The organism is Pyxidicoccus fallax (assembly GCF_012933655.1).
Taxonomy (GTDB): Bacteria; Myxococcota; Myxococcia; order Myxococcales; family Myxococcaceae; genus Myxococcus; species Myxococcus fallax.
In genome coordinates this window covers 1-56,784 of the sequence record NZ_JABBJJ010000020.1, presented here as the reverse complement: position 1 = coordinate 56,784, position 56,784 = coordinate 1, and the positions used below count along the sequence as shown (strand labels likewise).

The window sequence follows — 56,784 nt, the reverse complement described above, 5'->3', positions numbered from 1 at the left end:
TCCGCCGCGTTGAAGGCTTGAAGCCAGGCTTCCAGGACCTGTCGGGGTGTCATAGGGCCAGTCACGCCAGCAGGGACGCGGCCCCACCGTCAAGCCTGACCGGGCAGGTACTGCTCCTCGTCCGCGCGCGCCGTGGCCGCCAGCGCATGGACGCGCGGGTCCTGGCTGCCGTTCACCACCTCGTGGCCCGGGCGCATCGGAGAGCGCTCACCGGGGGCTCCCGGGGGCGGCTGGAAGCGCTCCACCTGCGTCATGAACCACGTCATCAGGTTCGGCGCGAGGCCCTGCACCCGCGCTCCGAGCCACGACAGGGGCGTGATGGTCCGCTCCCGGTCGCCGTGCTCGGCGGCGTCGACGACGACGCGCGCCACGCGGTCGGCGGTGGTCGTCGCCAGCCGCGAGGTGAGGATGCGGGTGAACCAGATGAACTCGCCCTCCCTGGCCCCGTTGAAGTGGACGTGCATCGGCGCGCCGTTGCGCAGTGGCGGTGGCGTGAGGGTGCTGACGTGCACGCCGTCCCGGGCCAGCTCGATGGCGAGCGTCTCCGACCAGCCCGTCACCGCGTACTTGCCCAGGGTGTACGCCGCCTGGTGCGCCACGGGGAGCTTCCCGGAGATGGACGTGATGTTCACGATGCGCCCGAAGCGGCGGGTGCGCATGTGCGGCAGCACGGCCATCGTCGGGTGGAACTGCAGCCAGAAGATGCCTCGCAGCGCCTTCTCCACCGTCTCCGCCTCGAGCTGGGCCGCCGGCCCCACGAAGCACTGGCCCGCGTTGTTCACGAGCACGTCGATGGTGCCGAAGCGCGCGAGCACCTGGTCGACGAACCCGCGGACCTGCTCGGGGTTGCTCGTGTCGCAGGCCGCGCCGAACACGTCGCCGCCCTCGCGCCGGAGCGCCTCCACGGCCTGGGCGACCTTGTCACCATCACGGCCGCAGATGGCCAGCCGGCTGCCTCGCTGGAGGAACGCGCGCGCGATGGCGAAGCCCAGGCCGCGTGCGCCGCCGGTAATCAGCACCACGCGCCCGCGCAGGTCGATGCGCCGAGCCCGTCGCGTCGCGGCCGACAGCGCCAGCCCCGCGCCCGCCAATAGTCCCAACGCACCCGCAGCCTTCGAAGTCGCCCGCCCGGCCATGTGCGCTTCCTCCGTGAGTCCGTGACTCGCGGGGGCCATGCCCATGACGTATGCCCGGGCCGGACGCTCCCCGCGCCTTCGGGAAGCTAGGTATCCGGGGTGGACTCCGCCGCGAGACACATGGCTCGCGGTGGGGACGCCTGCTCCCCCGGCGGGGGGCCACGGGCCCGCCATCCACACGATGGCGAGCCCGGATCAAGGGGGTGGGAGTCCCTGTGCGCGCTCAGAGGGGCGAGCAGGTGCCGCCGGGGCCGCACACGAGGGCAAGGTCGCAGTCCGCGTCCTGCGTGCAGCGCGTGCCCTCGGGGCAGTCCCGGCCGAAGCCGCCAGACATCGCCGTCACCCGGAAGGTGGGGTTCGCCACGTTCTCGTCGAGGGTCTGGTTGCCCATGCTGCCCTGGTGGTCATTCTCCAGGTTCACCGTGGCGTTGGTCCGGGTGGCGGTGATGTCCAGGGAGGCCGTGCCGTTGATGGCCTCGCGAATGGCCGTGGCGACCTCGTTGGCGGTCAGTCCCGAGGTGTAGGGGACAGGCACGCGCCCCTGCTGCGTGGTGCCGTTCCGATCGAACTCGAAGATGACCGGCGGGTTGATTCCATCCCGGAGGGTGAAGGTTTCAGCATCGCGGAGGTCCGTTGCCGGCACGGCGGTGATGCTGCCGCGCGCGGCGGCGAGCTGGGACACGGTGCACGTCGCATCGCAGGCGCCGCACGCGTTGGCGTTGGCGTCGTCGCAGGCCTCGGGGCCGTTCCTCACGCCGTCGCCGCACCAGGCGCCCGTCCGGGAGATGAGCCCATCGCACTGTGCGTTGCACAGGGTGCAGCGCTGCTGACCATAGGGGCACTCCGTCTCGCTCACGTTGTTGCCGTCGTCGCAGACCTCGGGGCCACTGAGCACGCCGTCACCACAGTAGGGCCCCGTCAGCTCGAGGACCGCGGTGCACGTGGCGTTGCAGGTCGTGCAGGAACTCGTGCCGTACGAGCAGGACTGCTCGTTGGTGGTGTTGCCGTCGTCGCAGGTCTCGGGGCCATTGCGCACGCCGTCGCCACAGTGGGGGCCGCTCCGGGTGAGCACCTGGGTGCAGGTCGCATCGCAGACCCGGCAGGAGGTCTGCCCGTAGGGGCACGTGTCCTCGGTGGTGGAGTTGCCGTCATCGCAGACCTCGACGCCACTGACCACGTTGTCGCCGCAGTACAGGCCCGTGAGCTCCAGGACGTGCCGGCAGGTCGCATCGCAGGCCCGGCAGGAGGGCTGACCATACGGGCAGGACTGCTCATTGACGGTGTTGCCATCATCGCAGGCCTCGCCGACGGAGCCGTCCACCACGTTGTTGCCGCACGTCTCGTTGGAGCGGCAGTCCGCGGAGCACCCGTCGCCCGCCGTCGTGTTGCCGTCATCGCAGACCTCGTGGGCCGCGACTTCCACCACGCCGTTTCCGCACAGCTCGTTGGAGCGGCAGTCCGCGGCGCAGCCGTCGCCCGCCGTCGTGTTGCTGTCGTCGCACAGCTCGCCCGCCGCCCTGTCCACGATGCCGTTGCCGCATGTCTCGTTGGATTGGCAGTCCGCGGAGCACCCGTCGCCCGCCGTTGTGTTGCCGTCGTCGCAGACCTCGCCGGCGGCGGTGTCCACCACGCCATTGCCACACGTTTCGTTGGAGCGGCAGTCCGCGGCGCAGCCATCGCCCGCCGTCGTGTTGCCGTCGTCGCAGGCCTCGTTGGCGGCGGTGTCCACGATGCCGTTGCCGCACGTCTCCAGGGAGAGGCAGTCCGAGGAGCAGCCATCGGCCGATTGAGTATTGCCGTCATCGCAGACCTCGCCCACCGAGGTGTCCACGATGCCATTGCCGCACAGCTCGCTGGAGCGGCAGTTGGCGGAGCAGCCGTCCTCTTCCACCGTGTTGCCGTCATCGCAGCGCTCTCCGGCCGCGAGGTCCACGATGCCGTTGCCGCACGTCTCGTTGGAGAGGCAGTCGGCGGAGCAGCCGTCACCGGAGCGGGTGTTCCGGTCGTCGCACACCTCGCCGGAGGCGGTGTCCACGAAGCCGTTGCCACACGTCTCGCTGGAGCGGCAGTTGGCGGAGCAGCCGTCTCCATTCACCGTGTTGCCGTCGTCACAGACCTCGCCGGCCGAGGCGTCCACCTTGCCGTTGCCGCAGGCCTCCGTGGACGCGCAGTCCCGGCTGCACCCGTCTCCGTCGAGCACGTTGCCGTCGTCGCAGGCCTCACCGGCCTGGAGGGTGCCGTCGCCACAGTTCGTGACGATGCAGACCGGCTGCTTCGCGGCGCAGCGGCTACCCTCCGGACACACCACGCCGCCGGGACAGGTCTCACCTCCGGGGTCGGAGGAGTCACCACAGGACAGGAGCAGGAGCGGAAGGACCAGCGCGGCCAGCACGAGGCGGCTCGGGCGCGGGTTGGAACGGTTGTATGTCAAAGGTGGTCCCCTCTGTGTTCACCCGCACGCGCCCCAACTCCACACGGCGGGTGACACGACGGGTACCACCCCGCACGGTGTTTTGGGAATGGGGGCCGGGAGGACTCACCGGCGCGTCACGTCCCACCAGCCGAACCACATGGTCCGCTGTTCCGTGAGGTGGACCCAGCCGGGGGCGTGGGCGTAGGCCCGGGGCAACAGGACCGCGTTCGTCACCGCGCGGGCGGTCTCCTCGAAGGAGTAGAGGTGCAGCGCCACCGCCGGGCCCGCCGTCTGGACTTCGCGGGTCGCCGCTTCATGGCCTTCGAGTCCGGGGCGCCGCTCCAGCACGGTGAAGAGCAGCCGGCCTCCCGGCTCCAGCGCGGCGGCGAGGTGGCCGAGCATGCCCGGCAGGTCCTCGCAGAAGTCCAGGCAGCCGATGGCCAGCGCGACGTGGAAGCGACCCCACTCCTGGGGAATCGGCTGGTGATAGCTGTGCAGGTGCCACGCGCCCTCGGGGCGGGCGCGGCGGGCGAGCTCCAGCATCTCCGGGGACAGGTCCGTGCCCACCACGTGGACGGAGGCGTCCAGGCCGCGCGTGTGCAGGCCCGGCCCGCAGCCCACGTCCAGCACGCGGCACCCGGGTGTCACCGCCTCCGCGAGGAAGCGCTCCACGCGGTCCTCGTACCGGTGCAGCACGGGGAAGAGCGCCTCGTAGGCCGGGGCAATCTCCCCATACACCTGCCTCACTCCGTCTTCCTGCGCGTCCCGGGACATGATGCCCGGAGCCTAGACACGACAGGGGCCCGCGTGGAGAAGAACCCACGCGAGCCTCAATCGTCATCCGCGCGATGCACTTCGCTCAGGTCTCCACCTGACGGAACACCGCCAGCGAGCGACCAATCAGCTCGAACTTCCCGTTCGCCGGTGCTGGCTCCGCGGCCCGGTTGTCATCGGCCGTGTACAGCCCCAGTTCCCACCGCTGGCCCGGCGCCGCCGCGGGCAGCTTGTAGCTCACCGGCTCGTGGTGCGCGTTGAGCAGGATGAGCAGCGCGTCGCCGTAGATGCGCTGGCCGCGCTCGTCCGGCGTGGGGATGGCGTCACCGCCCAGCAGGAACGCCAGTGAGCGCGTGAAGGGCTTCTGCCAGTCCTCCGCCTTCATCTCCGTCCCGTCCGGACGGAACCACGTCAGGTCCTTGTGCTCCGAGTCCCACAGGTGCGCGCCCTTGAAGAAGCGGCGGCGCTGCAGCACCGGCTGCCCGTGCCGGAAGTGGATGAGCCGGCGCGTGAACTCCAGGAGCTTCTGGCGCCGCTCGTCCAGGTTCCAGTCCACGTAGGACAAGTCATTGTCCTGGCAGTACGCGTTGTTGTTGCCCCCCTGCGTCCGGCCCATCTCGTCGCCGGAGACAATCATCGGCACGCCGGTGGACAGGAAGAGCGACGCCAGGAGGTTGCGCTTCTGCCGCTCGCGCAGGGCGACGACGTCCGCCTTGTCCGTCTCGCCCTCCACGCCGCAGTTCCACGACTGGTTGTCATCCGCGCCGTCGCGGTTGTGCTCGCCGTTGGCCTCGTTGTGCTTGTGGCTGTACGTGACGAGGTCGTGCAGCGTGAAGCCGTCGTGCGCGGTGACGAAGTTGATGCTCGCCTGCGGCTTGCGCCGCGCCTCCGCGTACAGGTCCGCGTTGCCCGTCAGCCGGTAGCCCATCTCCGACGCGAGGTTCTCATCGCCCTTCCAGTAGCGGCGCAGCGCGTCCCGGTACTTGCCGTTCCACTCGCGCCACGGGGCCGGGAAGCCGCCCACCTGGTACCCGCCGAGCCCCACGTCCCACGGCTCCGCGATGAGCTTCACCCGGCTGAGCACCGGGTCCTGGTGGATGATTTGGAACATCGCCGCGTTCCGGTCGAAGCCGCCCTCGCCCGTGCGCCCCAGCACCGTGGCCAGGTCGAAGCGGAACCCGTCCACGTGCATCTCGTTCACCCAGTAGCGCAGGCTGTCCACGATGAGCCGCGCCGCGGCCGGGTTGGACGCGTTGACGCTGTTGCCGCACCCGGTGAAGTCCAGGTAGTGCCGCTTCTCCGGCATGAGCCAGTAATAGCTCGCGTTGTCGACACCCTTGAGCGACAGCGTGGGCCCCAGGTGGTTGCCCTCGCAGGTGTGGTTGTAGACGACGTCGAGGATGACCTCGATGCCGGCCGCGTGCAGGTCCCTCACCATGGCCTTGAACTCGGCCACGGCGGCGCCCGGATTCTTGCGGCTGGCGTAGTACTGCTCCGGAGCGAAGTAGCAGAGCGTGTTGTAGCCCCAGAAGTTGGACAGCTTCTTGTCGTTGAGGAACGAGTCGTCCGCGAAGGCGTGCACCGGCAGCAGCTCCACCGAGGTGACGCCCAGCTTCTGCAGGTGCTCGATGACGGCGGGGGTGCCGAGGCCCGCGTAGGTGCCGCGCAGGTGCTCGGGCACGCCGGGGTGGCGCATGGTGAGGCCGCGCACGTGGGCCTCGTAGATGACCGTCTTGCGCCAGGGGATGTCCGGCCGCCGGTCATTGCCCCAGTCGAAGAAGTCGCTCACCACCACGCTCTTGGGTACGCCCGCGGCGCTGTCCCGCTCGTCCTTCGCCAGGTCCTGCTGGGGGTTGCCCAGCGGGTAGCCGAAGACGGGCTGGCGCCAGTCCACGTCGCCGTACAGCGCCTTGGCGTACGGGTCGATGAGGAGCTTGTGGGGGTTGCAACGATGTCCCTGGGCCGGGTTATAGGGGCCGTGCACGCGCAGGCCATACAGCGTGCCCGGCTCCAGGCCCGGCACGTAGCCGTGGAAGACGTTGTCCGTCACCTCCGGCAGGTCGAAGCGTTCGATTTCCTTCGACGGGTTGGCGGGGTCATACAGACAGACCTCCACGCGGGTGCCCACCGAGGAGAAGACGGCGAAGTTGACTCCGGTGCCGTCGAACGTCGCGCCACGCGGCCAGGGCTTGCCCGGCCAGACCTCCCTACTCATACAGGCTCTCGATTCCTCTTGAGGAGAATGCCCGCTGAATGTGGGAGTGCCTCTCCGGGCCTGCAAGCGTCAGGCGGCGGCAGCGTGATCCAGTGAGCGCCAGGTTCCCAGCGCCCAGTCCTGCTCGTCCGGGTCGTCGAAGCTGACCACGCAGAGGGCCCGGCGCCTGCCGGAGCTGCACAGGGCCGTCAGCCGGCACTCGCCCGGCTCCATGTGCAGCGAAGCGCGGCCGCTCACCCGCTCGCCGTGGTGCTCCAGCTCCAGCGCGCGGCGCTCGGCGGTGGTGGGCGCGAGACTCTCCTCGGCGCCGTCCTCCAGGGGGACGAAGCGCACGCTGCGCCGGTGGTCCCTCGCCACCCACGTGCCGTCCTGCAGGTGCGTCTCGGCGAGCGAGCCGGGGATGCGAATCTCCCAGCCCTCCGGCAGCACCACCTGCACGGCGCCACGCCGGTAGCCCATGGACGGGCCTCCCGCGGCCCCGGCGGCCCGGCGGTGGACCTCCTCCGCCAGCGTGCCACCGATACCCAGGTAACCGAGTACCTCCTGCCACTCGCGCCAGGGGTAGGGCAGCGTCGGGTCCTCGCGCCACGCCTGCTCCAGCAGGCGGGCCACGTCGCGCAGCCGCTGGCGCTCCTCGTCCAACAGGGGCGGGCGCCACACCACGTCCGTCCACAGGCGGCACAGCGCGCGGTTCAGCCGCGTGCGCGCGTGGATGCCCGGCTTCCACCAGGGGAACACGTCGATGCCCCGGCGGGGGTCCTCGTACACGTTGCGCAGCCAGCGCTCGTCGCGAGGGCCCAGCGGCGTCAGCAGCGCGCCCGGATGCTCGAAGGTGTGGCCGAAGCGCATGGACAGTCCGAAGCCGGACTCGCCCAGGCGGCGCATGCGCAGCACCTGGGCCACGGACTCCTGGAGCGACGCCAGCATGTAGACCTCCACCGGGCCCGCGTCGCCCGTGTGGAAGTAGCCCGTCGGGTCGCCCACGCCCGCCGTCTCGTCGGCGTCCGCCCACGTCACGCCGAGCGCCTCGCCCAGCTGCTTCAGCGTGTCACACAGGAAGACGTGGTAGCCGGGGCCCACCGCGGACGTCTCCGCGGAGACCACCAGCCGGCTGCCGCTCGCGGCGAGCAGGGAGATTTCACTCGCGGCGGGGTGCAGGCGCAGGCGGAGCATGGGGGCGCCCATCGGGCCGGTGCCGCGCTGGATGCCCTCCAGCATCTCCTCGGTGTTCTCGTGGAACCAGGCCTCCACCCGACGCAGCCACGACAGGGCGTCCTCGGGTGGGGAGAAGAGGGCTTCTCCCGCTCCATGCCGGCCGGCCAGCAGCAGCTTCACACTCATCGGTCCCCACCCCGCTTCACGCTCGGTTCCCTTTCGTCGATAGCGTGTCTCACCTCGAAGGTGCCACCCACGCACAGTGCCTGCCCGCCCGGCCTCCACGTCGCCCGGGAATGCGGGCGGGAAGGGGGGCGCCTGCCTGCCTGGCCGCCCGCCGCGACTGTGTCGGATTGGCTCATGTCACGGACGCGTCACGGGGTGGAGGCGGTCGGCTGGAAGCCGCGCGTGATGCGCTGGAAGTGCTCCAGGTACGTGGCCCGCTCGGCGAGGGGCGTGAAGCCCTGCAGGAGGAAGTAGCGGTCCACGTCCACCAGCACCGCCTGGTACAGGGCGAACTCCTTGCCGGTGGTGGGGTGCTTCGCGCGGCCCACGGCCTCGTGGCCCTTCAGGTCGCCCACGGTCAGCGGAGCGCTGGACTCGACGGTGACCTCCTCTCCGCCGGGGGGTTGCCGCAGCCGTTCGAGGTTGAAGGCCTCCAGGTCCTCTCCCACGCTCGCGGTCGTCAGCGAGGGGAGGACGATGAAGAAGGGGGCGACCTCGGGCGCCTTCGGCGGCGCTCCATCGGGCGTGTAGGCGATGGCGTTCTGCAGGCGCTGGGCCTCCTTCAGCCCCGGCGTCTCCTTCAGCGTGAAGAGGACGAGCCCCGGGGCGGGTTCGGCGGAAGGCTCCCACCGGGCGGAGCGCAGGGCGCTCTCGAGCGCCTTGCCGAGCGCCTTCGGCGCGTCCTCGGGCCAGCTCGCGTTGAGCACGACCGTGTTGGACGCGTCCCCGAGCACGAGCACGGACTTGAGGAAGGTGCCCTTCGGGCCGGTCTTGCGCAGGTGGAGGAGCAGCCCCGTGCGTCGACCCACCTTCGCCGGCTTGCGGGACAGCACCTTCATGTCCTGCTTCGCCATGTTCTCCGCGGTGAAGCCCTGGACGGCGACGGCGTAGGGGCCCGGATACTCCGTCACCATGAGGGAGGCGCCGGACGCCTCCTGCTCGAAGCCGTTGAAGCGGGTGGCCTCGGTGAAGCCCTCGGGCGGCTTCAGGGTGACGCGCGTGCCCTTCACCTGGACGGGCGCCGAGGCCTTCTTCCTCGCCGCGGTCTTCGCCCCGGGTTGCGCCGCGAGCACGGCGGCGGGGGAGACCACGAGCGAGGCGGCCAGGAGCAGCCGCGCGAGCGAGCGCCGCAAGGGGAGGTTCATGTCTCAACGCTGCCAAGTCCCGGGCGGCCACTCAAGCAGGCCCCCGGATGACGGGTGACCGGGGCCCGGAGGGCAACCACGTTGGAGGGAAGGAGGCAGCCATGAGCAAGAAAGACGTGTTGCACATTCCTCCCGAGGCCTACCCCACGCCGGACCGTGACGCGGGGCCGGAGAACGATGACGGGGCGCCTCACGAGGTGACTCCCATCATCAATCCGGACGGCGGTCCGGGGCACACGCCCGGAGGCGGCACCGGGACACGCATCATCGAGCCCGTGACGACCGGCACCGAGCGCTATCCCGGCGTCAGCGTGACCTGAGCGAGGTGACTTCCGCTCTCCACCGGGTGGTGGGGAGCGGAAGCCTGTCACGACGCCCCGCGCTCAGAGGCAGCAGTTGCGGTTCGGCGGACACCACTGTCCGTTGCAGGTCCAGAGGCAGATGCCCTCGTCGAAGTTGCACTGCTGGCCGGAGATACGACAGGTGGGCTGCTCGTAGCTGCAGGGATAGACGACCTCCTGCTCCGTGGTGCCCATCGCCGGCTCGCCGCTCTCGGGCGCGTTGCTGGGGCCACAGCCGGACATCGCACCCGCCGCCAGCGCCACCGTGAGAGCCGCGCGACGCATCCAGGAACTCAGCATGTCGGAACCTCCAGGTTGGGGGAGCCTGGAGCGTAGCGACCCGCGCGAGGCGGAGGATAGCGCCCACGGTGCGGCGGAGTGCGTCCGCCGCCACGTATGTCCAATTCGATGAAAGGAATTGCGCGGCAGTGGAGCGCGCTGTCTGTCTCAGCCGCCCCGGCCCTTGCGGATGGGGAGGAAGACGGGCTTCCACATGTGCTGCTCCAGGTGGTCCTCCAGGTCCTCGGGGAGCGACGCCTCGCTGACGCCGTCCTTCACGGCCTGGCGGATGACGGCGAGCGCCACCTGCTTGCTGGCGGTGCGGATGCGGTCCATGCGCGGGTAGAGGCCACCCTGCGCCAGCCGCTGCACGTCCACGTACTCGCTGAGCGCCAGTGACGCGGCGGTGAGCATGCCGTCCGTCACCTTGCGCGCGCGGCAGGTGAGCACGCCCAGCCCCAGGCCCGGGAAGATGAACGCGTTGTTGCCCTGGCCCACCGGGTACAGCGAGCCGGCCCACTCCACGTCCGGGAAGGGGCTGCCCGTGGCCACCAGCGCCTTGCCGTCCGTCCAGCGGTACACGTCCTCCGGTACGGCCTCGCTGTTGGCGGTGGGGTTCGACAGCGCGAACACCAGGGGGTACGGCGTGTTGCGCGCCACCGCTCGCACCACGTCCTCGCCGAACGCGCCGCGCTGGCCGGACAGCCCCAGCAGTGCCGTCACCTTCGCCTCGCGCACCGTCTCCAGCAGCGAGGGGATGGCGCCCTGCGGCTTCCAGCCCGCCACGCGCGCCGGGTCCTGCGCCAGCTCGCGCTTGTACGGCTCCAGGCCCTTGCGGTCCTTGAGGATGAGGCCCTTGGAGTCGATGAGGAAGATGCGCTCGCGCGCCGCCTCCAGGCTCATGCCCTGCAGCTGGAGGCCGCGGACAATCTGCCGCGCCACGCCCACGCCGCCGGCGCCCGCGCCGTGGATGACGAAGGTCTGCTGCGTCAGCGGCAGCTGGCTGCGCCGGGTGGCCGCCAGCAGGCCCGCGAGCACCACCGCGCCCGTGCCCTGGATGTCGTCGTTGAGCGACGGCACCACGTCCCGGTAGCGCTCCAGCACGTCGAAGGCCTTCTGCTTGCTGAAGTCCTCCCATTGTAGGAGCACGCGCGGGAAGCGGCGCGCCAGCGCGGTGACGAAGCGGTGGATGAAGTCGTCATATGCCTGCCCCTCCAGGCGCTTCATCCGCACGCCGAGGTAGAGCGGGTCGTCCAGCAGGTCCTGCCGGTGGGTGCCCACGTCCAGCTCCACCGGCAGCGTCACCGCGGGGTCGATGCCCGCCGCCGCCGTGTACAGCGACAGCTTGCCGATGCAGATGGCCAGGCCGCCGAAGCCCTGGTCGCCGATGCCGAGGATGCCCTCGTTGTCCGTGGCGACGATGAGCTGCACGTCCGGGAAGGGCGTGCTCTCCAGCAGCGAGTCGATACGGTCGATGTTCTCCGGGTTCACCACCAGCCCGCGCGGGTAGCGGTAGATGCGGCTGAACTGCTCCACCGCCTGCGCCACCGTGGGGGTGTAGATGATGGGCATCATCTCCTCGATGTGCGTGTCGAGGAGCGCGTAGAAGAGGACCTCGCTGCGGTCCTGGAGCGCGCGCAGGAAGACGTGCTTCTCCAGGTCGGTGCGGAAGCCCTTGAAGTTGGCGTACGAGCGCGCAACCTGCTCCTCCAGTGAGGAGACGTGGGTGGGCAACAGGCCCATCAGCCCGAAGGCCTCGCGCTCCTCCCAGGTGAAGGACGTGCCCTTGTTGAGCAGCGGCAGGCGGGTGAGCAGCAGCCCCGGCAGGGACGTCTCCAGGTAGGGGCGGCCTTCGGCGTCGAGCTTCTTCTCGTACTGTTTCATGAGGGGGCAGGCGGGCGAGCGTCGTGGAAGGAGGTATGCATTCGGGGTGGTCATCCCGCCACGGGATTTCAACGGCCCCCTGAAATGGAGATGCCCGCGCAGGCTGTGCGCGGGCATCGTCCACGGCTTCAGGTCGTCATGCGACGAGGCGCCGGATTACTTGCTCTGGCCACCGCCGGGGTTGGTGGAGCCGGAGCTGGTGCCGCCCATGTCGCTGCCGGAGCCGGTGCTGCCGGCGCCGCTGCCGCCCGTGCCGGACGGGTCGAGCGTGGTGTCGTCGCTCATGTCGCCGCCCAGGTCGCTGCCGGTGCCGGTGCCGGAGCCGCCCGTGCCCGGGTCCGTGGTGCCCGAGCCGGTGCCCGTGCCCATGTCATCGCTGGTGCCCGTGCTGCCGGCGCCGCCCGTGCCCGGGTCCATGGTGCTGCCCGAGCCGCCCGCGCCGGCGCCGCCCGTGGAGCCGGTGCCCGGGTCGCCGCTCATGTCGCTGCCGGTCCCCGAGCCCGTGTCGATGCCGGAGCCCGTGTCGTCCGGGCTCGTGCCCGGGTCCACGCCCGTGCCGCCCGTGCCGGGGCTCATGCTCGGGTCATCCATGCCGCCGGTGCCCGTGCCGCCCGTGCCCGGGTCGGTCGTGGTGCCGGTTCCCGTCCCCGTGCCGGTGGTGTCACCGCCCGTGGTTCCCGTTCCGGTGGTGTCGCCGCCGGTGGTGGTGCCAGTGCCGGTGGTGGTGTCATCGCCCTTTGTGGCGCCCGAGTCCGACTTGCAGGCGGTACCGAACGCGAGGACGCCGGCGGTGAGGGACGCGAGGACGATCTGGGTCTTGAGGAACTTCTTCATGGTTTGCTCTCCCGGGTTTGAGGGTTTCGACTGCTGCTGGTCGGGAACGTGAGCAGCCGTTTTCGGGTGTGCAGGGCACGCTCCTCAGGCCGCCTGCTCTTCGAGCGTCGGTGGGAACAAAAACCGGTGGCGACTTGGCGGGTCGGGTCTGTCCATTCAGTGGCGGCGAGGGTGGACTCCGGTCCAGGTCCGCGCCGCGAACGAAAAAAGAACGGCGAGCACGCCGGAGCGCGCTCGCCGCGGGTACTGCGGCCATGGACCCGTACGAAGGGCCTAGAAGCCCGTGCCGCCGTCGAGGACGGCGCTGCCGGTGGGCGGCTGGAACGTGCTGGACGAGCCGCTCGGGTTCGGCGTCACCCCGGGCGTGGTGCCCGTGGTGCCAGAGCCGCCCGTGCCGCCAGCGCCACCGGAGCCGCCCAGGCCGCCCACGCCTGCGTCCGTGCCGGACAGGCCCGTGGAGCCCGAGCCGCCCGTGCCCGTGCCCGGCGCCGTGGTGGTGCCCGGCGGAGTGGTGTACCCGGGCGACGTGGTGACGGTGCCCGGCGAGGCGCTCGTGCCGGTGCCGGTGGTGCCCGGCGTGGTGGTGGTGCCCGTGGACGTGCCCGGGGCCGTGGTGCTGGTGCCCGGCGCCATCGTGTCCGGCGTGGTGGTGCCCGTGCCCGGCGTCGCCTGCGCCAGCTGCACCGGCGCCTCCGTGGCACTGCAGGCCACGCCCAGCGTCAGGGTGCCCGCCAGCGCCCCCGCCCACAACCAACGCCCCATCATGTGCTTCGCCATTGTTGCCTCCCTTCGTGGGTGTGCGTCCTTCAGTCGTCGAATCCTCAGCTCGCGTGTGGCGCGGGCTTCGAGCCCGGAGGCCCCTCCACCGTCGGCTCCTTGCGCGCCACCGAGCGCGCCCGGTGCTTGCGCAGCCGGCGCTCGGACAGCACCAGCAGCAGGGCCGGGAAGGCCACGAGCATGATGAGAAGATTGGTCGCGAAGCCCAGGTTGGCCAGCGCGCCAATGGAGTTGAGGCCCGGATGGTCGGCGAGGAAGAGCGCGCCGAAGCCCACCGCGCTCGTCAACAGACCGCCGCAGATGGCCCGCCCCGTCTCGGAGTACACCGCCACGAAGTCGCTGCGCGGAGACGCCAGGCGCGTCAGCAGGTGCACGCCCGCGTCCACCGTGGTCCCGATGAGCACGGGGATGACGAGGATGTTGAGGTAGTTGAACTCCAGCCCCATCAGCGGCATCAGCCCCAGGAGCGCCACCAGCGACACCACCGTGGGCGTCAGGCACAACAGCGCCATGCGCAGCCCGCCCAGCGTCAGCCACATGGCCAGCAGCACCGCCAGCGTCGCGCCGCCGAGGATGAGGGGCCCCTCGTGCGTCACCATGTTCAGGATGTCCGCCAGCACCAGGGCCTCACCGGCCACGGGGCTGCGCTCGCCGCTCGGCAGGTGCACGCCGCGGAGCTCCTTCGCCAGCGCGCGGATGGCCTGCCCGTCCGACAGGCTCACCGAGGGGTACACCATCACGAAGCCGCTCGAGTCCCCCGTGCGGCTCTGGAACTGCTGGCGCACGCTGAAGGGCAGGTCCTCCTGCGTGAAGGGCTCGGCGCGGGCCGCGCTCCGCAATCGCGCCAGCTGCTCGCGTTGCTCCGGCGACAGGCGCTCCTCCGGCACCGTCTCCACCAGCTTCGAGATGTCCTGGAGCACGGCCCGCTTCGCCTGCTGGTCCGGCGGCACGAGCGCGGACAGCGAGGCCACGAAGTCGATGGTGGACTCCTTGCCGTGCGCGCGCTGGGCCTCCTGGAGCGCGCGCACCATCTCACGCTCCTGCTCCGGCGTGTCGGTGAGCACCACCACCGGCGTCTGCGAGTAGCCGATGATGCGGTTGACCTCGCGGTCGAGGACGAAGGACGGCAGGCCCTGGTCCTCCAGCGAGCGGAAGTCGTAGTCGAAGCGCAGCCGCGGCACCTGGGTGAAGAGGGCCACGAGCAGCACCGCCCACACCGCGGTGAGCAACCCGCGGCGCCGCACCAGCACGCGCCCCATGCGCGACTGCGACGGCGTGGCCGCCGCGAGCCGGGGCCGCCAGCCCCAGCGCGACGCCAGCCCCAGCAGCGCGGGCAGCACCAGCACGTACGCGGCCACGAGCACCACCATGCCCACGCCCGCGATGACGCCGAACTCGCGGAACGCGAGGAAGCGCGAGGTGCCCAGCACGAAGAAGGTGAGCGCCGCCACCAGCGCGGACACCAGCGCCGCGCCGCCCGTGTGCGTGAAGGACTCGCGCGTGGCCTGCTCGGACGACTCGCCCTCGCCGCGCAGGTGCAGGTAGCGCCCCAAGAGGTGGATGCCGTGCTCGATGCCGAGGCCGCCGAGGATGGCGCCCAGGAAGCCCGTCAGGAGATTCACCTGTCCGTACAGCAGTGCCACCAGCCCGTACGTCCACGCCAGCCCCGCGCCCACCGGCGTCAGCACCAGCCCCACCGCCAGCGCGCTGCGGAAGTGGAAGAGGAGGTAGAGGAGCATCAGCCCCAGCGCCACCGCGGACGACACCGCGATGTCGTTGGCAATCTGCCCCTGCTGGTCGATTTTCTTCTGGAAGGTGCCGGTGATGTCGACGCGGAAGCCGGGCCCGTACTTCGACAAGTCCTGCGCGTCGAGCAGCTGGCGCACCTCGCCGACGATGCGGCGCGAGTAGCCCAGGTCCGCGGAGGTGGTGTCCGGCTTGGCCAGCAGCACCACGCGGCGCTGCTCCGGGTCCAGGTAGTAGTCACTGCCGTGCGAGGACAGCCGCTGGCCCGCGCTCCCGCCGTACTTCGCCTCCAGGTCCGAGAAGTCCAGGGACGGGGGCTCCTCGCCCACCAGGTCCACGAAGAGCGGATTGGCCTGCCGCTTCTCCCACGCGATGCGCGCCTCCAGCCGGCGGTGGACCTCCTTCAGGTCCTCCTCGGACAGGAAGTAGAGCGCCCGGTCCCGGAAGAAGGCGCTCGGCCGCTGGGACTCCACGAAGCGGATGCCCGGCAGCGCCTCCAGCTTCGGCGTCAGCTCGTCCGCGAAGCGCTGGAGCGACGCGGCGTCGGCTCCCTCGCCCACCACCGCCACCCAGCCCAGCGCGCCGAAGCGCTCCTCCAGTGTGTGCAGGTCGCGCACGCTCTCGAATGAGCGGGGCAGCAGGTCCACCAGGTTGGCGTTGAGCGACAGGTTGCGGGCGAAGAGGCCACCGAGCACCGCCAGCACCAGCGCCAGCAGCAGGGCCAGTCCGGGGCGGCGGTGGTTGTGCGCGGCCACCGCGCCCAGGGTGCGCTCCACACGCACCATCCACCTGCGTTCCGCCGTCGAAGTCGGGTCCGAGTCCATAAGCCGCGCCGTGGCCCGCCCCCACGCCCACCGGCCCTCCGATGGCGCGGAGGGCGGAGCGGTCTCCCCTCCCTCGGGCGCCCGCCAGCGCGGGGCCCATGTCGGGGGGCAACCTGACCATCGCGTCAGGGGGGTGCAGGCATTCGCGCCTGCCCGTCCGCCCCCCAGGGGGACAGTCCGGGCTCGGCCCCGTCCTTCCAGCGGAAATCTCCGTGCGGACAGGCGGGCATCCGTGCGGTGCCCCCGTTAGAGAGGTAAGGTCGTTCGTAACCTTACTTTCCGCCTTCCGGCATAAACGCGTTGACTCGTCGGTTGGCGCGTGCCCAAGGTGGGCCGCGATTTCGGCCAGACAACACAGCAGGTGTCGCAACATGGGTGAGAAGCGTTGGTCGGAGCGGTTCGAGGGGGCGATGGGTCGCCTGGCCGCGCGGAATCACCGCCGGCCGTTCCAGGCGCTGGCCCTGGCCCTGGTCCTGACGTTGGCGGGCGTCTTCTTCGCGAGGACGCTGTCCCTGAACGCGGACTTCGTGGGGCTCTTGCCGAAGAACTTCCCGAGCGTCCAGGACATCGACAAGCTGCGCAAGCGCTTCGGTGGCCAGGGCAACGTGGTGGTGGTGGGCATGGGCGCGGAGCCCGAGGCCCTCAAGCGCTTCGCGGATGATTTGGCGCCGAAGCTCGCGGAGCTGTCGGAGATCCGCTACGTCAACCACCAGCGCCCCAGCAACTTCTTCAACGAGCACGCGCTGTACTACGTCGACGTCGACGACCTGAAGACCATCCAGGAGCGCATCGACGCGCGCATCGCGTGGGAGAAGCAGCAGGCGAACCCGCTCTTCGTGCGGCTGGACGATGAGCCGGCGCCGTCCGTGGACTTCTCCGACATCGAGCAGAAGTACACCGGCCGCGCCAACCAGCGCATGGCCGGCCAGGGCGACCTGTACTACCTGGACCCGACCGAGCGCATGGTCGTGGTGATGGCCAAGCCCAAGGGCAGCGCCGCGGACCTGTCGTACTCGAAGAAGGTCGTGAGCCAGGTGGAGGAGTTCCTGGCGAAGCAGGACCTGTCGAAGTACGGCCCGGGCTTCAAGACGGCGGTGACGGGCACCTTCAAGAAGAAGATCGACCAGCAGCGCGTCATCGTCGGGGACCTGGCGAGCGCGTCCTCACTGGCCCTGGTGCTGCTGCTGGCGTACCTGGCGTTCCACTTCCGCAGCGCGCTGTCGGTGGGCCTCACCATGCTGCCGGTGGCGGCGGGCCTGGGGTGGACGTACGGCTTCGTGGGGCTGGCGTACGGGCAGGTCAACCTCCTGACGGGCTTCCTCGCCGCGGTGCTGGGCGGCCTGGGCGTGGAGCACGGCATCCACCTGCTGGGCCGCTACGGCACGCTGCGCTCGGAGGGGATGGACAGCGAGGCGGCGGTGGCGGAGTCCTTCCGTCACACGGGCTTCTCGGCGCTCATCGCGGCGCTGGTGGCGGCGCTGACGTTCCTCAGCCTGGCCATGTCCGAGTTCAGGGCGTTCCGCGAGTTCGGCATCATCGCCGCGGTGGGCATGCTGGTGAGCATCTTCGCGTACCTGCTCATCCTGCCGGCGCTGCTGGGGCTGGCGTCGCGCTTCGGCTGGGCGCCGCGGCTGCACCAGGGCTCGTCGGGGCCGATGGGCCTTCTGGCGCGGTGGCTGCCGCGCTCGTACCGGGGCGTGGGCATCGTGGTGGGCGTGGGCGTGCTGACGCTCGTGTCGCAGGCGCACCGGGTGTCGTTCAACTACGACTCGCGCACGCTGGAGGACTACAAGCAGGCCTCGGCGGTGCTGGACCAGAAGGTGAACAACATCCTCGGCTATTCGCAGACGCCGGTGGTGGTGCTGACGGACTCGCTGGAGATGGAGCGCGAGGTGGTGCGCCAGCTCGAGGCGCGCAAGGCGGCGCGGGGCAAGGACTCCACCATCGACTTCGTGGGCGCGCTGGAGGACCTGGTGCCGAAGCGCCAGGACGAGAAGCAGGTCATCCTCCAGTCCATCGCGGCGAAGCTGGAGAAGCTGGACCCGGAGCGGCTGCCGGAGGACACGCGGGCCTCGATGACGCGCGCGCTGCACATGGCGAAGGCGAAGCCCTTCACGCAGAAGGAGCTGCCGGCGAGCGTGAAGCACCAGTTCGAGAACCTGGACGGGAGCACGGGCGGCGCGGTGCTGGTGTACGCGGGCGGCGGAGTGAGCCTCTCGGACGGCGAGGGCACGCGGCGCTTCGCGAAGGAAGTGCGCGGGCTGCACATGCCGGACGGCAGCCAGGTGTCCGCGGCGGGCGAGGCGCTCATCCTGGCGGACATCCTGGACATGGTGTCTCGCGAGGGGCCGCGCATCCTCGTGGCGGCGGTGCTGAGCGTGCTGGCGGCGATGTGGCTGACGCTGGGCCGGCTGCGCACGGCGCTCATCTGCATGGTGCCCACGCTGCTGTCGGTCATCGGGCTGGTGGGCCTGATGTCGATTCTGGGCCTGCAGTTCAACTACCTGAACATCATGGTGCTGCCGGTGCTGATTGGCACCACGGTGGACGCGGGCGTGCACCTGGTGCAGCGGCTGGGTGAGCCGGGCGCGGACTTCATCTCCGTGTACGGGGAGACGGGCCGGGCGATTACCGGCGGCCTCCTGACGAGCGCCATCGGCTTCGTGGCGCTGATTCTGGCGAAGCACCCGGGCCTCAACTCGATTGGCGACCTGGCCAACCTGGGCTTCGGTATCAACCTGGTCATCGTGCTCCTGGGCTTCCCGTCGCTGCTGCTGATGGTGGAGCGCTGGCGGCGCCGGCACGGCGTCACGCCGGAGCAGACCGAGGAAGAGCCCGCGCCCGAGGCGTGAGCCCGTTCTCCGCGCCGCCGTCCCCGGGTTATGAAGACCCGGGGACGCCGCGGCCGTGGCGGTGGCCCCATGAAGACCGAGGTGGGGTCATGAAGCGGAAGACGATGCGAAGCGGGTGGGTGGCGGCGCTGGTGCTGGCGGCCGTGGCGGGCTGTAGCCACGGCGGCAAGAACGAGGACAAGAAGGGCGACACGCGCTGCCCTGAGTCGCGCGAGCTCACCTGCTTGTCCGGCACGAACTGCACCATGGACCGCGAGCGCGGGTGCCAGAAGTGCCAGTGCTCCAAGGCCGACGCGCTGACACCCACGGACAACCGCCAGCCCACGGGCATGCAGCCGGACCGGCCCTGGCGGTAGCGCTCTAGCGAGCCTCTTCCGCCTGCGTCGACGCGGGCCGCTGGAAGGCGCCCTCCATGGCGATGGCGTCGTGAATCTGCGCGGTGAGCTCGAACGAGCGCAGGCGCGCAGCGTGGTCGAAGACGTGGGCCGTCACCATCAGCTCGTCCGCGCCGGTCCGCTCGATGAAGGCCTCCAGCTGGCGGCGCACCGTCGCCGGGGAGCCGATGGCGGCGCACGAGAGGGTGTGCTCGGCGAAGGCGCGCTCCATCTCCGACCAGCGCCCCTCCATGCTGTCCACGGGCGGCTGGAGCTGACCGGGCGTGCCGCGCTGCAGGTTGACGAACTGCATCTGGAGCGAGGTGGCCAGCCGCTGCGCCTCCCGGTCCGTGTCCGCCGCGATGACGTTGATGCCGAGCATGGCGTACGGCTTCTGGAGCGACTCGGACGGCTTGAACTGGCTCCGGTAGAGCTGGAGCGCGTGCATCATGTGGTCCGGCGCGAAGTGCGAGGCGAAGGCGAACGGCAGGCCGAGCATCGCCGCGAGCTGGGCGCTGAAGAGGCTGGAGCCGAGCAGCCAGATGGGGACGCGCAGGCCCGCTCCGGGCACGGCGCGGATGGCTTGGTGAGGCGTGGCGGGCTCGAAGTAGGCCTGCAGCTCCAGCACGTCCTGCGGGAAGGAGTCGGCGCTGCCGGCGAGGTCTCGGCGGAGGGCGCGGGCGGTGCGCTGGTCGGTGCCGGGCGCGCGGCCCAGGCCCAGGTCGATGCGGCCCGGGAAGAGGGCCTCCAGCGTGCCGAACTGCTCGGCGATGACGAGGGGCGCGTGGTTGGGGAGCATGACGCCGCCGGAGCCCACGCGGATGGTGGAGGTGCCGCCGGCGACGTGGCAGATGACCACCGAGGTCGCCGCGCTGGCGATGCCCGTCATGTTGTGGTGCTCGGCGAGCCAGTAGCGCTTGTAGCCCCACCGCTCGGCGTGCTGGGCCAGGTCCAGGGTGTTGCGCAGCGCCTGGGTGGCGTCGCTACCCTGGGTGATGGGGGACAGGTCGAGGACCGAAAAAGGAATCATGTCCGTTACCTTTCGGATGAGCCGGCTCTCTAACACCCGAAAGGCTCGCGCGCTGGCCATTGTCCGGCCGGCCCCTGTGTTTCCGGGGAGGGGCGACAGGGGGCCGCTCAGCAGATGAGCGAGTAGTCCGCCTGACGGACGAGCAGCCGCCACCGGCCGCCCTCGTGGAAGAGGAGCCCGATGACGGCCTGGGTCTTCAGCCCCACGCGGACGAGGTACAGCGTCTGCCCGCCAGCCTGGAGCGTGGCGACCCACTCCGTGGTGGCCACCCCGTATTCGTCGAAGCTCGCGAAGAGGAGCTGCTGCTTCTCGTACAGGAGCGAGGCCGCGGGGCAGGTCAGGCGGGTGAAGGGAGGCTGCTGCTCCTGCTGGCACTCCGCGAGCTGGATGGGGGGCGTGAAGAAGTCCACGCCACCCTGCTGCCTCTGGAGCTGCGCGCCGCCTTGCGCGTGGGAGGTCCACCGGAAGGCCGCGGGCGGGACGCCTTCGGGAAGGAGGATGCCGCCGGTCCGCTCATCCACGGGCACCTGGAACTCCCGGGAGGACCACTGCTCCACGGAGGGAGGTTTCGCGGGGGTGACGGGAGCGGGTGTGTCCATCTGCCCGCGGATGCGTCCTGGCAGGGCGACGAGCCCCTCGCCGACGTCCTTCGTTCCTGGCTCCTGGGTGTAGACGCCCACGCTGTGGCATTCCGGCGCGTCGCACACGGGAGTGCAGACCTTCTCCACGCGCTGGAGCCGGGCCGTGGCCAGACCCTTCTTCCCGACGAGGGTGACGATGCCCAGGCGGGATTCCACGTTCTTGGGGGCCTTGTTCCCGCCGAAGACGACCCGGAACGTGCGGCCCCGCTGGTCCTCCAGTTGATAGGGCGCGGTCCACCGCTCCGCGGCGGAGGCGCCGAGCGAGACCAGCATGAAGCCGAGCACCATGGCGTGACGCATGTGTTCCTCCTGAGGGCAACCGCGTGGAGTTGCAAGCGGTGTTCCCGGGCATGGAGGACTTCCAGTGTGGTCCGGAGGCCGCGCGTCCGCTTCATACCCTGGAGCGCTTCGGCCACGGTATCGAGGATGCGGGGTTGCTCGGGCCCGTGGAGGACCTTCCTCCATGAGGGGGCTCAGGCCTCTGGCGCGTCACCTCTTCGGCTTGATTGGCCTGCCCTCTCGTGTACCTCCCGCGAGCAGCCGGACACCTGCCTGGGCAAACAGGCGCGGCGGGCTGGCGCACGCGGAATGGACGTTCCGTTCCTGACGTGAGTGGACCGGGAGCGGCATGCTGGAAACGGCCTCTGGCGCGGCCGGGGCGGCAGGACCTCGCGGAATGGAGGTTCCATTCCTGGAGGGAGTGGCCGGGGCGGGAGTCCTTGGCGGAATGGAGGTTCCATTCACGGAGGGCAGCCCGGGGGACGGGAGGCCTCGGCGGAATGGAGGTTCCATTCACGGAGGGTGGCCCGGGGACAGACCCTGGCGGAATGGAGGTTCCATTCCCCGGAGAGACGGCCGGGGGGCGGCCCTTGCGGAATGGAGGTTCCATTCACGGAGGGTGGCCCGGGGACAGGCCCTGCTGGAATGAAGGTTCCATTCCCCGGAAGGGCGGCCCTTGCGGAATGGAGGTTCCATTCACGGAGGGGAGGGGATGGCCCGTGAGGGCAGGCTCCGGCGGAATGGAGGTTCCATTCGCGGAGGGGCTTGGGGACTGGCCTGCCCCTGGGCTCCGGACGCTTCGACGACGGCCGACTCCTCCTTCCTGCTTCTGGAGGGGCGAGGTGAGGCGCGTCACCGTCATGGCCGCGGGGTGGCTCCGCGGGCGGCGAGGGACAGGCCGTGTCGCATGGCTGTCCGCCTGCTCCCAACTGGAACGGATGGGGACCCGAGGATCCGCCGATTCAGCGCGAAGCCACGCCCTCCCGAGCGGGTGCCCTGGCGCGTAGCAATTCTCCATGACGACACGGGCACGGGGCCGCGAGGACAAGGCCTGGAGCCAGGACGATGGTGGCGAGACCGGGCGCTCGGAGCACCCGGATGATGCACGGCGGTGGACGCGCCGCGAGGCACTCGCGCTGACGGGCGTGGGGCTCGCCAGCGCGGTGCTGCCCCTGGCCTGCCGTCACCCGACAGAGACACGGAGGACGGACGACATGGAAGCGAAGGCGATGAAGGACGACGTGGTGGACGTGGTGGTGGTGGGCGGCGGCCCGGCGGGCCTGAACGCGGCGCTCAACCTGGGGCGGGCACGCAGGAAGGTGCTGCTCTGCGACTCCGGCCCGCCCCGCAACGCGGCGGCGGTGGAGGTGCATGGCTTCGTCACCCGGGACGGCATTCCGCCCAAGGAGTTCCGGCGCATCGCGCGTGAGCAGCTCCGTCCCTACGACGTCGAGGTGCGCGACGTCCGGGTGATGGGCATCGAGCGCGAGGGCTCGGGCTTCTGCGTGACGCTGGAAGGGGACCGCGTGGTGGTGGCGCGGCGGGTGCTGCTCGCGACGGGGATGGTGGACGTGATGCCGGACCTGCCGGGTTACCGCGAGCTGTGGGGCAAGGCCATCTTCCAATGCCCCTACTGCCATGGCTGGGAAGTCCGGGACCGCCCCTGGGGCGTGCTCGCGACGAACGAGATGCTGGTCGACTTCGGCATCGTGCTGACGAGCTGGTCGCGCGACATGGTGGTCTTCACCCAGGGCGCCGTCACGGTGTCCGCCGAGAAGCGCGCTCAGCTCGAGCGTGCTGGCGTGCGGCTGGAGGAGCGGCGCATCCGCCGGCTCGTGGCCGGTTCCGGAGAGCACCCGCTGGAGGCCGTGGAGCTGGAGGATGGGACGCTGATTCGCAGGGACGTCCTCTTCGCCCGTCCGCCCCAGCGTCAGGTGCCGCTGGTGGCGCGGCTGGGGCTCGCGACGGACGAGCAGGGCTACCTCAAGGTGAGCCCGCAGGGTGAGACGTCCATTCCCGGCATCTACGCCGCGGGCGACCTCACGACGCCCATGCAGGCCGCCGTCATGTCGGCCGCGGCGGGCGCGCTGACCGCGGGTGGGCTGAACCACGGGCTGACGCTGGAACTGGCCGGGGCCGCGCACCGGGGTTGAGCACACCCGTGTCCGTCCATTACGAAGACGTCATGCCGCCCGAGCCGCATTCTCATCCGAGCCACGTTGCCTCCGAGCCCTGGGGGCAGCGCGACTTCGAGCGGGGACGCTTTCCCCTCTGGGCGGGCCGCATCCAGCGCAGGCATCAGGGCAGGGGAGGCTCCTCCGCTACGCACTCGTATGCCGTGGTGATGCTCGTCACCCGGGGCGAGTCGAAGATACGGCACTCGGGCGAACTGGTGCTGCACGCCGGAGACGTGCACCTCATTCCTCCGGGAGACGCGCACCGCAGCGGGCCGGCGGATGTGGAGGGCTGGGCGCTCGCGTTCCATCCGGAGGTGCTCGGTGGAGCCGAGGGAGAGGGGGCCTCGCGGCTCGGGCCGCTGCTCCGCGTGCGTCAGGGCTGTCATCCCGTACTGCGGCCCACGCTCACTCAGCGTCGGCGTCTCGCGCGGTGGATGCGGCTGCTCGCGGAGGAGACGACGCGCAATGACCGGGGCAGCGAGGAGGCCCGCATCTCGCTGCTGCGACTGGTGCTCATCGAGTTGGAGCGCATCTCCGCACCCACGCCCGTGAGCGAGCCACCGTCGGTGAGCCTGAGCCGCAAGGCGCTCACCTATATCGAGGCGCACTGCCTGGAGCCCCTGTCGCTCGCGAAGGTGGCGCGAGAGCTGGGACGCTCACCCGCGCATGTGGCGGGGCTCGTGCGCCAGGAGACGGGCCGCACGGTGGGCGAGTGGATTCTCGAGTGCCGCATGGCCGAGGCCCGCCGCCGGTTGCGTGGCACGGACGAGCGCGTGGACATCATCGCCGAGCGCGTGGGCTACGCGGACGTGACGCACTTCATCCGCCTGTTCCGCCGCGTGCACGGCGTCACCCCGGCCGCGTGGAGGCGCCGGGTGACGGCACCGCCCGCCTGAGACGCTCCGCCGCGTGCACGGCGTCACCCCGGCCATGTGGAGGCGCCGGGTGATGGCACCCCCCGCCTGAGACGTTCCGCCGCGTGCATGGCGTCACCCCGGCCACGTCGAGGCGCCGGGTGACGGCACCTCCCGCCTGAGACGCTCCGCCGTGTGCACGGAGTCACCCCGACCACGTCGAGGCGCCGGGTGATGGCCCCTCCCACCTGAGGCGTCGGCGGGAGGCACATCCGCATCCACGGAGCCGGCCCCACGTGACGGAACCTCCCGCCGAGACACGGCGGGCCGGAGGCGCCCGGAAGCTCCCAGGTGGAGCCCCGGAGCCCTTCACCTGTCAGCGGTGGAAGTCGTCCCACACGAGCCGGCCGAGCTCGTTCAGGTTCGTGGGGTTGGAGCACGAGTTGATGTCATTTCCCGTGCCGCCGCCGGTGGTGGTGAGCTGGGTGTCACCGCTGTTGTGGTGCCACACCAGCCGGCCCACGCCGAGGTTGTGGGCGACGGAGACCATGGCCTGGGCCACGCCCATGTCGTAGGCATTGAACTCGCCCACCAGCGGCGTCATGCCCTTGGCGCGCACGTCGCGGAAGAACTGCTCCAGCCGGGGGCCGGGGTTGTTGCGCCACGCGCCGTAGGTGTGGATGGAGAAGAGCACGTTGCCGAAGGGCTGGCCGCTCGCGTCCGTCATCGCCTGCGGGCCGCCGCGGAGGATGGCGCTGTCCACCTCGGAGACGCGGTCCCACGAGCCGTCCGCGCTGTCCTGCCCCCACGTCATGCCGTCGATGACAATCATGTTCCGAGCGCCCGTGGCGCGGATGGCCTGGATGATTTGACGATTCACATTCACCCAGCGCGGCACGGTGGAGTACGCGGGGTCGCCGTAGTGTCCGTCCTCGTACGGCGGGCCGCCCGGCTCGTTGATGAGGTTGAACCAGACGTAGGGGTTGTCCTTGTACTTCTGCGCGAGGTCCACGAAGAAGTTCTTGATGGCCTCGGTGTGCGCCTGGCCGGACGGGTACGGCCACGTGCCCACGTGGTTCCACCCGCTGGGCTCGTCGCCGATGTGGCCAATCTCGTGCCACTCCACCATCGCCACGATGCCCTGGTTGGCGTAGGTGCTCAGCGTGTTCTCCAGCATCCACGGGTTGTACCAACCGCCGTAGTCGAAATAGACGTGGTTGACCCGGACGGTATTGGCCTTCCAGCAGTGGACGAGGTTGTCGAAGCTGGACGCCTGGTCCGGCCAGATGTTCGCGCCGCGCGGGGTGAACATGTTCCCGTTGGGGTCGTAGATGCGGCCGGCGTAGAGCTGGAAGTTGCCGTTGGCCTGCACGGTGGCGGGCGGGTTGTTCGGGTCACCGTTGGGCGGCGGCGGAGGCTGCGTCACGCCATCCAGGCCGGAGGCGCGGAAGGCCTGGTTCGCCCCATCCACGCACTGCCACACCGTCACCTCCGCGCCGTTGTCCGAGGAGATGCGAGCGATGTCGAGGCAGCTTGTGCCATTGGCGGTGGTGATGGCGTAGACGCCGTTGCCCTTGGGCTGCACCTTCCACTTCTGGCTGGTGGCGCCGCCGCACGTCTGCTGCCGCACGATGGTGCCGTTGGCGGCCGAGCCCGAGTCGAGACACAGGCCCGAGTACGGAGGCTTGATTTGATAGAAGCCGTCGCCCGTGCCGACGAACTGGAAGGACTGCTCGGGCGCGCCGGCCACGCAGTCCCACTGGTTGAGGCCGGTGCCCGGGGCGGTGGAGGCGGCCGGCACGTCCACGCACTTGTTGCTGTGGGTGGCCACCAGCGTCGTCGTCCTGCCGGAGTAGGGCAGCGGCGCCGTGTAGCCGGGCAGGTCGAACTGCATGTTGGCGTCCGAGCCACACGGCCAGGTGATGAGCTGCGCGCCGTCGTTGGAGTTGGCACCGGAGAGGTTGAGGCACGCGGTGCCGTCGCGCGTCTTCACCTGGTACGCGCCGCTTGAGCCCGGAGTCACGCTCCACTTCTGCGCGTTGCTCGTGGAGGAGCACGCCGCCTGCGTCACCTGGGTGCTGGTGCCCGCGCCTGCCTGGAGGCACAGGCTGGCGTTGGTGCCCGAGAGGATGCGGTGGAAGCCGTCACCCGTCGCGTCGAAGGTGAAGCTCTGCGCCACCGTGCCGTTGCACGTGTACTGCTGCAGGCCCACGCCCGCGCTGGTGGACGCGCCCGGCACGTCCACGCACTTGCCGCTGTGCCGGGCCACCATCGTCGTCGCCGCGCCCGCCGTCATCGGAAGCAGCAGGCCCGTCGCCAGGAATCCCAGGTGCTGCAGTCGTCCTACGAAGCCGTTCCTGCTCATCATGTCCTCGCGTTGGCGCTCCAAGGCGCTCAGGGGGAGCGCCGGTGTTTAACGGAGGACTCAAACTCTCAAAAGAAGAGAAACCGGAAATGCCTGTACTGTAGGAAAGATGCAGTGTGGCTGCGAACGGGCTCGCGCACAGTGCAGGGAAGCGGACAGAGGAGCGGTGCGTCGGGGGCGCTATGCCGCCTCCTCGGAGGGAAGTTTTCAGTCCGGAATCCTGTGCCCGAAGAAGTAGCGGCCGCCGTCCTGGTGCTTCGCGGCTTGCGCGCTGTTGCGGATGGACTCGGCGATGCGGGCCGCAGCGAGTGACTGGAAGATCTTGTACGAGTCCGAGGTACTCCTCCAAAGCATCGCAGGAGTCCATGGCCAGGCTGCGATAGTCGTACAGGAGTTCTTCGTCGTTCCTGTTCCGTACTTCCTTCTGCGTCTTCTCCAGTTCCGCACGCATGGTCTGGAAGCAGGAGAATGTCCCGGCGTCTCCCAGGAGATTTCGGAGGGTGGCCCTCAGAAGCCCATCTTGCGTTTGCAGGTAGAGGCTCAGCAGTTCATTGACTCCGCTGAAGTCGCCACCCTTCAAGGAGGCGAAGATTTCCTTCGTGCGGAGCCAGAGCTTCCTGTCGGGGCGCTCTCTGAGCTGTGGGAAGTCAGTAGGCGTGGGCGCGGGGGAAATAGCCGTCGTAGAGCGGGCTGAGCTGATTCTCGAAGAACGTTCGGCGGTTCAAGGGAATGGGACGTCCATGGGCCTGCGGCTTCAGGGGAAGTAGTCCACCACCGTGAAGAACTCCGTGCGTCCGATGGCGGCGGCCTCCGGCGTGGACTCGGCGTACTTGGTGCAACCGTCGAGGTCACAGAGCACGAGGCAGACGGGGTAGCGCCTCCCGTCGGGCAGTTCCAGCGCCGTGTAGCGGCCGATGACGTTCTTCCCCTGTGTCCACAGCCGCCCCTCGATGAGCGTGCCGTCCGGGAGCGAGGTGCTGTCGAAGACGCGGCTGACGATTTCTCCATCGCGCACGAAGAGCGGCTCATTGGGGTAACCCGGCTTGTCCGTGCGCACGTAGATGTCGACCTGCCGCCCCCGGTTCAGGCGGAGCTTCCGCATGGCCTCGAGCGCGCCGTCAGGGCAGGGAGCGCCAGGCGTGGGGCGTACCTGGGCGCCGGAGCAGGCCAGGGCGGTCGCGGCGCCGCAGGCCACCACACCGCGCTTGAGGGTGGAGACGAGGCCCGGCGCGGAGGAAGGTGAGGTTGAAGGAGTGGGCATGGGTGGCTCCTGATGCGGAGGTGGAGGAGGAGAGGCAAGGGCCGTCCCGGTGCCGGCAGGATGAGGGAGCCCGGTTGCGGGCGCTACTTTGGGGCTCACCCCTTCCTCCGCGCGGGAGGCGGGAGATCGGGTCCGCTCCCATGCGAGCGCTCCCGCCAGCCCCACCACGGTCAGCATCGTCACGGCTTCCACCCAGCGCCGGCCCCGTTGGCCGGGCCGGGTGGGGACTGCTCCCTGCGCCATTGGCTCCGCGGTCCTGGGCGCCTCGGATGGAGCGTGCCTTTCTTCGGGGGCCTGAATGGATGCCACCGCAATCGCACCGGGTTCCTCCGCGGGGGGCTCCACGCCGTCCATTGCTGGCACCGCCACGGCCTGCGGGTGGCGCCGCCGCAGCCAGCGCTCGGCGGCCTTGTTGGCCTGCACGTCCGGCCGCTGCCGCCTGTCGCGCAGCAGGTCAGCCTCGTGGCCGGGGGCCATGGGGTCCCACGCGTCCTCCCCGGTGGTGGTGCGCGAATGGCTGCCGGGGCCGGCGTACCACTCGAAGAGCGGCGCGTCCCACGCCGCGTCCGCTGCCTCCAACAGCCCACGCACCTTCTCGGCCAGTGCCGCCATCCGGGCCGGGCGTGCCTCGGGCTGGAAGGCCACCAGCCGCATGACGAGCGCCGCCAGCGCCTCGGGCACGCGCGGGTTGAGGCGCGAGAGCGGCTGGGGCGCCACCGCTCCCGTTACTTGCTCCGCGTCCGCCTCGCCCCAGCCCAGTTGCAGCGGCGGGTACTCGTCGGCCAGCAGCCGGTAGAAGGTGACGCCCACCGCGTACGCCTCGTCCGCCTCCGTGTACGGGTAGCGTCCGCCCCCGCCGCCCAGCGCGCGCGTGCGCCAGGCCATGACGTGGGGGCTGTAGTACGCGGGCGTGCCCGGAGGAATGCGCCCGGTGCGGGTGAGCGGTGCGGCCTGGGGATGGACGCCCGCGCCCCAGTCCAGCACCACCAGCCGCCCGTCCCCGCGCACCAGCACGTTGCCACCCTTGAAGTCGCGGTGCAGCACGCCCTGCGCGTGCGCGGCCGCCAGCGCCTCGGCCACCTGCAGGAGCAGTCCGGCCACCTGGCGCGCGGTGGGGTTGCGCAGCCAGGCCCAGCGGTAGAGGCCCTCGCCGCGCACGTACTCCAGCACCAGGTACGGGTAGCCCGCCGCTTCGGTCTCCCACCGCCCCGCTTCCACCAACCGCACCACGCCCGGGTGCCGTACCCGCCTCAGCGCCTCCGCCTCCCGGCCAAAGCCCGCGTCCTCCGGCTGCCGCGCCAGCTTCAGCGCATGGAGAGGGCCGGCGGGTGCATCCACCTCCCTCACCGCGTACACCGTGCCGAATCCGCCCTGGCCCACCTGCCGCTCCACTCGCCAGCGCCCCACCAGGGTCCCCTCCGGCAGTGCCAGCGGAGAGAGCACCCGCGCCCCGGCGTCTCGCCTTGCCTCCTTCATGGGCGGCCCTCCTTCCGGCCGCGCGGCGCCCGGGGGACGTCCTCCACCGGGGGTTGCAACTCCAGCCGTTCCCATTTCAGGCCTCGGCCGTCCGCTGCCACCACCTCCAGCCGCACCGCGGAGGCGGGGGCCTCGGAAGGCTCTTCCCACTGCACCGCCACCCGTGCGCTGTCCCCGGGCGCGAGCCGCTCCGGCTCCATGACCACGGGCAGCAGCCGTGCTTCCCCCAGTGGCTCGCCCCGCGCGTCAAGCCGCACCAGCCGCGCCGGGCTCGCCACCCACGGTGCACCGCCGGACGGGTTCTCCATTCTCATCCCCACCATGACGGTGTCCGCCGTGCGGAAGAGGGTGACCCTCTTCAGGGGTGTGATTCCCTGCTCCACGGCTCTTTCGTCACTGCGGTAGGCCCTGACGCCGTTCTCCGGGTCCATCTCCCCGGAGACGAAGAGGCCGGCCAGCCCCGCTCGGGCACAGCGGGCGCGCAGGGGCGCCAGCCCGGCCTCCGTCGCGGCGCAGCGCCCGCGCAGCTCCGTCAGCTCCGCGAGCAACCGGGCCTCGGGCTCCTCCTCGTGCCGCACCTCCACCTGCGTGTCCACCTCGTCCGGGTGCGACGTGAGCACGAGTTCCATCTGCCGCGCCGGCGGCCCCCCCGCGAATCGCACGGTGAGCCTGGGCGCCGTGTTCGCTGGCAGCTCCGCCGCGGGCTTGAGCACGAGTGAGCGCTCGTTCACCTCAATCCGACTGAAGAAACGGGAGAGGGCATCGATGTCCACCGACTCGCGCACCACGGGCGAATCGAACATGACCAGGGTCGCCGCGTCCGGGGCCACCCGTAGCACCTGGGCGGGTGGCGTCTCGTCGCTCTTGAGCGCGATGACCCTCGTCTCCTGTTTCCTGACCTTCCGAGGCTGCTCCTGGACCGTGATTCCCACGAGCACCACCAACACCGAGGCCAATGAAGTGAGTAGGGACATCCAGGGGCGACCTCCTGCATTGGACGCTACCAGACGCGGGGGACACGGGGATGCTCAGGAATGCCTGGTCCGATGGTTCTCCGGCTCCATGCTTCACGCAGTCGCGCGGGAGTCGGCGCGCGACCATCTCCGTCGCGCCGCTCAGCTTCATCTCTCGTGAGCGGGCCAGCCCCCTGGCGGGAGGGCGGTGCGGAGTCACTCCGCGAGCGAGCGCTCCGGAGCGCTGCGCACGCCGGGTGCTGGGACCGAGAATACCCCCGCACCGATGAGCTGAAGAGCACGGACCTCACTGCGAACCGCGTTGTCCCTGAGCACCTGCTGCCATAGCATCCGCCGGCCGGATGCCAGCGCGCGGACCCGTGTGTTCCAGGGGCAGCCTTACCCAGGTCGCCAGCTCGTGAAGGTTCCGTCGCGGGCGTTCGAGCAACCATCTCCTGTGCGGTCGAGGTGCTGTCTCAGATGCCCATCAAGAAGTCCGAACTCTACTCCTCCATCTGGAAGTCCTGCGACGAGCTGCGCGGCGGCATGGATGCGTCGCAGTACAAGGACTACGTCCTCGTGCTCCTGTTCGTGAAGTACGTCTCGGACAAGGCCGCCAGCCAGAAGGACTACGACCTCGAAGTTCCAGAGGGAGGAAGCTTCGCCGACCTGGTCAAGCTCAAGGGCGACAAGGACATCGGCGACAAGATGAACAAGGTCATCGGCAGGCTCGCCGAGAAGAACGACCTCAAGGGGGTCATCAACGTCGCGGACTGGAACGACTCGGACAAGCTGGGCAAGGGGAAGGACATGGTGGACAGGTTGTCGAACCTGATCTCCATCTTCGAGAAGCCAGAACTCGACTTCCGGCGCAACCGGGCCGAGGGCGACGACCTGCTCGGCGACGCCTACGAGTACCTCATGCGGCACTTCGCCACCGAGAGTGGGAAGAGCAAGGGCCAGTTCTACACGCCGGCCGAGGTCTCGCGCATCATGGCCAAGGTCATCGGCGTCGGGAGCGCCAGCAGCTCCAACCAAACCATCCACGACCCCACCTGCGGCTCGGGCTCGCTGCTCATCAAGGCCCATGATGAGGCGAAGAGCGCCACCGGCTTCGACCTCGCGCTGTACGGGCAGGAGATGGACAACGCCACCCGGGCGCTGGCGCGCATGAACCTCATCCTGCATGACTGCGCCTTCGGCGAAGTCTGGCAGGACAACACCCTCTCCGCGCCGCACTTCAAGGACCCCAAGACCGGCGCCCTCAAGACCTTCGACTTTGTCGTCGCCAACCCACCGTTCTCGACCAAGTCTTGGACCAACGGCATCGACCCGGCCAATGACCCCTACGGCCGGTTCGCCTTCGGCGTCCCGCCGAAGAAGAACGGTGACTACGCCTTCCTCCTCCACATCCTCGCCTGCCTCAAGAGCACCGGGAAGGGCGCGGTGATTCTCCCGCACGGCGTGCTCTTCCGTGGCGGCGCCGAGGCCACCATCCGTCGCGAGGTCGTCAGGCGCGGGTACATCAAGGGCATCATCGGCCTGCCGCCCAACCTCTTCTTCGGCACCGGCATCCCCGCCTGCATCCTGGTGCTCGACAAGGAGGGTGCCGCCGCTCGCAAGGGCATCTTCATGATTGACGCCTCCAAGGGCTTCATCAAGGACGGCAACAAGAACCGCCTGCGAGCGCAGGACATCCACAAGATCGTCGACGTGTTCAACCGGCAGATCGAACTTCCGCGCTACTCGCGGATGGTCTCGCTCGATGAGATCAGTGGTCCGAAGAACGACTTCAACCTCAACCTCCCGCGCTACATCGATTCGAGTGAGCCGGAGGACATTCAGGACATCGACGGCCATCTGCGGGGTGGAATCCCCCAGCGCGACCTCGACGCTCTCGAACGGTACTGGAAGGTTTTCTCGGGGCTGCGCGAGGCGCTGTTCAAGGAGGCCAGCCGACCTGGCTACTCGGAACTCAAGGTTGCCACTGCGGACATCAAGACCACCATCTTCGGGCACACCAAGTTCACGGCCTGGAGCATCCAGACCCAGAAACTCTTCGTCGTGTGGCGCGCGGAGAGTGAGCCGAGACTGCGTGCCATCAAGAAGGGCGACAAGCCCAAGGTCCTCATCGACACGCTTGCCGAGGAACTCCTGGCCACCTTCCAGAAGGCCCGGCTGCTCGACCCCTATGACGTCTACCAGCACCTCATGGACTACTGGGCCGAGGTCATGCAGGACGACGTCTACCTTATCGCCAGCGACGGATGGAGGGAGGCCGCCAAGCCCCGGCCAATCGAAGACAAGGACAAGAAGGCCAAGGACAAGCCGGACTTCACCATCGGCAAGCAGAAGTTCAAGGCCGAGCTGATTCCCGCCAGCCTCCTCATTGCCCGCTACTTCGCCGCCGAGCAGGCCGCCATCGAGAAGCTGGAGTCAGAGGCGGCTGCGGTCACCCAAGCGATGGAGGAACTGGCCGAGGAGCACGGCGGCGAGGACGGGCTTCTCGCCGAGGCCAGGAACGACAAGGAGAAGCTCACCAAGGCCTCGGTCTCCGCCCGGCTCAGGCACGTCAAGAACGACCCCGATGCCGCTGATGAGGAGAAGGTGCTCGTCGCATACTTGGCCCTCATCGATAAGGAAGCGGCCACCAATGCGAAGGCCAATGCGGCGCAGGAAGAACTCACCGCAAAGGTTGCGGCAAAGTACGGCACGCTTACCGAGGACGACATCAAAACGCTCGTGGTTGAGGACAAGTGGTTGGCCGCGCTTGAGGCTTCGGTAACGGGGGAACTCGACCGCGTGTCACAGTCTCTAACGGGTCGCGTGCGCGAACTCGCTGAACGTTACGCCTCGCCGCTGCCAAGTCTCACTGCTGAGCTTTCGACGCTCGCCGCTCGGGTTGATGAGCATCTCAAGAAGATGGGAGCGATATGGAACTGAAATCAAGCTACAAGCAGACTGAGGTAGGGATGATCCCATCTGCCTGGGATGTCGCACTGCTGGACTTGGTAGCAAGACGTGGGAGTGGCCATACTCCAGATAAGAAGCGTCCCGAGTACTGGAATGGTAACATCAAATGGCTCTCCTTGAGGGACTCGGACAGGCTTGATGCTTTGTATGTCTCTGATACTGCGGAAAAGATAACGCAGGCAGGCATCGCCAACTCATCAGCAGTTGAGCACCCTGCAGGGACCGTCGTCCTGTCGAGGGATGCAGGTGTTGGCAAGAGCGCCATTACCACGGATGTGATGGCAGTAAGCCAACACTTTATGGCGTGGTGGTGTGGCCCGCGGCTGGAGAATAGGTTCCTTTATTACTGGTTGCAGTCAAAGAAGTCTGAGTTTGAGCGTATTGCGAATGGTAATACAATCAAGACCATCGGTCTGGCATACTTCAAGAGCCTCAAGATTCCCCTTCCGGAGCCGGAAGAACAACGTGCGATTGCTTCGGCGCTAAGCGATGTGGACGAGTTGATTGACGCGCTGGGCCGGCTCATCGCCAAGAAGCGTGACCTCAAGCAGGCCGCCATGCAACAGCTTCTTACTGGTCAAACTCGTCTGCCGGGCTTTGAAGAGAAATGGTACGAGCGACCCATGCGCGCAGTCATCGCAACGCTTGAGGCGGGTGTAAGCGTCAACTCAGTTGAGGATGATGAACCTGGACAGAGTGAGGACAGGTGCATCCTCAAGACCTCGTCCGTAGCAGACGGCCGGTTTTATCCGAATGAATGCAAGAGAATCGCTTCCCGAGATTACGGACGGGCCAAGGTCAATCCAAGGAAAGGTACGCTTCTGATTAGCCGCATGAACACCCCGGAACTCGTCGGTGAATGCGGCTACGTGGAGCGAGACTATCCAAATCTCTTTGTACCTGATCGACTTTGGATGACCCAGTTTCGGCCGGAATCCGACATTGATGCACGGTGGCTTGCCTACCTGCTGAGCACTTCGGAACAGCGTGGACGGATTGGAGCGGCCGCTACCGGCACAAGCGGCAGCATGAAGAACCTGTCAAAACGAGCATTCCTTTCCCTGAGCGTTTCGTTCCCGGTTGGCGACGAGCAGGCCGCCATTGCCACGATACTCTCCGACATGGACACAGAGATCGCCGCCCTTGAACGGCGCCGCGACAAGACTCGGTTCCTCAAGCAAGGAATGATGCAGGAACTCCTGACCGGAAGGACGCGCCTCGTATGAGCACTATCGGGGAAGTCGAGAAGAAGACCCAGCGCCGCGTCGTCAGCCTCTTCTGCGATGAGCTCGGCTACGAGTACCTCGGCGACCTCAGCGAAGGCGACAACCGGAACATCATCGAGGGGCAGCTCGAACACTTCCTCATGGCGTACCAGGGGTACGGCCAGCGCGAGGACGGCAGCGACCTCGTACGTCGCGCAATCTCCGAATTCATCAAGGTCGCGAGCAACACGAGCGTCAGCTTGTACGACCGCAACCGCGAGGTCTACGGGCTGCTCCGCTACGGCGTCAAGGTGAAGGCCGGTGTAAGCGACCAGACCGAGACAGTCCATCTCATCGACTGGAAGTCTCCCGAACGCAACCGCTTCGCCATTGCCGAGGAGGTCACCGTCAAGGCGGCGGACTCGAAGGCACACGGCAAGCGGCCTGACATCGTGCTCTATGTGAATGGCATCGCGCTCGGCGTGCTGGAGCTCAAGCGCTCCACCGTCTCAGTGGCTGAGGGCATCCGGCAGAACCTCGACAACCAGAAGAAGGAGTTCATCCAGCCCTTCTTCTCCACCATGCAGTACGTCATGGCCGGCAACGAAACCGAGGGTCTGCGCTACGGCACCATCCAGACTCCGGAGAAGTACTACCTCGCCTGGAAGGAGGACGGCCCGGGAGACAACCCGCTCTACAAGGCGCTGCGCCAGCTCTGCTCCAAGGCGCGTTTCCTGGAGCTCATCCACGACTTCGTCGTCTTCGATGCCGGCACCAAGAAGCTTTGTCGGCACAACCAGTACTTCGGCGTGCGAGCCGCCCAGGACCACGTGAAGCGCCGCGAGGGCGGCATCATCTGGCACACGCAGGGCTCGGGAAAGAGCCTCACCATGGTGTGGCTCGCCAAGTGGATTCGCGAGAACGTGGAGGACTCGCGCGTTCTCATCATCACCGACCGCACCGAGCTCGACGAGCAGATTGAGAAGGTCTTCAAGGGCGTGTCCGAGGACATCTACCGGACGAAGTCCGGAGCCGACCTCATCACCCGGGTGAACGACGCCCGGCCGTGGCTGCTCTGCTCGCTCATCCACAAATTCGGCCGCAAGGAGGACGGCGAGGAAGTCGGCGACATCCCGAGCTTCATCGAGGAGGTCAAGAAGGCGCTGCCGCCGGGCTTCAAGCCCAAGGGGAATCTGTACGTCTTCGTGGACGAGTGTCACCGCACCCAGTCCGGTGACCTCCACGAGGCCATGACGACCATCCTCCAGGATGCGGTCTTCATTGGCTTCACCGGCACGCCGCTGCTCAAGGCGGACAAGAAGAAGAGCGTAGAGGTCTTCGGCCGCTACATCCACACGTACAAGTTCGACGAGGCAGTGAAGGACGGAGTGGTCCTCGACCTGCGCTACGAGGCGCGGGACATCGACCAGAGCATCACCTCGCCCGCGAAAGTCGACAAGTGGTTCGAGGCCAGGACGCAGGGCCTGACGCCGCTCGCCAAGGCCCAGCTCAAGCAGCGCTGGGGTACGATGCAGAAGGTGCTGTCCAGCCAGTCGCGCCTGCAGAAGATCGTCGCGGACATCCTGCTCGACATGGAGACGCGCGACCGGCTCAAGAGCGGGCGCGGCAACGCCCTACTGGTGGCGGGGAGCATCTTCGAGGCGTGCCGCTTCTACGAGCTGTTCTCCAAGACGCCGCTCGGGGGCAAGTGCGCCATCGTCACCTCGTACGCTCCCAGGACCGCGGACATCAAGGGCGAGGAGAGCGGCGAGGGCGCCACCGATGCCCTGGAGAAGTACAACATCTACCGCCAGATGCTCGCCGACTGGTTCAACGAGTCGCCGGAGACAGCGGTGAACAAGGTCGAGGCGTTCGAGAAGGCGGTGAAGAAGAAGTTCATCGACGAGCCCGGGCAGATGAAGTTGCTCATCGTCGTGGACAAGCTGCTCACCGGCTTTGACGCGCCTCCAGCGACGTACCTCTACATCGACAAGCAGATGCGCGACCACGGCCTCTTCCAGGCCATCTGCCGCGTGAACAGGCTCGATGGGGACGACAAGGAGTTCGGCTACATCGTCGACTACAAGGACCTGTTCAGGAGCCTCGAAGGCGCGGTGAAGGACTACACGTCGGGGGCGCTCGACGGCTACGACAAGGAGGACGTGGCCGGGCTGCTGGAGGACCGCCTCGCCAAGGCGAAGGAGCGGCTCGAAGAGGCCCTGGAATCCGTGCGCGCCCTCTGTGAGCCTGTCGAGCCGCCGAGGGACGACCAGGCCTTCTACCGGTACTTCTCCTCGAAGGAGCCCGGCAACGCCGCGCAGTTGAAGGAGAACGAGCCGCAGCGCCTCGCCCTGTACAAGCTCACGTCGGCGCTCATCCGGGCCTACGCGAACATCGCGAACGAGATGGCGGAGGCCGGCTACCCCGCGGACCAGGCCGCGGCCATCAAGAACGAGGTGACGTTCTACGAGAACCTGCGCACCCAGGTGAAGCTGCACAGCGGTGACGCCATCGACCTCAAGCAGTATGAGCCCGCGATGCGCCACCTCATCGACTCCTATATCCACGCCGAGGAGAGCGAGACCGTCTCGAAGTTCGAGGACCTCTCGCTGATTCAGCTCATCGTGGAGCGGGGGCCCGACGCGGTGAAGGCTCTGCCGGAGGCCATCCGGAAGAAGGAGCAGGCCGCGGCGGAGACCATCGAGAACAACGTCCGGCGTCTCATCGTCGACGAGACGCCCATCAACCCGAAGTACTACGAGCGGATGTCCGAGCTGCTCGACGCGCTCATCGAGCAGCGGAAGCAGAGTGCCCTCGGCTACCAGGAGTACCTGGAGAAGATCGTCGAGCTCACCCGTCAGGCGAAGCAGGGCCCGAAGACGGGCGACTATCCGCGGTCACTAAACACGGTTGCCCTCCGAGCGCTCTACGACAACCTGGGGAAGGACGAGGCGCTGGCTCTGAAGGTGGATGCCGCAGTCCGCGCGAGCATGATGGACGGGTGGCGCGACAACCGGATGAAGACGCGCCGGGTCCGCCATGCTATTGGCGCCGTCATCAACGGGGACGAGGCCCTCGTCGAGCGGACCCTGGAGCTGGTGAAGAACCAGAATGACTACTGAGGCCCACGTCCTGACGGTGGGCGGCCTGCGGGTGGCCGTCATCCGGAAGGCCATCAAGAACCTCCACCTCGGCGTCTACCCGCCTGACGGCCGGGTTCGGGTGGCGGCGCCGCTCGTCGTGTCAGACGCGGCCGTGAGGGTTGCCGTCATCGGCAAGCTGCGCTGGATAAGGCGGCAGCAGGCGGCCTTCGAGCGCCAGGAGCGCGAGTCCGAGCGTGAGCTGGTCAGTGGCGAGAGTCACTACTTCCTCGGCCGGCGCTATCGCCTGGACGTCGTGGAGACCGAAGGACCGGCGCGCGTGGTGGTGCGCAATCAGAGGACGCTCTCGCTCCACGCGCGGCCCGGATGGGACACCCGCCAGCGCGAGGCGCTGTTGCACCGCTGGTACCGGGAGCGGCTTCGTGAGCTCGTCCCGCCGCTCATGGAGAAGTGGCAGGCGGCGCTCGGCGTGGAGGCGGCCGGGTGGGGTATCAAGAAGATGAAGACCCGGTGGGGCTCATGCAACGCCGCCGCCCGCCGCATCTGGCTCAACCTGGAGCTGGCGAAGAAGCCGCCGGAGTGCCTCGAGTACCTGGTCGTTCACGAGTTGGTGCATCTGCTCGTGCGTCAGCACGACGACCGCTTCATCTCGTTGATGGACCGTCACCTGCCCAGGTGGAGGCTGGCGAAGCGGACCCTGAACGCGGCGCCGCTGGCGCACGAGACCTGGGAGTACTGAGCTACGCCGCCCGCTCCGGCGAGCGCGCGGCCCACGCGGTGACGAAGTCCGCGAGCCCCTCGAGCTGCCGGTCATTCAGCGTCACCTGCCAGCGCGCCTTGCGCACCTCGCGGTACGCCTCCGGCGCGTGCGCGCCGCGAGCCACCATGACGGCGAGCCCCATCATCGGGCCCCGGCCCACGCCGTGCTCGCAGTGCGTGTACAGCACGCCACCCCGCTCCAGCCGCGGCAGCGCCCACTCCACGCCGCGCATCAGCTGCTCCACCGACGGCGGGTACCGGTCCGTCACCGGCAGGTTCAGCAATTCGATTCCGAGCGCCGCCAGCGCCTTCGCGTCATCACAGCGCTCGGAGCGCATGTCGATGACCGCGGTGACTCCCTGCGCCTTCAGCGCCGTGTAGCGCGAGCGCGGCACGCCGCCACCCACCAGCAACCACTCATTCACCCGCGAGACATTCAGCCCCTGCCCGGGAAGCTTCGTGGTCCACTCCACGCACCGCGCCACCGAGCGCAGCACCTGCTTGCGAACCCACCCGCGCACTCCCGGGACATGGTGCACGTCACGGAGCAGCGAAACGCTCACTACTGGTCTCCCTCGAGCGTCACTTCCATCAGCCCCGCCACCGGCTCCTTCCCCGCGCGCTCCAGCACCGCCCGGTGCAGGTACGTCACGGGAGAGCCCACCACCGGGCGCACCAGCCCACCCAGCACGCCCAGCTCCTCCACCGGAGCGCTGCGCTGGATGAGCGACGTGGAGCGCAGCACCGCCGCCGCGCCGCCACCGGAGTGCAGCTCCACCTTCCACGCGCTGCGCTCCTTCGCGCCCTCGCGGTTGAGGGTGAAGTACTCCAGCGGCCGGGGCGTGGCGCCCTCCTCCCACGTGTACACGGGGCCGAACTCACCGTCCTGCCCCTCGCGCGCCAGCAGCACCAGCCGCTCGTCGCCACGCAGCGCGCGGAAGCGCACCCACCGCTTCGCCAGCTTCGCCGGAGCAATCGTGGAGCGCGTGTGGTCCGCGTAGCCGCCGCCCGAGTACGTCGCCTCCGTCCCCTTGGGCAGCTGCACCGTCGCGCGCAGCGGGCTGAAGGCCAGCGTCACCTCGTGGCGGTAGCGGGCGTTGCCCACCTCCACCTCCGAGCCCTCGGGCGACTGGGGTGCCACTGGCGCCGCGTACTCCAGCGCCACCCGCCCGTTGTCCAGCGGCGCCTCCACCCGCGTGAAGCCACCCGCCGACCGCGCCGAGCACGCCCCCACCTGCAGGGTGCCCGTCATCGCGTCGTAGCGCCACTCGCGCTCGCCCACCTTCTTCTGCGGGGTCCACGCCTTCTGGCCGGGCTTCAGCACCGACGCCCGGCAGATGCCGTGGCGCGAGCCAGGACCGAGGTTCGTCACCGACAGCTGCACCAGCACGAAGGTGCCGTCCTCCAAATCCCCGATGAACGTGAAGCTCTCGCCGTAGTTGTCGTTCGGCGCGGGCGTGGGCTCCAGCGGCGCGGCCGCGGAAGCGATGCCAGACCACGCCAGGGTGGCGATGAGCGCCACCACCATCATCAGGGATTGGGGACGGGCTTCATGCGGCATGGGGGCGCTGCTCCATGAGCGAATCCGACGCGCTGTCGTTGAAGACATAATCGCGCTGCAGGGGCAGGTTCCACGCGAAGTACACGACGCCGCGCACCAGCCACCAGACCAACGTGTAGGCCAGTTGCGGATGCAACGTGAGCAGCGCCACGCCGCCCGCGTTCAAGAGCGCGCTCGTCCCGCTCACCACCGCGTAGCGCGCCATCTGCCGCGCCACCGCGCCCCGGCTCTTGAAGGTCAGCACGCGGTTGATGGAGTAGTTCACCACCGCGCCCAGCGTGGCGCCCACCACCGTCGCCCAGGCGGGCAGCATGCCCAGCCACTCCACCAGCACCAGCACCAGCGCGAAGTCCGCCAGCGTGGCCACCGCGCCCGCCACCGCGTTGAAGCCCAGAATCGCCTTCTCCGAGCGCGCCTCCTGCCGCTTCGGCGCCAGCGTGCGTACCAGCGCCCGGAAGCGGGTGATGGCCGTGTAGTTGCTCATCACCGCCACGAACACGAGCCCCACCACCGCCAGCCAGTGCATGGGGTGCTTCTCCTCGGGCCAGAAGACGGCCTCCAGAATCGGAGACAGCGCCGTGCCCGCGCCCAGGAAGAGCACCCGCTCCAGCCGCTGCATGGCCCCGTCGCGCACGCTCACGCCCAGGCCCTCGCCCTTGGCGCGCACGTAGGGCACCAGCGACGAGCCCAACAGCGCCATCAGCGCGGGCAGCAGCACCCACGTGTCCCGGTAGTACCAGGCCAGACCCATCAGCATCGCCGAGTCGACGTAGCGGTCCAGCACCGAGTCCAGCGCCGCGCCCGCGGGGTTGGCCTCCTTGCGCGTGCGGGCGATGCGCCCGTCCATGACGTCCAGGATGCCCGCGAAGAGGAAGAGCCAGCCGCCCAGCGCGAAGCGGCCCGCCGCCAGCGCCACGCCCGCGGAGATGCCCAGGAGGCCCGACAGCATGGACAGCGCGTTGGCCGGCAGCCCCGAGCGCAGAATCACCGTCCACAGGGGCTGGATGACCCAGAAGAAGTAGTGCCGGAGGAAGAAGCCCACCAGCACCGTGCTGCCGCGCTTGAGCGTCTCCTCGTCCCGCGGAATCCCCTTGAAGGCGCAGCGGATGCTGAAGAGCAGCAGCCCTCCGAGGAAGTAGACACAGGCCAGAATCGCGGGGGCCAGCGCCGTCCAGATGCGGGCGGACGGAGACAGGTTTCCGGTCAGCCAGGCCATCAGGTTCTCAAGCACGGGTGTCTCCTCTAGAAGGCGTCAGGGGCACGGCCATGGGGGCCGGCGCGGTGCGGCGAGCGAACACGAGCTCCACCACCAGGAAGGCGGCGAGCGCGGCGACGAAACCCGCGAGCACGTCCAGGATGTAGTGGTGCGTCAGGTACACGGCGGAGAAGGCGACGAGGGCCGCGAACAGGGCCGCCGGCACCCGCCACTTCCAGCCCAGGGGCCACACGAACAGCGTCACCATGAAGGGATACGCGGCATGCAGCGACGGCATGGCCCCGAAGACGTTGGGGTTGCGGCCGTAGAAACCGGCGAAGTAGCTGATGCCCAGGAGCGCGTCGAAGCGCGCCGTGCCCGCCGGGCTGGGCAGCGCCGCGAGGTTGGCCGGGCCGGGGCCGTACTGCAGGATGTACCAGGGAGGAGCAGCCGGGTAGACGAGGTAGGTGACGACGCCCAGGGCGTTCACCACCAGGAAGGCCCAGCACAGCTTCTCGAAGCGCGCGTCCTTCTTCACGAAGAAGAAGATGGCCACGACGAAGACCTCGTACAGGTACGCCGCGTAGGAGAAGCCGCAGAAGAAATCCAACACCGGGTGGAAGCGCGTGGCCCACCACTCGGGCCAGTGGGTACCGCCGGGTGCCGGGAACAGCTGACGCTCCAGCTCCCACAGGTCGCCCGTGTGGATGGGCCCCCGCAGGAACAGCCAGAGCGCCTGGCTGTCCAGCAGCATACCGGTCAGCCACAGCGGGAACCCGCCGGCCAGGAAGCGCCGCGTGCGGGGGCCCGCCCAGGCCACCCCCGCCAGCAGCGCATCCGCCGCCACGTGTTCCCACCGCAGCCGGCCGGTGGCAATCACCAGCACCAGGTGGCCCGCCGCCATCGCGGTGGCGAGCCACGTGAGTGCCGTGGCTCTACTTGGAGAGCGGGAGGTCATCCCCGTAGTAGTCGAGTCCGAGGTGGGTGATGGGCTCTTCGCCGGCCACGACGCGCAGCGTGTTCTTCAGCTTCGTCAGCTGGATGAACAGGTCGTGCTCCACCGGCAGGTTGGGCTGCGCCATGGGGCTCTTGAAGTAGAAGGACATCCACTCCTGGATGCCGCGCCACTCCAGCCGCTTCGCCAGGTCCAGGAACAGGGCGATGTCCAGCACCAGCGGCGCCGCGAGGATGGAGTCGCGGCAGAGGAAGTTGACCTTGATCTGCATCGGGTAGCCGAGCCACCCGGTGATGTCGATGTTGTCCCAACCCTCCTTCGCGTCGCCGCGGGGCGGGTAGTAGTGGATGGACACCTTGTGCGAGTACTTGTTGTACAGCTCGGGGTACAGGTCCGGCTGCAGGATGGTGTCCAGCACGCTCGACTTGGTGACTTCCTTCGCCTTGAAGGCCGCGGGGTCGTCGAGCACCTCGCCGTCGCGGTTGCCGAGGATGTTGGTGGAGAACCAGCCCTCGAGGCCGAGCATGCGGGCCTTCAGCGCGGGGGCGATGACCGTCTTCATCATCGTCTGGCCGCTCTTGAGGTCACGGCCGGCGATGGGCATGCCCTCCTGCTTCGCCAGCTCCTGCAGCGCCGGCGTGTCCACGCTGGCGTTGGGCGTGGCGTTGGCGAAGGGCACGCCCTCCTTCAGGGCCGCGTAGGTGTAGAGCGCGGTGGGGTTGATGTCCGGGCTGTTCTCGTCCAGCGCCTTCTCGAAGGCGGCCAGCGACTTGAACGCGTCCGGCAGCGGGCGGAAGGTCTCCACGCTGCTGCACACCACCATCACGGCGCGCTTGGCGTTGAGCTCCTTCTTGAAGTCGCGGATGTCCTGGCGCAGCGCCTCGATGCTCTCGCGGTGCGTCTTGGTGGACTTGATGTGGTTCGCCTCGATGCGGCGCACGAACTCCGCGTCGTGCACGCCCTTCTTCGGCTTGATGCTCGACAGGAACGGCTTCACCTGCTCCAGGTGCTTGTCGTTCAGCACGCCGGAGCGCACCGCCACCTGGTACGCGTCCTCGCTGATGATGTCCCAGGCGCCGAAGGCGATGTCCTGCATCTCCGCCAGCGGGACCAGCTCGTTGAGCTTCACGGTGCGGCCGTCGGTCCGCTTGCCCAGGCGGGCCGTGCCCATCTGCGTCAGCGAGCCGATGGGAAGCCCCTTGCCCTGACGCGCCAGCTCCACACCCGCCATCAGCGTGGTGGAGACCGCTCCAAGGCCGGGGATGAGTACCGCGAGCTTGCCCTCAGGCTTGGAGACCTTCCTCTTGTTTTCCATCTTTGGGGTTCCTTCGAAGGGCGGAAACGGGACCGCCTCGCTAGACGAGTTCGAGACCTCCGTAAGCAACCCACCGGCACAGTACCAATCAGGTGTCCGGAAAATCTCGAAAGCGGATGGTTGATATCCTAAAGCGTTCGTCACTTCAACGTCATGTGGGGCGGCGGCTGGTTACCACGCTGTGGGCGCTCTCAATGGATCGGCGCCTGCCCGGGCACAAGGCAGTGCGAACGGCGCTGTCAGAGAAACACCATGACGTCGGACAGGTGACACCCACCAGACCTTACGTGGACACCCAGGAGCGGGTCCTTAATGACCCACCTCGGCGCGAGGCGGTGGCGCGGGCGGAACGGCGATTCGGGGTGTGTGAAAGACCTACAGGGGTGTGATGCAGGCCCGGTGAGGGACCTGGCGGGCCCTCTCATGGCGCCCGGCGCTTTCCTACGCAACCGGAATTCAAGGAGGGGCCCCGGGAAAGCACGGGGCCCCTCCTTATATGGATGCGGGTCGTCAGTGCGGGAGCGGGCCCGCGTCGCCCAGGTCGAGCTTCTGGTTGTCGCCCGGCTTGTAGGTCTGCCCGGTGAGGGCGGCCTTCACCATGCCGGCCAGCTGCACCATGCGGCTGTTGGGCGTGTCCCAGTACTCGGCGCGCTCCACGCGGACGCAGAGCAGGGCGAGTTCTGGATCATCCAGCCCCTCGGGGAACCATGCCTTGAGGGTGGGGTTCCACAGCTCGCGGGCCTTTTCCCTGTCGCGCACCAGCCGGCAGCGTCCGCTGACGGAGACGTAGCGGTCCCTCGCGGGGTCCGAGTACGCGAGGTTGACGTGGTGGTCGTGCTCCACCTCGTCCACCTTGGGCGAGTGCTCGCGGGTGAAGAACCACAGCTCCCCGTCGAAATCGCGGTCATGGGTCCACATGGGCCGGCTGCGGAGGCTCCCGTCCTCCTCCACCGTCGTCATCATGGCGACCTTGATGCCCTTGATGAGGTCCCCGAAGTGCTGCACCACCTCGTGCGTGTCCTTCTTCTTGCTGGCCATACCTGCCTCCCGGGGGCTCAAGGTAGGTCGTGCCCAGAGCAGGGGGCACGCAGGGCTCGCCCGGCCGCCGCCAGGGCAGGCAGGCGGTGTGGTAGTGGGCGGGGACAGGCGCCGGGCCTCGCGAGGGCCGCGCGAGAAAACGAGGGTGACGGATGCTGAAGACGGCGTGGAACGAGTGGAGCCTCAAGGCGCTGCAGCTCGAGACGGCGCTGCTGGCGCTGGAGGAAATCGAGCTGCCGGAGGAGATGCACGCGCTCCAGGACGCGGCGGAGGAGAAGGTGCTGGAGCTGGCGCGCGCGTGGAAGGCACGGCAGCCGCAGAAGGAGCCGCGCAAGTGGGACAAGCAGACGCAGAAGGAGGGTGTGCCCCGTGACGCCGAGCTGAAGGAGCTGGTGGAGGGCTTCCGCGAGGAGGGCAAGTCCTGGACGCTCCTGCGCGCCACCAGCGACAAGCAGGAGGTGGTGGAGACGGTGGTGTCCGAGGGCCGCGCGTGCATGGCCGCGGGCGGCGAGTACTACCTCGGCCAGTGGGACGCGAAGGACTCCGTGCTGGAGGTGGGCCGCGACGACGAGGCGGGCGAGCCGGGCACGGGGCTGGTGCTGGAGCCCACCGGAGAGCTCCAGTACGCGCCGGACCCCGAGCTGTAGGGCGCGCGCGGGCGGGCGTCAGCCCTCGAGGAAGCGCGCCATGCGGGCGCGCTGCTTCTCGTCGGGCAGGCGCCCGAAGCCGGCGCGCAGGTTGTCCGCGACGTGGTCCGGCTTGCGGGTGGCCGGCAGCGGGCAGTGCACGGCGGGGTGGCCGAGGATGAACTTGAGGAAGAACTGCGCCCAGCTGGTGCAGTCGAACTCGGCGGCCCACTCCGGCAGCGCCTTCCCGCGCACGCGCTGGAAGAGCGAGCCGGTGGCGAAGGGCTGCATGACGAGCACCGCCACGCCGTGCTCGGCCGCGGCGGGCAACAGGCGCGCCTCCGCGTCCCGCTGCGCGAGCGAGTAGGGCAGCTGCACGAAGTCGAGCTTCTCCTCGCGGATGAAGCGCTCCAAATCATCGAAGGCGCTTCGCGAGTAGTGGGTGACGCCGACGTAGCGGATGCGGCCGGCGGCCTTCCACTCGCGCAGCATGGGCAATTGCGTGCGCCAGTCCACGAGGTTGTGGACCTGCATCAGGTCCATCCGCCCGCGGCCCATGAGCTGGACGGAGTTCTTCAGCTGGGTGAGCCCCTCGCTCTTGCCCGTGGTCCACACCTTCGACGCGAGGAAGGGCTTCTTCAGCTCGCCGAGGGATTCGAGCAGGTCGCCCGTCACGGCTTCCGCGCGACCGTACATGGGCGAGGAGTCGATGAGGCGCGCGCCGGAGGCGAAGAAGCGGCGGAGGACTTCCGCCAGCGGCTCGCGCTCGGCCTTGGAGGTGCCCACGTCGAACGTCTGCCAGGTGCCGAGGCCGATGACGGGCAGGGCCTCGCCCGTGCTGGGAATGGGGCGCGTGAGCATGGACTCTCCTCCAGAGCGGGCGGGCTTCGCGGGTGGGGCGGCGGTGGCCTTCTTCTCGGCGGCCTGGGCGGACGCGGCGGCGGGCAGCAACAGGCCGCCGAGCCCCGCGGCGAGCAGCTCCCTGCGCGATGGCTGGATGGGCTCGGACATGGGCCGACCACTATGCTCCTTCGCATGGGTCTGGACCTGACAATCGAAAGCAAGGAGTTCGGCGGCAACGCCGGGCCGTCCGCTACTCGGCAACCCGCTGTGACGCGGGTGCAGCTGCGGCGGGATTGGATTCGCTATCGCGACGCCTCCGGAGCCGACGTCATCCTGGACTTCGCCCGCCGCCGCCGCATCGAAATCAATGGAGACGCGCGGACCTACGTGGACGAGTCCCTCTTCCCCGATGTCGACTTCCGGCACTCCGAGCTGCCCAACCGCGACCACATCCAGTCCGTCCTCGAGGCCGGAGGCGCGGATGTTTCCGACTTCGGGCCCGTCCTGTCGGAGCACCACCTGTCGGTGCTCGACCGCGAGCGGAAGCGGACCATCGACGCGCCGAAGTCCGGCGGGCTCGGCGGGCTCCTGCGGTCCGTCATCAAGCCGGCGCGCGGCGACATCTCGGTCGAGTCGGCCCAGGGGCACACGGTGTTCAGCGCCGCGGGACGCCGGCTGTTGTCGTACTCGGATGGGGGCACGAAGACCTCGCCCGAGCTCGCCCGGCGGTTCGGTCAGTTCCTGCGGTATCGCTTCTGCGGCCACCCGCTCATCATCGACCGGCTGGTCTCCGAGGGCCGCATCCCCACGGAGATTGACTATGAGTCCTGTCACCCCCAGGGGATGCCGCACAGCAACGCGACCGTGCGCATCAAGGCCGTGGACACCGTGCGCGATGACTCGCTTCCACTCGACGGCCATCGCCGGGTGATGGACCCGGGACTGTTTCCCGAGGAAATCACCGCCTGCCTCGAGCGCGTGATGCTCGTCGGGGTGCCCATGCACGACAGGGTGATGGCCCAGAGGATGGCGGAAGCCAAGGAGTCCGCCGAGGCCGGCCGGCGGCTCGAGATGGTGCTCACCCTGTTCGAGCTGACCCTGGAGACCGGGGCGTCGGTGCCAGGATTCGGAGAGGCCGTGCGGAGCGACGGCGATGTGCACGTGCGCCGGCTGGTGGACGCGCTGACGCGGCCGCCGAACAGCGAGGCGGAAGCCCGGGCCCGGGTCTCCACCTTCGAGAACCTGCGCCCATACGGTGGACGCAAGGCGCACGTCCTCGGAACCTTCGAGGCCCCGGTCCAGCGCTCGCTCGGCGAGCATGACGTGGCGCAGGCGCTGCTGCTGGCGGCCATCGAGAGCAACCCGTTCCTCGCCGGAGCCTACAAGGACCTCGGGGACATCTACCTCGGTGGGTACGAGACGCGGAAGGCGTGGCTGTGCTGGGAGGCGGCGCGGCGAATCGCACCGGAGCACTCGCTGGTGGAGGGCATCGTCGCGCGGGAGCAGCTCCTGGCGGCCGCGCATCCGGAGTACTTCTGACCCCGTCCCCCTGAGAAAACAGGGCCGGTGACACATCCGCCAGGGGCTGGTGTTCCCTTCAGCGAGCGGGGCGGCAACGTCCCCCGATGAATCTCCATGTGGCCCCCGGAGCCCGCGCGGTGCGGGCCGGGGCCGCTCTCGGAACAGTCCAGGAAGGTCCAGGCGATGATGCGCAAGGTCTCTGTGTGTGCGGGGGTCGCGGCGGCGATGGTGGCGTTCTCGGCGGCGGCCGAGGAGTCGAGGTCGGTGGGCGGGCAGGCAGCCAGCACGGAGCAGACGGCGGAGCCGACTCCGGCGGGAGAGGGCCAGGGCGCGGTGGCGGCTCCAGCCATGGAGCAGGGCCCGTCGGCGCCTCCGCTGGTGGACGCGGCGGTGGGCGGCGCGGTGAGCACGGCTCCGGCGGCGGAGCCCGCGACGGTGGCCCAGGCGAAGGCCGAGGCCCCGGCGAGCGCGGAGGCCCCGGAGGTCCACATCCCGTTCAGCCTCACGCTGGTGCCGGGGCTGAGCACCGCCGGCCTGCACACCGGCAACGTGGTCAACACGGTGTCCATCGGCCTCGTGGCCACGCATGCGAAGCGCGTGGAGGGCGTGGCCATGGCCATCGGCGGCAACTGGGTGGAGGACAGGCTGAGCGGCGCGCAGCTCTCGGTGGGCGCGAACATCTCGCGCGGCGCGGTGACGGGCGCGCAGCTCACCGTGGGCGGCAACGTGGCGGGCGGTGACGTGCTGGGCCTCCAGTCCTCGGTGGGCGTCAACGTGGTGCGCGGGGCGATGGAGGGCGCGCAGCTCACGGTGGGCGCCAACGCGGTGACGGGCCCGGTGAATGGCGCGCAGCTCTCGGTGGGCGCCAACATCGCCACGGGCGCCGTGCTGGGCGCGCAGATTGGCGTCGGTGCCAACGTGGCCGCGGGCCCGGTGCGCGGCCTCCAGGCGGCGGTGGGGCTCAACGTGGCCCCGGAGATGTCGGGCCTGCAGATGTCCTCGGGCGTCAGCTACGCGCGGCACCTGAAGGGTGGGCAGCTCTCCATCATCAACGTGGGCGGCGAGGTGGACGGCGCGCAGGTGGGGCTCGTCAACATCGCGGGCAAGGTGGATGGCGCGCAGGTGGGACTCGTCAACGTCGCGGGCCACACCGAGGGCGAGGCGGTGGGCCTGCTGAGCTTCGTCGGCAACGGCCAGGCGCACCTGCAGGTGTGGAGCAGCGACATCTCGCTGACCAACGTGGGCGTGAAGCTGGGCGGCCGTCACATCTACACGCTGCTCGCGGCGGGCTTCACCCCGCCGCTGGATGGCGAGCGCCGCCACTGGACGCTGGGCGCGGGTATCGGCGGCCACATCCCGCTCGGGCGCTTCTACGTGGACATGGACGTGATGGGCAGCACCTTGCACGAGCGCCGGCTGTATGACGAGACGGAGCACATCCTCGGGCAGTTCCGGGTGCTCGCGGGCTGGCAGGTGGCCCGGCGCTTCGCGGTGTTCGGCGGCATCAGCGCCAACACGCTCGTCACCTGGGACGACAGCGACCGCTGGGAGGAGCTGGGCATCGGACCCGAGTGGCGCGAGGTCTCCGACGGAGGCCGCACCGTCTTCCGCATGTGGCCGGGCATCCAGGCGGGCATCCAGCTCTGAGGTGTGCTTCCACGAGGCGGAGGAACCATTCCTCCGCCCGCCTGCTCGACGCCCGGGTGCGCTTCACCGCGCTCCGGGCGTCACCATTTTCAGCCTCGGAGCGCCCTGGAGCACGCGGCGCGAGGAGAGCTGTCGATGAACGGGACCATGCGGGCGATGGTGCTGCACGCGCCGGGACAGCCGCTGCGGGAGGAGCGGCTCCCCATCCCCCGTCCCGGTCCGGAGGAGCTGCTGCTGCGGGTGCACGCCTGCGCCGTGTGCCGCACGGACCTGCACGTGGTGGACGGCGAGCTGACGCGCCCGAAGCTGCCGCTGGTGCCGGGCCACGAGGTGGTGGCCACGGTCGTGGACCGGGGCGAGGGCGTGATGGCCTTTCCCGAGGGCACGCGCGTGGGAGTGCCGTGGCTCGGCTGGAGCTGTGGCCGGTGCCGCTTCTGCGTCTCGGGGCGGGAGAACCTCTGCGACACGGCGCGCTTCACGGGCTACCACCTCGACGGGGGCTACGCCGAGTTCATGGTGGCGCACGAGCGCTACTGCTTCCCGCTTCCCGGTGGCTTCTCCGACGTGCACGCCGCGCCGCTGATGTGCGCGGGGCTCATCGGCTTCCGGAGCCTGCGCCTCGCGGGAGACGCCGAGCGGCTGGGCCTCTACGGCTTTGGCGCCGCGGCGCACGTGCTCGTCCAGGTGGCGCGCTACCAGGGCCGGCGCGTCTTCGCCTTCACGCGTCCCGGTGACGTGGAGGGCCAGCGCTTCGCGAGGGAGCTGGGCGCGGTGTGGGCGGGTGGCACGGACACGCCGCCGCCGGAGCCGCTGGACGCGGCCATCCTCTTCGCGCCGGTGGGCGCGCTGGTGCCCGTGGCGCTCGCCGCCGTGGACAAGGGCGGCGTGGTGGTGTGCGGCGGCATCCACATGAGTGACATCCCCGCGTTCCCGTACGCGCTCCTCTGGGGGGAGCGGGTGGTGCGCTCGGTGGCGAACCTCACCCGCGCGGACGCGCTGGACTTCCTCGCGCTCGCGCCGAGCGTGCCGGTGCGCACCGAGGTGCGGGTGTTCCCGCTGGCCGACGCCAACGCCGCGCTCACCGCGCTGAGGACGGGGCAGGTGCGCGGCGCGGCGGTGCTGGACGTGGACGCGGAGGGCTGAGTCGCGCGCCGCGCATGGCGACCGAGCCGCGAGGGCCTGCCCGCCCGCCCGCCTGTACCTTGGGTCGGTGTGGGGGGATGCGCAGTCTTCCGGAGCTACACGGAGGGACACCCACCGATGAAGGCTCCGCCCCAGACCGGCCTCTTCGCCGGCTATGACGATGCGTACCACCCCCTGGGCTCCTACGCGGTGCTCGCGGGCGCCTATGGCGTGTCCCTCGCGGGCTTCCTCGGGTGGCGCCGGCACAAGGGGTTGCCGGAGCGGCTGGAGCTGGGAGACCTGGCGCTGTTCGGCGTGGCCACGCACTCGCTGACGCGGCTGGTGGCGAAGGACCGGGTGACGAGCTTCCTGCGCGCGCCCTTCGTGCGCTTCGAGGAGGACTCCACCGCGGGCGAGGTGGAGGAGACGTCTCGCGGCACGGGCATGCGCAAGGCGCTGGGGCAGCTCGTGGGCTGTCCCTTCTGCCTGGGCCCGTGGGTGGCCGCGGGCTTCCTGGCGGCGCACGTCGTGGCACCGCGTCAGGTCCGGTGGGTGGGCTCCGTGCTCGCCCTCTCCGCGGTGTCCTCGGTGCTGCACCGGGCGTATGAGTGGCTCGGCGAGGGATTGCATCTCACCCGGGAGCGGGGCCGGCTGCTGAAGGCCCGGGCGGACCACGAGGAGAGCGTGCAATTCCCCACCGCCGCCGAGGCCGTGGAGCCCGGGCCCATTCCCGCCCCGAGCTGAGGCGGGCACTCGCGGGTGCCTCGAAGGGAACCGGGGTCGCCTCCGAGGGGCATTTCGCCCCGCAGGAGCTGCGGCCCTGTCCCTTTTCGCCGCAAAGGCTGCGGGCGCGGGAGGGCATCCCCACGGGGTTTCGCGGGGTTGGCGCTGGCAACGTCCATGCAATGGAAGAGGGTGCAACCGAAGCCCCGACAGAGGGCACGACCCGAGGCGGACGGACGATGAAGCGAGCGCTGCAGATCACGTATCGCGGGATGGCGACGAGCGACGGCCTCAACGAGCACATCCGTGACCACGCGGACAAGCTGGAGCAGTTCTTCGACGGCATCGTGGGGTGCCACGTGGTGGTGGAGGAGCCTCACCGCCACAAGCAGCAGGGCAAGCACTTCCACGTGCGCGTGGACCTGACGGTCCCCGGCAAGAACATCGTGGCGGCCAGAGACCCCGAGCAGCGCGCCGGCCACGAGGACGCCTACCAGGCCGTGACGGACGCCTTCGAGGCCGCGCGGCGGCAGCTCCAGCACTACGCGGAGACGCTGCACGCGCATCACGCCCGCTGAGGGCCGTGCTCACCTGAACCGCGCCTCAACTCGAAAGGAGGATTCCGTGCGCGGTGCCGCTCTTCCCGCCTGGCTGTTCCACCTGGAGCGCGGGAGACGCGGAGTCGTGTAGGTAGAGGTGCACAGTCCCTTGCACGCCCGGAGCGGGTGCCAGGGATTGGGCGGAAATCCGCGCCCACCCCCCTGACGCGACGGGGGCGGTGGGCGCTATCGTGCGTCCACCCACGCCATGAATGCCCAGCGCCTCCAGGTGCTGCTGGTGGATGATGAGGAGCCCGTCCTCACCACCACCGCGGCCGTGCTTTCCGAAGACTTCGATGTCCACCCCGCGCGCGATGCGGGCTCGGCCCTGCGGCTGCTGTCACTGCGGCGCTTCGACGTCGTCTGCACCGACTTCCACATGCCGGGACGCAACGGCATCGAGTTGCTGCGCGAGGCGACGCGGCTGCACCCGCACCTCGCAGGGGTGCTCGTCACCGGCTACCGCGAGTACCTGGACCGCAAGGACCAGCAGCAGGCCCAGAGCCTCTTCTACCTGGTGCTCAAGCCCTACCAGCCACCCGAGCTCATCGCGATGATCCGCCGCGCGGCGGAGGCCGCCCGCCTCAAGCGGGAGATGAGCCTCATCACCTCCGGCCTGGCCGAGCGCAAGCGGGGCGCGCGATGACGCGGTCGCTCCAGGCGGGCGAGCCGCCGAGCGGTTCCGCGTGCCTCCCCGCGGTGGGAGACGAGCAGGCACGCTTCCATGGGGCCACTCCGGTGACTCGCGTGTTTCCGTATCATGTGGAGGACCCGCTCGCGGCCCGCGCGGGAGTCACCCGATGAGCCAGGTCCCGGAGGAAGCCAGCCCGAAAGGGGGGCTGAAGGAGCGCGCGGCGCTGCTCTTGAGCGAGCACCTGGCCAAGGTGCGCAGCCGCACGGACCAGCTCTTCGCGTGGCTGATGCTCGTGCAGTGGGGGCTCGCCATCCTCGTGGCGGTGCTGTGGTCGCCGCGGGCGTGGGCCGGCAGGACGCTGCTCGTGGACGTGCCCTTCGTCCACACCGCCGTCGCGCTGGGCGCGGTGTTCGCCTTCGTGCCCATCACCCTGGCCCGCCTGCGCCCCGGCGCCGCGCTCACCCGGCACGCGGTGGCGGTGTCCCAGGCGCTCTGGGCCGCGCTGTTCGTCCACCTGTCCGGGGGCCGCATCGAGGCGCACTTCCACGTCTTCGCCTCGCTGGCCCTGCTCGCCCTGTACCGGGACCCGCGGGTGCTGTTCTCCTCCAGCGCCGCCGTCCTCGTGGACCTCGCCCTGCGCGGCGCGTGGTGGCCCGAGTCCGTCTATGGCGTCGCCGACCCGGGTCGGTGGCGCCTCCTGGAGCATGCGCTCTGGATTGCCGCGCTCGACGTGGTGCTCGTGTACTCGTGCCGGGGCATGTGGCGCGAGCAGCGCGAGGTGGCGGTGCGGCGCGTGGAGTTGGAGCTGGCGCGCGAGCGCGAGGGCGCCAAGGCGCGCGAGCTGGACCGTGCCCTCCGGGAGCTGGGCGGCTTCCAGGAGCACCTCATCCGGGTGGAGAAGCTGGCGGCCGTCGGCCAGCTCGCCGCCAGCGTGGGCCACGAGCTGCGCAACCCGCTGGCCGCCGTGCGCAACGCCCACGCCTACCTGTCGCGGAAGATGGCCAGGGACCCGGCCGGCATGGCGGAGGACCCGCGCGTCTCCCAGTTCATGGGCGTGATGGAGCGCGAGCTGAACGCGTGCGCCAAAATCATCTCCGACCTGCTCGACTTCGCGCGCGAGCGCCCGCCCGCGCTCCAGCCCTGCCCGCTGCGGCCGCTGGTGGACGAGGCCATTGGCGTGGTGCCCCAGCGCGAGGGCGTCCGAATCATCAACGGCGTGCCCGAGTCCCTGCCCGTGCCCAACCTGGACAAGGAGCAGTTCCGCCAGGTCCTGGTGAACCTGGTGCAGAACGCGGTAGAGGCCATGCCCCCGGGCCGGGACGGGGTGGTTTCAGTGCTGGCGGAAGGCGGCGAGGCAGGCCCCTGGTGTGTCCGCGTGGTGGACGACGGGGCGGGAATCCCTCCAGACGTGCTTCCCAAGATTTTCGAGCCCCTCTTCACGACGAAGACGCGGGGGACTGGCTTGGGACTGGCGATCGTCGCCAACATGGTGCAACGTCACGGGGGCACAATCTCTGTGCGCAGTGAGGCGGGGCGGGGTAGCGAGTTCGTCATCCAGCTCCCCGCGTCCGCGGCGGCTCAGGCCGCGTGATGGAGGAAGTGGCAGTGGTCCCCGCTCGCATCCTGCTGGTCGACGACGAGGAGTCGCTGCGCATCACCCTCGCGGCGAACCTGGAACTGGAGGGCCACACCGTGCTGGAGGCGGCCTCCGCCGAGGACGCCCTCAAGGTGCTCAGCGAGCACTCGGTGGACGTGGTGCTCACGGACATCCGTATGCCGGGGCTGCACGGGGTGGACCTGCTCCGCCGCATCAAGCAGGACCGCCCGGACATGCCGGTGGTGCTGATGACGGCCTTCACGGCGGAGGAGCTGGTGGATGACGCGCTCGCCGAGGGCGCCTTCACCGTGCTGCCCAAGCCCTTCGACGTGGCGCACGCGCTGGACACGATTCTGCGCGCGGTGCGGGCCCCGCAGATTCTGGTGGTGGATGACACGGAGAAGGTGGCCCAGGCCATGGTGCGCGCGCTGAGCACCGTGGGGCTGCGGGCGAAGGCCGTGTACAGCGGCGAGGAGGCGCTGTCGTCGCTCCGGTCGGGCTCGTACGACGTGTGCGTGCTGGACCTGGTGATGCCGGAGATGAGCGGGCCGGAGCTGGTGACGAAGGTGCGCGAGGCGGACCTGTCGGTGGCCGTCATCGCCATGTCCGGCCACGTGGTGCCGGAGATGCTCAGGCGGGTGGCGGCGCAGGGCGCCGTGGTGTGTATGACGAAGCCGGTGCCGCTGCGGGAGCTGGTGCAGGCGATTGCCCGGGTACGAGGCCAGCCGCGGGGGCCCGCCGGCGCGAGGAACTGATGGGACGCGGAGAGCTGCAGGCGCGGGAGCGGGCCGCGGTGGCGGATGTGGTGGCGTCGACGTTGCGGCACGACCTGCGCAACAAGCTCGCCAGCATCCGCAACGCCACCTTCTACCTGATGCGGCAGATGAAGAAGACGGAGGCGTGGACGGCGGACCCGCGGGTGGAGACCTTCTTCCAGCTCATCGAGAAGGAGCTGGCCTCGGCGGAGGAGCTCTTGTCCAAGCGCGGCCCGCAGGCCGGCACCGGCCCCAAGCCGCGCTGCCACCCGCGCGACGGCGTGGAGCGCGCGCTGGCCGAGGCGGACCTGCCCGAGGGCGTGCGGGTGGAGCGGGAGCTGAAGGACCGCACCGAGGTGGGGCTGGACGTGGAGGACCTGGCGGTGCTGGTGACGTGCCTCGTGGACAACGCGGTGGAGGCCATGCCGCGCGGGGGTACGCTCACCGTGCGCACCTCGGACTTGGAGGACGAGGGGGTGTGCCTGCGGGTGGAGGACACGGGCGAGGGGCTGGCGCCGGAGGCGTACTCGCGGGCCTTCGAGCCGTTCTTCACCACGCGGCCCGGTCACGCGGGGCTGGGGCTGAGCATCGTCCACCGCATGGCGCTGCGCCATGGCTGGAAGCTGGACCTGGGCGCGGGCCCCTCGGGGGGCACGTTCGTGGAAATCCTGTTCACGGCCGTGGAGACGGGGCGCTCCTCGAGGCCCGTGGGCCGCGACGAGAATCAGGGGAGCAAGTGATGGAGACGAGCTGGACCTTCGGACGCTGCCTGCTGCTGGTGGAGGACGACCCGTCCAACCGGATGACGCTCGCCGCCCTCCTGGAGGACGCCGGCTTCGCCGTGGTGACGGCCGGCTCCTACTCGGAGGCCGCGGGCCTGCTGAACCGGCCGCGCGCCTACGATGCGGTGTTGCTGGACCAGAGCCTGGGCGATGGCTTCGGCACCGGGCTGATTCCGCTGGTGCGCCACCACATGCCGAAGACGAAGGTCGTCTTCGTCACCGGGCACGACGGCAAAATCGACATGCCGGTGGACGCGGTGTTCCGCAAGGGCGGTCACTTCGACGACCTGCTGGCCTTCCTCTTCAAGCTGCTGCCCCAGCGTCCGCTGGGCGCCTGAGCCGGGACTCCCACCATGCTTCCTGACCCTTCCGAGCGCGCCGCCCTCCTGCGGCGGCGTGAGCACCTGGCCCGCGCTCTGGGGGGCGCCCCGGCCGTGATGGCGTCGAGCCGCCCGCGTCCGCGCAACTACGCCGCGGACCAGTTCCCCTTCCGCGCGGCCAGCCACTTCCTCTACCTCTTCGGGCTGGCGGCGCCGGACGGCATGGGCGTGTACGACGGCGAGGCGTGGACGCTGTACCTGCCCGACCCCGGCCCCGACGACGCGCTGTGGGACGGTGAGGTGCCCGGCTTCGCCGAGGTGTCCGAGCGCACGGGCTGCCCGGTGCGCTCGCGCTCGGCGCTTCCCGAGGCGCTGGCCCGGGCCGCGAAGGCGCGAGCGGTGGCCACGCTGCCCACGCCGGACCTGGAGACGTGCGCGGACCTGGCGGCGCTGCTCGGCCGCGAGGTGCGGCCCGGGCGGCTCCTGCCCCAGGACGTGCCGCTGGCGGATGCGATGGTGGCCCTGCGCCTGCGCCACGACGACGTGGCCCAGGCACAGCTGCGGCGGGCGGCGGAGGCGACGACGCCGGCGCACCTGGCGGGCATGCGGGCGACGCGGCCGGGCGTGCTGGAGGCGGTGGTGCGCGCGGCGATGGAGGCGGAGTTCGTCTCGCGCGACGTGCGCCCGGCGTACCAGCCCATCGTCACCGTGCATGGCGAGGTGCTGCACAACCTGAAGTACCACCACGTGCTGCGCGAGGGAGACCTGCTCCTGGCGGACGTGGGCGGCGAGAGCCCGGGCGGCTTCGCGTGCGACGTGACGCGCACGTGGCCCGTGACGGGGCGCTTCAGCACGACGCAGCGCGAGCTGTACGAGGTGGTGCTGTGCGCGCAGAAGGCGAGCATCGCGGCGGTGCGGCCGGGCGTGCGCTACCGGGACGTGCACCTCGCGGCGCACCGGGAGATGGCGCGCGGGCTGGTGGCGCTGGGCATCCTCCACGGCGACCCGGAGGAGCTGGTGGTGGACGGCCTCACCGCGCTGCTCTTCCCCCATGGCATCGGCCACCTGCTGGGGCTGGACGTGCACGACATGGAGGACCTGGGCGACCGGGCCGGCTACGCGCCGGGCCGCGAGCGCTCGAAGGAGTTCGGCCACCGGTACCTGCGGCTGGACAGGGATTTGGAGCCCGGCATGGCGGTGACGATTGAGCCGGGCCTCTACCGGGTGCCCGCCATCCTCGGGGACGCGCGCCTCACCGCGCGCGCTGGAGACAGGCTGGACCGCGCGGTGCTGGAGCGCTACTCGGACGTGCGGGGCATCCGCATCGAGGACGACGTGCTCGTCACGGCGGAGGGGCACGAGGTGCTCACCGCCGCCATCCCGAAGGAGGCCTCGGACGTCGAGGCCGCCGTCATGGCGGGGCGGTAGCGGCCCGCGCGGAGGGAGTTTCTGCCTCCCGTCAGCCCGGCGCGATGCGGTCTCAGCGCCGGGCGCCCCTGCGGG

Annotated in this window: 47 protein-coding genes (1 of these 47 only partly in view); 22 read left to right on the top strand and 25 right to left on the bottom strand. The window is 69.6% G+C overall.

Annotated features, from left to right (window positions below):
* The 7 genes from HG543_RS06700 to HG543_RS06670 all read right to left on the bottom strand — a co-directional run.
* Nucleotides 1–53, bottom strand: the 5' end (the start) of a protein-coding gene (locus HG543_RS06700) for a nuclear transport factor 2 family protein (protein WP_169343843.1). Its footprint begins 307 nt before the window's first position; the window shows 53 of its 360 coding nt (coding positions 1–53); its start codon is at nucleotides 51–53; its stop codon lies off the left edge, out of view.
* 36 nt (nucleotides 54–89) lie between these two features.
* Nucleotides 90–1,136, bottom strand: a complete 1,047-nt coding sequence (locus HG543_RS06695) for an SDR family NAD(P)-dependent oxidoreductase (protein WP_169343842.1) — start codon at nucleotides 1,134–1,136, stop codon at nucleotides 90–92.
* 223 nt (nucleotides 1,137–1,359) lie between these two features.
* Nucleotides 1,360–3,567, bottom strand: coding sequence for a DUF4215 domain-containing protein (locus tag HG543_RS06690; protein WP_169343841.1), 2,208 nt, complete (start codon nucleotides 3,565–3,567; stop codon nucleotides 1,360–1,362).
* A gap of 105 nt (nucleotides 3,568–3,672) precedes the next feature.
* Nucleotides 3,673–4,323 carry a class I SAM-dependent methyltransferase gene (locus HG543_RS06685; protein WP_169343840.1) on the bottom strand — a complete coding sequence of 217 codons (651 nt, stop codon included), beginning with the start codon at nucleotides 4,321–4,323 and terminating at the stop codon, nucleotides 3,673–3,675.
* Between the two features lie 85 nt (nucleotides 4,324–4,408).
* The gene (gene glgX, locus HG543_RS06680; RefSeq protein WP_169343839.1) at nucleotides 4,409–6,538 is read right to left on the bottom strand and encodes a glycogen debranching protein GlgX; all 2,130 of its coding nucleotides are present in this window, start codon (nucleotides 6,536–6,538) and stop codon (nucleotides 4,409–4,411) included.
* A 69-nt stretch (nucleotides 6,539–6,607) separates the two neighbouring features.
* Nucleotides 6,608–7,879, bottom strand: a complete 1,272-nt coding sequence (locus HG543_RS06675) for a hypothetical protein (RefSeq protein ID WP_169343838.1) — start codon at nucleotides 7,877–7,879, stop codon at nucleotides 6,608–6,610.
* A gap of 188 nt (nucleotides 7,880–8,067) precedes the next feature.
* Nucleotides 8,068–9,063, bottom strand: a complete 996-nt coding sequence (locus tag HG543_RS06670; RefSeq protein ID WP_169343837.1) for a hypothetical protein — start codon at nucleotides 9,061–9,063, stop codon at nucleotides 8,068–8,070.
* A gap of 101 nt (nucleotides 9,064–9,164) precedes the next feature.
* On the opposite strand from HG543_RS06670, the gene HG543_RS06665 reads away from it, so the two are divergent.
* Nucleotides 9,165–9,383 carry a hypothetical protein gene (locus tag HG543_RS06665; RefSeq protein WP_171817754.1) on the top strand — a complete coding sequence of 73 codons (219 nt, stop codon included), beginning with the start codon at nucleotides 9,165–9,167 and terminating at the stop codon, nucleotides 9,381–9,383.
* Between the two features lie 63 nt (nucleotides 9,384–9,446).
* Here HG543_RS06665 and HG543_RS06660 read toward each other — a convergent pair whose 3' ends face one another.
* From HG543_RS06660 to HG543_RS06640, 5 genes are all read right to left on the bottom strand, one after another.
* Nucleotides 9,447–9,704 carry a hypothetical protein gene (locus HG543_RS06660; protein WP_169343835.1) on the bottom strand — a complete coding sequence of 86 codons (258 nt, stop codon included), beginning with the start codon at nucleotides 9,702–9,704 and terminating at the stop codon, nucleotides 9,447–9,449.
* 147 nt (nucleotides 9,705–9,851) lie between these two features.
* On the bottom strand, nucleotides 9,852–11,567 hold the full coding sequence (locus HG543_RS06655) for an NAD-dependent malic enzyme (RefSeq protein ID WP_211193773.1): 1,716 nt from the start codon (nucleotides 11,565–11,567) through the stop codon (nucleotides 9,852–9,854).
* A 156-nt stretch (nucleotides 11,568–11,723) separates the two neighbouring features.
* Entirely contained in the window at nucleotides 11,724–12,401 is a 678-nt protein-coding gene (locus HG543_RS06650; RefSeq protein ID WP_169343833.1) for a hypothetical protein, read from the bottom strand.
* 273 nt (nucleotides 12,402–12,674) lie between these two features.
* Complete coding sequence (locus HG543_RS06645; RefSeq protein WP_169343832.1) at nucleotides 12,675–13,178, bottom strand: Erp protein; 504 nt, start codon at nucleotides 13,176–13,178, stop codon at nucleotides 12,675–12,677.
* Nucleotides 13,179–13,222: 44 nt separating this feature from the next.
* Nucleotides 13,223–15,709, bottom strand: coding sequence for an efflux RND transporter permease subunit (locus HG543_RS06640; RefSeq protein ID WP_246356811.1), 2,487 nt, complete (start codon nucleotides 15,707–15,709; stop codon nucleotides 13,223–13,225).
* A 410-nt stretch (nucleotides 15,710–16,119) separates the two neighbouring features.
* Here HG543_RS06640 and HG543_RS06635 point away from each other — a divergent pair, with 410 nt between their 5' ends.
* Both HG543_RS06635 and HG543_RS06630 read left to right on the top strand, forming a co-directional pair.
* Nucleotides 16,120–18,600, top strand: coding sequence for an efflux RND transporter permease subunit (locus HG543_RS06635; protein WP_169343831.1), 2,481 nt, complete (start codon nucleotides 16,120–16,122; stop codon nucleotides 18,598–18,600).
* A gap of 89 nt (nucleotides 18,601–18,689) precedes the next feature.
* Nucleotides 18,690–18,956, top strand: coding sequence for a hypothetical protein (locus HG543_RS06630; RefSeq protein ID WP_169343830.1), 267 nt, complete (start codon nucleotides 18,690–18,692; stop codon nucleotides 18,954–18,956).
* Nucleotides 18,957–18,960: 4 nt separating this feature from the next.
* Here the strand turns inward: HG543_RS06630 and HG543_RS06625 are convergent, their stop codons facing one another.
* Both HG543_RS06625 and HG543_RS06620 read right to left on the bottom strand, forming a co-directional pair.
* Entirely contained in the window at nucleotides 18,961–20,004 is a 1,044-nt protein-coding gene (locus tag HG543_RS06625; protein ID WP_169343829.1) for an LLM class flavin-dependent oxidoreductase, read from the bottom strand.
* 107 nt (nucleotides 20,005–20,111) lie between these two features.
* The gene (locus HG543_RS06620; RefSeq protein ID WP_169343828.1) at nucleotides 20,112–20,945 is read right to left on the bottom strand and encodes a hypothetical protein; all 834 of its coding nucleotides are present in this window, start codon (nucleotides 20,943–20,945) and stop codon (nucleotides 20,112–20,114) included.
* 23 nt (nucleotides 20,946–20,968) lie between these two features.
* Here HG543_RS06620 and HG543_RS06615 point away from each other — a divergent pair, with 23 nt between their 5' ends.
* From HG543_RS06615 to HG543_RS06605, 3 genes are all read left to right on the top strand, one after another.
* Entirely contained in the window at nucleotides 20,969–21,112 is a 144-nt protein-coding gene (locus HG543_RS06615; protein WP_169343827.1) for a hypothetical protein, read from the top strand.
* 828 nt (nucleotides 21,113–21,940) lie between these two features.
* Nucleotides 21,941–23,077: an FAD-dependent oxidoreductase gene (locus HG543_RS06610; RefSeq protein ID WP_169343826.1), complete on the top strand. Its 1,137-nt coding sequence runs from the start codon at nucleotides 21,941–21,943 to the stop codon at nucleotides 23,075–23,077.
* Nucleotides 23,078–23,109: 32 nt separating this feature from the next.
* Nucleotides 23,110–23,997 carry an AraC family transcriptional regulator gene (locus HG543_RS06605; RefSeq protein ID WP_169343857.1) on the top strand — a complete coding sequence of 296 codons (888 nt, stop codon included), beginning with the start codon at nucleotides 23,110–23,112 and terminating at the stop codon, nucleotides 23,995–23,997.
* Nucleotides 23,998–24,331: 334 nt separating this feature from the next.
* On the opposite strand, the gene HG543_RS06600 is transcribed toward HG543_RS06605, so the two are convergent.
* The 4 genes from HG543_RS06600 to HG543_RS06585 all read right to left on the bottom strand — a co-directional run bounded on the left by HG543_RS06600 (nucleotide 24,332) and on the right by HG543_RS06585 (nucleotide 30,031).
* Entirely contained in the window at nucleotides 24,332–26,323 is a 1,992-nt protein-coding gene (locus HG543_RS06600; protein WP_169343825.1) for an RICIN domain-containing protein, read from the bottom strand.
* Between the two features lie 204 nt (nucleotides 26,324–26,527).
* Nucleotides 26,528–26,674 carry a hypothetical protein gene (locus HG543_RS06595; RefSeq protein ID WP_169343824.1) on the bottom strand — a complete coding sequence of 49 codons (147 nt, stop codon included), beginning with the start codon at nucleotides 26,672–26,674 and terminating at the stop codon, nucleotides 26,528–26,530.
* A 400-nt stretch (nucleotides 26,675–27,074) separates the two neighbouring features.
* Entirely contained in the window at nucleotides 27,075–29,057 is a 1,983-nt protein-coding gene (locus HG543_RS06590) for a serine/threonine-protein kinase (RefSeq protein WP_169343823.1), read from the bottom strand.
* A complete protein-coding gene (locus HG543_RS06585) occupies nucleotides 29,054–30,031 on the bottom strand; it encodes a DUF2381 family protein (RefSeq protein WP_169343822.1) in 978 nt (325 codons plus the stop codon). Before HG543_RS06585 ends, HG543_RS06590 begins: the two co-directional genes overlap by 4 nt.
* A 459-nt stretch (nucleotides 30,032–30,490) precedes the next feature.
* Here HG543_RS06585 and HG543_RS06580 point away from each other — a divergent pair, with 459 nt between their 5' ends.
* The 4 genes from HG543_RS06580 to HG543_RS06565 are packed head-to-tail and all read left to right on the top strand — an operon-like array spanning nucleotide 30,491 to nucleotide 38,028.
* Complete coding sequence (locus HG543_RS06580) at nucleotides 30,491–32,953, top strand: type I restriction-modification system subunit M (protein ID WP_169343821.1); 2,463 nt, start codon at nucleotides 30,491–30,493, stop codon at nucleotides 32,951–32,953.
* The gene (locus HG543_RS06575) at nucleotides 32,944–34,209 is read left to right on the top strand and encodes a restriction endonuclease subunit S (RefSeq protein WP_169343820.1); all 1,266 of its coding nucleotides are present in this window, start codon (nucleotides 32,944–32,946) and stop codon (nucleotides 34,207–34,209) included. The genes HG543_RS06580 and HG543_RS06575 overlap by 10 nt, the downstream gene beginning before the upstream one ends.
* Nucleotides 34,206–37,310: a type I restriction endonuclease subunit R gene (locus HG543_RS06570; RefSeq protein WP_169343819.1), complete on the top strand. Its 3,105-nt coding sequence runs from the start codon at nucleotides 34,206–34,208 to the stop codon at nucleotides 37,308–37,310. Before HG543_RS06575 ends, HG543_RS06570 begins: the two co-directional genes overlap by 4 nt.
* The gene (locus tag HG543_RS06565) at nucleotides 37,300–38,028 is read left to right on the top strand and encodes a M48 family metallopeptidase (RefSeq protein ID WP_169343818.1); all 729 of its coding nucleotides are present in this window, start codon (nucleotides 37,300–37,302) and stop codon (nucleotides 38,026–38,028) included. Before HG543_RS06570 ends, HG543_RS06565 begins: the two co-directional genes overlap by 11 nt.
* A 1-nt stretch (nucleotide 38,029) precedes the next feature.
* On the opposite strand, the gene HG543_RS06560 is transcribed toward HG543_RS06565, so the two are convergent.
* The 6 genes from HG543_RS06560 to HG543_RS06535 all read right to left on the bottom strand — a co-directional run bounded on the left by HG543_RS06560 (nucleotide 38,030) and on the right by HG543_RS06535 (nucleotide 44,112).
* Nucleotides 38,030–38,611 (bottom strand): fused DSP-PTPase phosphatase/NAD kinase-like protein, encoded by a 582-nt coding sequence (locus tag HG543_RS06560; RefSeq protein ID WP_169343817.1) that lies wholly within the window; start codon nucleotides 38,609–38,611, stop codon nucleotides 38,030–38,032.
* Nucleotides 38,611–39,609, bottom strand: a complete 999-nt coding sequence (locus HG543_RS06555) for a hypothetical protein (RefSeq protein WP_169343816.1) — start codon at nucleotides 39,607–39,609, stop codon at nucleotides 38,611–38,613. The genes HG543_RS06560 and HG543_RS06555 overlap by 1 nt, the downstream gene beginning before the upstream one ends.
* Entirely contained in the window at nucleotides 39,599–40,840 is a 1,242-nt protein-coding gene (locus HG543_RS06550; protein WP_169343815.1) for a GtrA family protein, read from the bottom strand. Before HG543_RS06550 ends, HG543_RS06555 begins: the two co-directional genes overlap by 11 nt.
* Nucleotides 40,833–41,762, bottom strand: a complete 930-nt coding sequence (locus HG543_RS06545) for a phosphatase PAP2 family protein (protein WP_169343814.1) — start codon at nucleotides 41,760–41,762, stop codon at nucleotides 40,833–40,835. Before HG543_RS06545 ends, HG543_RS06550 begins: the two co-directional genes overlap by 8 nt.
* Complete coding sequence (locus tag HG543_RS06540) at nucleotides 41,740–43,074, bottom strand: inositol-3-phosphate synthase (protein ID WP_169343813.1); 1,335 nt, start codon at nucleotides 43,072–43,074, stop codon at nucleotides 41,740–41,742. The genes HG543_RS06545 and HG543_RS06540 overlap by 23 nt, the downstream gene beginning before the upstream one ends.
* A 510-nt stretch (nucleotides 43,075–43,584) precedes the next feature.
* A complete protein-coding gene (locus HG543_RS06535; protein ID WP_169343812.1) occupies nucleotides 43,585–44,112 on the bottom strand; it encodes a pyridoxamine 5'-phosphate oxidase family protein in 528 nt (175 codons plus the stop codon).
* Nucleotides 44,113–44,264: 152 nt separating this feature from the next.
* On the opposite strand from HG543_RS06535, the gene HG543_RS06530 reads away from it, so the two are divergent.
* On the top strand, nucleotides 44,265–44,759 hold the full coding sequence (locus HG543_RS06530; protein WP_169343811.1) for a hypothetical protein: 495 nt from the start codon (nucleotides 44,265–44,267) through the stop codon (nucleotides 44,757–44,759).
* Nucleotides 44,760–44,777: 18 nt separating this feature from the next.
* Here the strand turns inward: HG543_RS06530 and HG543_RS06525 are convergent, their stop codons facing one another.
* Nucleotides 44,778–45,749 carry an aldo/keto reductase gene (locus HG543_RS06525; RefSeq protein WP_169343810.1) on the bottom strand — a complete coding sequence of 324 codons (972 nt, stop codon included), beginning with the start codon at nucleotides 45,747–45,749 and terminating at the stop codon, nucleotides 44,778–44,780.
* A gap of 24 nt (nucleotides 45,750–45,773) precedes the next feature.
* Here HG543_RS06525 and HG543_RS06520 point away from each other — a divergent pair, with 24 nt between their 5' ends.
* The 11 genes from HG543_RS06520 (at nucleotide 45,774) to HG543_RS06470 (ending at nucleotide 56,709) form a co-directional block, all read left to right on the top strand.
* Nucleotides 45,774–47,120, top strand: a complete 1,347-nt coding sequence (locus tag HG543_RS06520) for a tetratricopeptide repeat protein (protein WP_169343809.1) — start codon at nucleotides 45,774–45,776, stop codon at nucleotides 47,118–47,120.
* Nucleotides 47,121–47,285: 165 nt separating this feature from the next.
* On the top strand, nucleotides 47,286–48,749 hold the full coding sequence (locus HG543_RS06515; protein WP_169343808.1) for an LA_2272 family surface repeat-containing protein: 1,464 nt from the start codon (nucleotides 47,286–47,288) through the stop codon (nucleotides 48,747–48,749).
* A gap of 135 nt (nucleotides 48,750–48,884) precedes the next feature.
* A complete protein-coding gene (locus tag HG543_RS06510; RefSeq protein WP_171818392.1) occupies nucleotides 48,885–49,892 on the top strand; it encodes a zinc-dependent alcohol dehydrogenase family protein in 1,008 nt (335 codons plus the stop codon).
* Nucleotides 49,893–50,009: 117 nt separating this feature from the next.
* Complete coding sequence (locus HG543_RS06505) at nucleotides 50,010–50,615, top strand: DUF1360 domain-containing protein (protein WP_169343807.1); 606 nt, start codon at nucleotides 50,010–50,012, stop codon at nucleotides 50,613–50,615.
* A gap of 218 nt (nucleotides 50,616–50,833) precedes the next feature.
* A complete protein-coding gene (locus tag HG543_RS06500; RefSeq protein WP_169343806.1) occupies nucleotides 50,834–51,172 on the top strand; it encodes an HPF/RaiA family ribosome-associated protein in 339 nt (112 codons plus the stop codon).
* Nucleotides 51,173–51,401: 229 nt separating this feature from the next.
* A complete protein-coding gene (locus HG543_RS06495) occupies nucleotides 51,402–51,839 on the top strand; it encodes a response regulator (RefSeq protein ID WP_169343805.1) in 438 nt (145 codons plus the stop codon).
* A 154-nt stretch (nucleotides 51,840–51,993) separates the two neighbouring features.
* Nucleotides 51,994–53,418, top strand: a complete 1,425-nt coding sequence (locus HG543_RS06490; protein WP_169343804.1) for a sensor histidine kinase — start codon at nucleotides 51,994–51,996, stop codon at nucleotides 53,416–53,418.
* Nucleotides 53,418–54,179: a response regulator gene (locus tag HG543_RS06485; RefSeq protein ID WP_211193772.1), complete on the top strand. Its 762-nt coding sequence runs from the start codon at nucleotides 53,418–53,420 to the stop codon at nucleotides 54,177–54,179. The genes HG543_RS06490 and HG543_RS06485 overlap by 1 nt, the downstream gene beginning before the upstream one ends.
* On the top strand, nucleotides 54,179–54,919 hold the full coding sequence (locus tag HG543_RS06480; protein WP_169343803.1) for an ATP-binding protein: 741 nt from the start codon (nucleotides 54,179–54,181) through the stop codon (nucleotides 54,917–54,919). Before HG543_RS06485 ends, HG543_RS06480 begins: the two co-directional genes overlap by 1 nt.
* Nucleotides 54,919–55,299: a response regulator gene (locus HG543_RS06475; RefSeq protein WP_171818394.1), complete on the top strand. Its 381-nt coding sequence runs from the start codon at nucleotides 54,919–54,921 to the stop codon at nucleotides 55,297–55,299. The genes HG543_RS06480 and HG543_RS06475 overlap by 1 nt, the downstream gene beginning before the upstream one ends.
* A gap of 15 nt (nucleotides 55,300–55,314) precedes the next feature.
* Nucleotides 55,315–56,709: an aminopeptidase P family protein gene (locus HG543_RS06470; protein WP_169343801.1), complete on the top strand. Its 1,395-nt coding sequence runs from the start codon at nucleotides 55,315–55,317 to the stop codon at nucleotides 56,707–56,709.
* Nucleotides 56,710–56,784 lie beyond the last annotated feature (75 nt).

Coding starts and splice junctions, on each gene's coding strand:
- HG543_RS06695 (WP_169343842.1), bottom strand. CDS start 1,136: ATGGCCGGGCGGGCGACTTCGAAGGCTGCGGGTGCGTTGGGACTATTG.
- HG543_RS06685 (WP_169343840.1), bottom strand. CDS start 4,323: ATGTCCCGGGACGCGCAGGAAGACGGAGTGAGGCAGGTGTATGGGGAG.
- glgX (WP_169343839.1), bottom strand. CDS start 6,538: ATGAGTAGGGAGGTCTGGCCGGGCAAGCCCTGGCCGCGTGGCGCGACG.
- HG543_RS06675 (WP_169343838.1), bottom strand. CDS start 7,879: ATGAGTGTGAAGCTGCTGCTGGCCGGCCGGCATGGAGCGGGAGAAGCC.
- HG543_RS06670 (WP_169343837.1), bottom strand. CDS start 9,063: ATGAACCTCCCCTTGCGGCGCTCGCTCGCGCGGCTGCTCCTGGCCGCC.
- HG543_RS06665 (WP_171817754.1), top strand. CDS start 9,165: ATGAGCAAGAAAGACGTGTTGCACATTCCTCCCGAGGCCTACCCCACG.
- HG543_RS06660 (WP_169343835.1), bottom strand. CDS start 9,704: ATGCTGAGTTCCTGGATGCGTCGCGCGGCTCTCACGGTGGCGCTGGCG.
- HG543_RS06655 (WP_211193773.1), bottom strand. CDS start 11,567: ATGAAACAGTACGAGAAGAAGCTCGACGCCGAAGGCCGCCCCTACCTG.
- HG543_RS06650 (WP_169343833.1), bottom strand. CDS start 12,401: ATGAAGAAGTTCCTCAAGACCCAGATCGTCCTCGCGTCCCTCACCGCC.
- HG543_RS06645 (WP_169343832.1), bottom strand. CDS start 13,178: ATGGCGAAGCACATGATGGGGCGTTGGTTGTGGGCGGGGGCGCTGGCG.
- HG543_RS06640 (WP_246356811.1), bottom strand. CDS start 15,709: ATGGTGCGTGTGGAGCGCACCCTGGGCGCGGTGGCCGCGCACAACCAC.
- HG543_RS06635 (WP_169343831.1), top strand. CDS start 16,120: ATGGGTGAGAAGCGTTGGTCGGAGCGGTTCGAGGGGGCGATGGGTCGC.
- HG543_RS06630 (WP_169343830.1), top strand. CDS start 18,690: ATGAAGCGGAAGACGATGCGAAGCGGGTGGGTGGCGGCGCTGGTGCTG.
- HG543_RS06625 (WP_169343829.1), bottom strand. CDS start 20,004: ATGATTCCTTTTTCGGTCCTCGACCTGTCCCCCATCACCCAGGGTAGC.
- HG543_RS06620 (WP_169343828.1), bottom strand. CDS start 20,945: ATGCGTCACGCCATGGTGCTCGGCTTCATGCTGGTCTCGCTCGGCGCC.
- HG543_RS06610 (WP_169343826.1), top strand. CDS start 21,941: ATGACGACACGGGCACGGGGCCGCGAGGACAAGGCCTGGAGCCAGGAC.
- HG543_RS06605 (WP_169343857.1), top strand. CDS start 23,110: ATGCCGCCCGAGCCGCATTCTCATCCGAGCCACGTTGCCTCCGAGCCC.
- HG543_RS06600 (WP_169343825.1), bottom strand. CDS start 26,323: ATGATGAGCAGGAACGGCTTCGTAGGACGACTGCAGCACCTGGGATTC.
- HG543_RS06595 (WP_169343824.1), bottom strand. CDS start 26,674: ATGCTTTGGAGGAGTACCTCGGACTCGTACAAGATCTTCCAGTCACTC.
- HG543_RS06590 (WP_169343823.1), bottom strand. CDS start 29,057: ATGAAGGAGGCAAGGCGAGACGCCGGGGCGCGGGTGCTCTCTCCGCTG.
- HG543_RS06585 (WP_169343822.1), bottom strand. CDS start 30,031: ATGTCCCTACTCACTTCATTGGCCTCGGTGTTGGTGGTGCTCGTGGGA.
- HG543_RS06580 (WP_169343821.1), top strand. CDS start 30,491: ATGCCCATCAAGAAGTCCGAACTCTACTCCTCCATCTGGAAGTCCTGC.
- HG543_RS06575 (WP_169343820.1), top strand. CDS start 32,944: ATGGAACTGAAATCAAGCTACAAGCAGACTGAGGTAGGGATGATCCCA.
- HG543_RS06570 (WP_169343819.1), top strand. CDS start 34,206: ATGAGCACTATCGGGGAAGTCGAGAAGAAGACCCAGCGCCGCGTCGTC.
- HG543_RS06565 (WP_169343818.1), top strand. CDS start 37,300: ATGACTACTGAGGCCCACGTCCTGACGGTGGGCGGCCTGCGGGTGGCC.
- HG543_RS06555 (WP_169343816.1), bottom strand. CDS start 39,609: ATGCCGCATGAAGCCCGTCCCCAATCCCTGATGATGGTGGTGGCGCTC.
- HG543_RS06545 (WP_169343814.1), bottom strand. CDS start 41,762: ATGACCTCCCGCTCTCCAAGTAGAGCCACGGCACTCACGTGGCTCGCC.
- HG543_RS06540 (WP_169343813.1), bottom strand. CDS start 43,074: ATGGAAAACAAGAGGAAGGTCTCCAAGCCTGAGGGCAAGCTCGCGGTA.
- HG543_RS06535 (WP_169343812.1), bottom strand. CDS start 44,112: ATGGCCAGCAAGAAGAAGGACACGCACGAGGTGGTGCAGCACTTCGGG.
- HG543_RS06530 (WP_169343811.1), top strand. CDS start 44,265: ATGCTGAAGACGGCGTGGAACGAGTGGAGCCTCAAGGCGCTGCAGCTC.
- HG543_RS06525 (WP_169343810.1), bottom strand. CDS start 45,749: ATGTCCGAGCCCATCCAGCCATCGCGCAGGGAGCTGCTCGCCGCGGGG.
- HG543_RS06520 (WP_169343809.1), top strand. CDS start 45,774: ATGGGTCTGGACCTGACAATCGAAAGCAAGGAGTTCGGCGGCAACGCC.
- HG543_RS06515 (WP_169343808.1), top strand. CDS start 47,286: ATGATGCGCAAGGTCTCTGTGTGTGCGGGGGTCGCGGCGGCGATGGTG.
- HG543_RS06510 (WP_171818392.1), top strand. CDS start 48,885: ATGAACGGGACCATGCGGGCGATGGTGCTGCACGCGCCGGGACAGCCG.
- HG543_RS06505 (WP_169343807.1), top strand. CDS start 50,010: ATGAAGGCTCCGCCCCAGACCGGCCTCTTCGCCGGCTATGACGATGCG.
- HG543_RS06500 (WP_169343806.1), top strand. CDS start 50,834: ATGAAGCGAGCGCTGCAGATCACGTATCGCGGGATGGCGACGAGCGAC.
- HG543_RS06495 (WP_169343805.1), top strand. CDS start 51,402: ATGAATGCCCAGCGCCTCCAGGTGCTGCTGGTGGATGATGAGGAGCCC.
- HG543_RS06490 (WP_169343804.1), top strand. CDS start 51,994: ATGAGCCAGGTCCCGGAGGAAGCCAGCCCGAAAGGGGGGCTGAAGGAG.
- HG543_RS06485 (WP_211193772.1), top strand. CDS start 53,418: ATGGAGGAAGTGGCAGTGGTCCCCGCTCGCATCCTGCTGGTCGACGAC.
- HG543_RS06480 (WP_169343803.1), top strand. CDS start 54,179: ATGGGACGCGGAGAGCTGCAGGCGCGGGAGCGGGCCGCGGTGGCGGAT.
- HG543_RS06475 (WP_171818394.1), top strand. CDS start 54,919: ATGGAGACGAGCTGGACCTTCGGACGCTGCCTGCTGCTGGTGGAGGAC.
- HG543_RS06470 (WP_169343801.1), top strand. CDS start 55,315: ATGCTTCCTGACCCTTCCGAGCGCGCCGCCCTCCTGCGGCGGCGTGAG.